Origin of the sequence: Brevibacterium epidermidis NBRC 14811, from assembly GCF_001570805.1 — a bacterium.
Lineage (GTDB): Bacteria > Actinomycetota > Actinomycetes > Actinomycetales > Brevibacteriaceae > Brevibacterium > Brevibacterium epidermidis.
This window is the reverse complement of record NZ_BCSJ01000008.1, coordinates 56,927-113,034: the sequence shown is the minus strand read 5'-3', so window position 1 is coordinate 113,034 and position 56,108 is coordinate 56,927. Positions and strand designations below refer to the sequence as shown.

The window sequence follows — 56,108 nt, the reverse complement described above, 5'->3', positions numbered from 1 at the left end:
AGTCGCCGGGCCGACCGGAGGCTCTCGACAAGGTCAGCGAAGTCGAATGCCGCTTCGTCGGCGAACCATCCCGAGCTATCGATCTCGACAACCTCGCGAAGGGGAATGCGTTGCTTGTTTGTCAGTTCGAACGGCTTCGTCCGCCGCGAGTCCAAGCGTTGGAAAGCACGCAGCATTCCCTCTTCAAGGCCGAGCTGGCGCGCACTCCTGGCATCCAACCCGACCAGAGCCAGCGCCTCCGCTTCGGTCGCGGATAGCCGGTTCACGTCGATCTGCGTTCCCACCTGCAGAGAGATCCCGCCGTAGCGGCCGGGCGCCGCAACGACCGGCACATCCGCCTCGACCAGCGCATCGATGTCACGCAGGATCGTTCGCACCGAAACACCGAACTGTTCGGACAGTCGAGCGGCCGTCGTCTGCCCAGCGGACTGGAGCGCCACGATGATCGACAGCAATCGCTGCGGACGTTTCACTGCGCCCCTCCCCTCTGCCGAAAAAACTTTCCAAGATCATTTCCAAACATGACATGGACTGTCATCTATTGCTGTCAGTGTAGAACCACGGCGCCCGAACTGAAGGGCACCGAACGTCGAAATCATCGAAATCCAGCAATGAGAAGGAGCCCATCATGGCCACACCAAACCTGTTCCTTATCTACGTCACCGACACCACCGCCTCGACGGCTTTCTACAGCGACCTCTTCGAGATGGAACCCGAAATGGTCACACCTCGCTACGTCTCATTCGAGGTCGCACCGGGAGTTCTGTTCTCCCTCTGGAGCGGCGCGAGCAAGTCGGTGACGGCAACACCAGTGCGCACGTCGGAAGTTGGGCTCATGGTGCCCGGATCCGCAGAAGCAGTTGACGCCATCTTCACCGATTGGACGGCCAAGGGTGTCGACGTGGTCTCCGAACCCCACGACGAAGTCTTCGGCCGCACTTTCGTTGTCGCCGACCCGGACGGGAATCTCATCCGCGTCTCACCCTTGGACTGAGTCCCGCCTCGGCGGTGGGGTTCCGCACTCCCCCGCCCGGGCATAGGCTGGCGTCATCGAGCGCAGACTCACCGAAGAGCGGGCGGATGAAACCAGCACAAGAACGAGCGCACCGATGAAGCTGCCTGTGCGGCGGATCATTGCGTGGTGCATCGATTGGGTGTGCATTCTCGGCTGGGTGGCGGTGACCGCTGCCGTCGGAATCCCGCTGTACGCAAATGGCCTCATCCACCTCAACGACACTGCCCAGGAAAACATCGTCGGGGCCGCCGTGATCGTCGTGCCCATCGTCGTCGCAGCGGCAGTCTGCGAGTCACGATCGAAGCCGTCAACACCGGGCAAACGAATGATGCACTTGCAGGTTCGGACCGGATCCGCGCGCCCGAACTTCCTCCGGGCCCTTGCTCGCAATAGTCTCAAGCTCGGGGTGCCCTGGCTGATCGGGCACACGGCCGTATATGCGATCTCCTCCGCCACAGCCGACGGCACGACCCCAGCAGCGGTCTGAATTCTCATCGCTGCGGCCTATGCGATCCCTTTGGTCTACGTTGTCGCTCTTTTCGTCGCCGACGGCCGCACACCGTATGACCGGATCTGCTCGACCGCGGTCACGGCGACTCCGCCAGCATCCGAGACCAGAGTCCTCTGAGGGCGTCCTGTCGGCCTCGGCACGGTTTGAGTCAGGAAGCACTGTTTTGAAACAGTGCTTCCTGACTCAAACCGTGCCGTGGCCAGACTCGCCCGCCGCTCGCGTCCGCCATACCCGCCAGACCCGCCTCGGCGGTGGGGTTCCACACTCCACCGCCCAGGCATAGGCTGAGGTCATGGAGCACAGATATCTGGGAAACAGCGGACTCAAGATCTCCGAGATCACCTACGGCAACTGGCTCACGCACGGTTCGCAGGTGGAGAATGACACCGCCACGAAGTGCGTGCACGCCGCCCTCGATGCGGGCATCTCCACCTTCGACACCGCCGACGTCTATGCGAACACCGTGGCCGAACAGGTCCTCGGCGACGCGCTCAAGGGCCAAAGGCGCGAATCGCTCGAAATCTTCACGAAGGTCTACTTCCCCACCGGGCCCAAGGGACACAACGACACCGGCCTGTCGCGCAAGCACATGATGGAGTCGATCGACGGCTCGCTGCGCCGACTCGGCACCGACTACGTCGACCTCTACCAAGCCCACCGCTACGACTACGAAACCCCGCTGGAAGAGACGATGCAGGCCTTCGCCGACATCGTCCGCTCCGGCAAAGCTCTTTACATCGGCGTGAGCGAATGGAACGCCGACCAGCTGCGCGCCGCCCACCACCTGGCCAAGGAACTCGGCATCCAGCTCGTGTCGAACCAACCGCAGTACAACATGCTCTGGCGCGTCATCGAGGAACGGGTCGTCCCGACGTCGAAGGAACTCGGCATCTCGCAGATCGTCTGGTCCCCGATCGCCCAGGGCGCGCTGACCGGCAAGTACAAACCCGGCCATCCGGTCCCCGCCGGATCCCGGGCAACCGACGAGGACGGCGGCGGTGCGGAGTCGATCAGGAGCCGCTATCTTCACGACGACAAACTGACAGCAGTGGCAAAGCTCGAACCGATCGCAGCCGAGCTCGGGATCACGATGGCACAGCTGGCGATCGCCTGGGTGCTGGCCAACGACAACGTCGCCACCGCCCTCGTCGGCGCCTCCCGCCCAGAGCAGATCGCCTCGAACGCCGAGGCCGCCGGGGTCGCCCTCGACGCGGACGTCCTCACTCGCATCGACGACATCCTCGGCGACCTGCCGGAGACCGACCCCAACAAGACCCAGTCGCCGGCCACACGGCTGACCTAATCCCCTCACCGAGGCGGCCGACCGTCTTGATTCCGACCGCGGTCCTCCGGTGGGGCCACGGTCGGAATCATCCGCGGCGGCGGGTGTCCGTCACCCAACCGGGAGATGAACTCGACGAATCTCACACCGCCCCGGAGCCGCCTCGGCGAGGGTGGTGGGTTAAACTGCATGAAGCGGTTATATAACCAAGGAATTTATTTCCGGGCGCGAAGAGGGGCCGAATCAGGACACCGCCTCGGGCGCGCTGACGCTGGTAGACGAGTAGAAACACAGACAACGAACAGGTGAGGGGATGCCATTGGCGAACGGAGACGACATTCAGAAGGACCCGTCAGAAGGCACTCCGGTCAACCGGAACCTGGTGCTTGCGGTTCTCGTCTCCGGCGCGTTCGTCATCATTCTCAATCAGACGCTGCTCAACACCGCCCTGCCGGCGTTCATGCACTACTTCGAAATCACCTCCGGTGCCGCACAGTGGGTGACGACGAGCTTCATGCTCGTCAACGGCATCATGATTCCGGTGACCGCATTCCTCATCGAGAAGTTCACGACGAGGGGCTTGTTCTTCACCGCGATGGGCCTATTCATCATCGGCACCCTCGTCTGCGCGATCGCCCCGGTCTATCCGGTGATGCTCATCGGACGCGTCATCCAAGCCTCGGCCGGCGGCATCATCATGCCGCTCATGCAGACGATTCTCTTCGCGATCTTCCCTGTCGAGAAACGCGGATCGGCCATGGGCACCTTCGGCCTCGTCATCGCCTTCGCCCCGGCCATCGGCCCCAGCCTCTCCGGCTGGATCGTCGACCACCTTCCGTGGCAGACGCTGTTCTACATGATGCTGCCGATCGCGATCATCGATCTCATCGTCGCCTATTTCCTGCTGAAGAACGTCACCGAACGCACCTTCCCCCGACTCGACGTCCTCTCGATCATCCTCTCCACCCTCGGCTTCGGCGGACTGCTGTTCGGCTTCGGCACCGCCGGTGACGCCGGCTGGCTCAGCGCCGAGGTGCTCATCCCGCTGGTCATCGGCGCGATCACGCTGACGTTCTTCATCACCCGTCAGTTCAAGCTCGAACAGCCGATCCTCGAGTTCCGCATCCTCCGCTACCGCATGTTCACGCTCAATACCCTGTTGGGCATGTGCGTGTTCATCGTCATGGTCGGCGGCATGATGGTCCTGCCGCTGTACATGCAGAACATGAATGACTTCTCGGCCATGGAGTCGGGTCTGGTCCTGCTTCCCGGTGCCGCGGTGATGGGACTGATGTCGCCGGTGACCGGTCGCGTGTTCGACGCCGTGGGCGCGAAATGGCTCGCCATCGCCGGCTTCGTCCTGCTCACCGGAACCACGTTCCTCTTCGCGCGGCTCGAACCGGACACCGGCTTCGTCTACCTCGCCGTGGTCAACACGATCCGCATGTTCGGTGTCGCCATGATCATGATGCCGGTGACCACGGCCGCGCTCAACCAGCTGCCCGCGCACCTCATTCCGCACGGCACCGCACTGAACAATACGATGCGTCAGATCGCCGCATCGGTCGGAACGGCAGCGCTCGTGACGATCATGGTCTCGGCCGCACGGAATCCGGAGACCTACGGCATGGCGGGCCTCGTCCACGGCGCGAACGTCGCCTTCTTCGTCGCCGCCTGCGTCGGCATCCTCGGCATCATCGGTGCGTTCTTCATCAAGAACTCCCACGGACTCGAACCAGGGCAGAAAAAGACCGCCGGAAAGTGATCCCGGGGTCGCCGGATCTGCCGGACTGACCTGTCAGCGGTTCGGGCCTGCCCCGTTGGCGAGGTGGCCCGCCACGATGCGTGCCTGCTTGAGTGCGTCTTCGGGCTCCACTGCTCCGCTGAGCACCAGAGTGGCGTATCCGTGGACGAGCGACCACGCTGCCACTCCGAAATCGGAGTCGGGTCCCTGCCGGGTCTTTGCCACTCCGACCGAGAGCGCGGCCCACGCTCGCTGCCTGGCTGCAGTCAGTTCGACGTCGTCATCGTGGAGCAGCCTGGGCTGGAACATCACCGTGAAGTGAGACGGGCAAGCGAGTGCGAATTCGACATAGGCGACCCCGCGAGCAGTGAGTCCGCCGCCGTCGTCGACTCCGGCCATCGCCCCGGCCAGACGGTCGTATCCTTCGGTCGCAAGGGCCGTGAGCAGACCGGACTTGTCACCGAAATGATAGGTCGGGGCGGCGTTCGAGACTCCGGCCCGTTTCGCCAGCGCGCGCATGCTCAGTTTGGCTACGCCGTCCTCAGCAATCGCCGAGGCAGTCTCCGCCAACAGGGTCCGACGCAGATCCCCATGATGATAAGTCACACTTCGATCGTACCGGAGCAAACTTTTCATCGACAAGATACTTATCGATTCATCTTTTCACTGTAGAGCTCGACCGCGTCCAACACGGTGAGACTTCGAGCCTACTTGTAGTAGCCCTCGCGGAGGTTGATTCCGTGCTCGATCCAGACCTTCAGCGCCGAGAGCATTCCGGTCCAGCCCATGCAGTTGCCGAAGGCGCCATGGGCTCCGCCCTCGGTAAGCTTCCAGGACTTCTCCGTGATCGTCACGAGAGTCCGCGCCCCGTCATCGACGGGAGTGAACTCGAAGGTCGTCGTCGTGTCCGTATCCACAGAGTCGTCGGACCCCTCCCAGCGGATGACGATCTTCTCATCCTGAATGTTCTCGACGACCTCGACGGGGAATCTGCCCGGGAAGTCGGCGAAATCCCACGTGACTTCGGCTCCGGCTTCCAGACGGCCGCGGGCGCCGCCGGTCGTGAAGTAGTGCGTGAGCTGTTCGGGATCGGCAACCGCCTCGTAGGTTTCGTGCGGAGTCTTCGAGATATACCCGGTGACGGTGAAGGACAGCTCCTCCAGCGGGCAGGACCGATCAGTCTGCTCGGCGGGTGTGTTCTGGGCGCTCTGCTCATCGGTCATGTGATATTTTTACCACATGTCGCAGTTGGAGGGAACAGGTTCGGACGAATCCGATGACGCAGTGTTCAAAGCACTGGCCAACTCCACCCGCCGACGTGTCCTCGATCTGCTGAAGGCTCGTCCGCGCACGACGGGCGAGGTCTGCGAAGCGTTTCCCGATCTCGATCGCACGACGGTGCTGCAGCATATTCGGGTGCTCGAAGGCGCCGATCTGGTCACGGGGCGCAAGGACGGACGCACACGCCTGCTTGCTCTGGCACCGCTGCCGATCAAACGGATCCATGACCGTTGGATCGGCGAGTACACACGCGCGGCCGTCGGACTGCTGGCGCAGCTCGATGACGATTCGCCGCGATGAGCGGCTCAGCTGTGTCTACTGCCCTGCATCTGCAGCGTCCGCGCGATCCATGACAGTGCGCCCGCGAACAGCAGGAGCAGGGCACACACCAGGAAGGTCGATTGGGCTCCGAGGTAGGTGAAGCCGAGTCCGCCGACCACGCCGGCGATGGCCAGCCCGATGTCGAAGTTCATATTCCAGGCGACGCTGGCCCGGCTCGGCGAGCTGACCGAGGCGAAGGCCATGACGAGGCTCGCCGACTGCATGGCACCCAGCCCGAGCCCGATGATGAGCATGGCGACGAACAGCGCCGCACCGTAGGAGACGACAGCACAGACCAGGCCGATCGCTGTGAGGACGAGGCCCAGGATGTTGAGTGCGAACGGCGGGAAATTGTCCGAAATGGCTCCGACGACGAAGCGGCCGATGACCGCCGATACCTGCATACCCGCGATGAACAGCGCCGCCACCGCGACGTCCTCGCCCGGCCCGAAGCCGACGATGATCCCGAAGACGATCATGCCGACGAGGAACGGAGAGAGCATGAGGACGAGTCCGAGGGCCTCCCCCGCCCGGCGTCCCACCTTCCGCAGGCGCCGCTTCTCGTTGCGACCGGACCGCACCCCGACGGCCTCGCTGCCGCGCGCCGCATCTCCCGCATCGCCCTCCCCTCGCCGAGGCGACCGACCAGGTACGTATTTGAGCACCGTGGGGATGGCCAACAGCAGACAGGCACAGACGATGATGCGGAAGATCCAGATCGGAATCGTCTCGACCAACCACAGTCCCAGCGGCGCCCCGACGGCTGCCGCCAGGGACGTGATCCCACCGAAGAAGCCCAGTGCCTTGCCGATCCGCCCGGGTGAGGTCGTTCCCGGGACCGCCGCATTGGCGAGGACGACGAAGAGTCCGAACCCGACGCCTCCGCAGAGTCCGGCGAGGACGAGCGCCAACAGCGGCGGGCCGACGAAGAGACCGAGGAGCTGCCCGAGGAACTGCAGCACGAGCGCCATCAGCAGCGAGGCCTTGAAACCGAAGACCCGACCGGCCCACGGGGCGAAGGGCTGGGCGACGATGACACCGATCATCATCGTCGTCAGCACGGACCCTCCGGTGACGGTCGACAACCCGTCCGCTGCCGCGATCGTCACCATCGTCGAATAGCTGAAGAAGAAGGCGGAGAACCCGAACATCGCCGTCCACACCAGGCCCAACAGGGCTGGGGTGTACGTCGCCTGAGACGGGTGTTCGGGGCTCATAGTCCGAGGTTACGACATCGGCACTGCATCTGCCGTGTCCGAACCGTTCGCCTTCCTTCCGAGCAATAACTGTTCACCTGCGCGTCAGAATGGTCGTCTACCATCGGCCCATGACCTCATCGGAACTGAACCGCGAAGCCCCCAGCGGCACCGTCGACACCGCATTCGTCCTCAAGTTCGAACCGCTCTATGTGCTCACGGACCTCGAATCGGAGATCTTCAGCGAAGTCGGTCCGAAGACGAAGGTCCGCGAATCGTTCAAACGCAAACACTTCCTCAAGGTCGCCGAGTGGAAGGCCATCGGAGTCCTGTCGGGTCTCGAGGAGCTCTCGTCCGATGACATCGACTTCGTCACCGGCGTCGCTCTCGACGAGGACACACCCAATCGCTTCCGTCTGCCACTGTTGCAGATGCTGCCCGGAGTGGGAATCCCGATGGCGAGCACTCTGCTCACCGTGGTGAATCCGAAGAAGTTCTCCATCATGGATTCCCGGGCGCTGACGGTGCTGCACGACTTCAATCTCGTGTCCACGGACAACCCGTCGCACATGGATTACCAGACCTACCGCAAACTCATGAAGTCCCTGGCCAAGGGCGCCAATTGTGCGCCGATCGATCTGTATCGGGCGCTCATCGCCTATTCGCGACAGGATCGCGACTGAGCCGTCGGCCCCTGGGCTCGGCTCGCTGCCGACGACCCGTGGCCGACATCCCTGGGCCGAACCCCGCTCAGGCGGCCAGCTCCTGAAGACGGTTCTGCCAGAAAATGATCTCCTCGGTCAGGCGGGCCGGGTCGAGACCGTCTGCGTACCGGATGAGCTCGTCCTCCTGCGTCGGTGACATGACGCCCGCTGCGCGCAGCCGTTCGAACGGTGTGCTCGGTTCGTCGTAGATGCGACGCTGCTCGCCATCCTCGCCTTCTGCCCAGCCGGCTGGTTTGCGCGTAGGGGTGAAGTAGTTGAGCCGGTCGTCGACGGCACGCCAGAGTCCGTTGAGTGCAGACCGAGCCTCGTCGGTGTCGTAGCGGCGGATATTGCCGTACTCGTGGACGAGATGCTGATGCCGCGATGCTTCCGGAAGCCGATCGCGGCGGAGGTCTTTGAGCACCGGACTGAAATGGATGTCCAGGCTGCGTGCCCACCGGTCGGTCGCCTCGTGGACGGTGTCATCGGCGTTGCTCAGCTCGATGGCGTTGACCCAGAAGGGAATCCCCTGCACCTCGTCGAGTGACCACTGCAGAACCTCCACCATGGTGCCCGGGGAGTTGTCGGCAAGGCTGCGTGTGAAGACCCAGCCGGTGTGCAGGCAGGAGGCGCTGATCGTGAACACGCAGTTCGAGGCGCGGGTCGGTCCCGCATGCGCGATGGTGTCGACGAGGAAGAATCCGGGCTCAAACTCGTTCGGTCCCGACGCGAAGTCGAGGAAGTCTTCGCTGGGACTGGTGAACCGTTTCGTCGACACTCGGCGGTCTCGGAAGTCCTCGGCTCGCGCCGAGCGCAGATACCGGTCGATCGATGCCGGACTGACGGCGAGCAGTTCGCTGCGAACCTCGAGACTGTACCCGTCCCGGTCGGGGACGAGGGCGCCGTGGCGTTCGGCGGCGTCGAGCAGCAGCGGCATCACTGCGGCCAGGTATTTGCCGCTCTGATACCCCGACCACTCCCAGATCTGAACGAGGAGTGCCCGTGATTCGGGCGAATATTTGCAGCACCTTGATCGTGCCTGTTCGGTGGCCTCATCATCGAAGTCGTCCTCTCCGTCGTGCAGGGCAGCCAATCGGCGCCGCGCATGGTCACGCGACCATCCGGTGAGGATCATGACCTCGTCGAGGATCCACCCTTTGTCCTTCTTCCGTGCCGAGGAATACAACTCGAGATAGTCGTCGACATCGAATTCAGTTTCTGTTGTCACTGGGGAAGGAATACTCTGAATATTCTGCTGGTCGTGCATCAATTTTGTCAGTTCCTCCGAATTCGGGGAAGCCACTTCATTGTTTTCGCTCTGCCCCGGAACGATTTGCATAATGCTATTCTGAGTTCAGGCAGGAGGTCTTCCTAAACGACAGAAGACGCAGAGATGTCACAGACTGCAGCACGGCTGCTCGGGTTATTGTCACTGCTGATGGTCCCCCGAACCTGGTCGGGAAACGAATTGGCAGATCGTCTGGAAGTGAGTCCGCGGACCGTCCGGAACGATATCGGCACGCTGCGCGATATCGGCTACTCGATCGACGGCACACGCGGAACCGAGGGCGGCTACCGCCTCTCCTCCAATGGTGTGGGCATCCCGCCGCTCATCTTCGACGCCGATGAAGCGGTGGCGGTCGCCGTCGGCCTCCATTCTGGGCTGAGCTGCATCATCGGCGGAATGGAAGAGACTTCGGCCCTGGCGCTGGCGAAGCTCGAGACCATTCTGCCCGCCGCAGTCCGGGCCAGGGTGCAGAGCCTCGCACACTTCACCGTTCCGGTCGTCGGCAATCAGCCGATGCCGATCATCGACCCGAACCTCATCGTCACCCTCATCGACCACTGCCGCCGACACGAACTCCTGCGCTTCACCTACCTCGGCGAGCCGTCCGTCCACCCACCCGGCGACGCTGCCGGCGACGCAGCCAGCTCAGGCGCCACCAACACAGAAACCAACGATGCCGGGGCCACTGACTCCACCGCCGGAGATTCACCACCACCGGCAGCCGCGCACAGTCCCCCGACTCACGAGGCCCATCTGGAAGTCGAGGCCTATCGGCTCGTCAACCGTCAGCACCGCTGGCACCTGCTGGCCTTCGATCCCAAATCCGAGGCTTGGCAGGTCTTCAGCGCCGAACGCATCGTGCCGAAGATCCCGAGCGGCCGCAGCTTCACTCCGCGCCCGCTGCCGGCCGACGATATCGGAGACTTCGTCGAACGACATGCGACGGAACCCAGGTGGCGGCATTCGGCCCAGGTCGTCGTCGACGCCCCTGCACCCACGGTGATGAAGAGGCTCGCATCCGCCGAAGGCACGGTCGAAGCGCTCGAGGACGATCGCTGCCTCGTCACTGTCGGCGGGCAGAGCCTGGCCACCATGGCCCTGACACTGGCACGGCTGGACACCGACTTCACCGTCGTCGACAGCCCCGAACTCCGCGACACCCTCGATCGAATCTCGCGCCTGCTCGGTCGCGCGGCAGAGGATCATGCCGTACCTGACCTCGCGACTGCCCGATCGAAGAATGCGCCTCGGCGAGCAGCCAAATAGGGATAAAGTCACAACCCGGCATAAAAGCCTTTGTGCGAATATGTGAAATTTCGCGGGCATGACACCTGAGTCATGACCATTCCTTGTCTCGTGAGAACACCGAGCGGTAACTTTCCTGAATACGTTTCAGGTTTCGACCCGCCTTGATGACGCCTAATCCATTCGCGCCATTGTCGACCACAATCCCCTAACTCCCTGATTGGAGAAATGCGATGCTTCTGCCGTGCTTCGGCACAGCAACGAGTCCTCGTGCCACCCGCCTCGACACCAAGGGCGGGCCACGGTGACGGCGACAGACGACGACCGGTCGATGACGACCGGGCAGCTCCGCCGCGCCGACGACCTCGCCCGGCGCATCCGACGCACGAACATCGTCTATGCCCGCCTCTATGGACCGTTGGTGGTGATGGTCATCGCCGCTTCGTTCTTCCCCTACTACTCCCCCGAACCGGACAGTTCGGTCACGTACGGGAACCTGTGGCAGGAAGTCCTCATCATCGGACGGGGAGTCGATGTCTTCGCGCTCTTCGCTCTGCTGTTCACCACCGGTCTGCTGTGCCTGGCTGCGGTGGGACGAACGACGATCGCCGTCCTGATTGCGATCCTCACCGGCGCAATCGTCATCGGCTGCACCCTCCTGCAGGCACCCGGCTATGTCAGCCCACCGGCACTGACGGTCTTCGGCATCATCGACATCTCACTGAGCTTCCTCATCGCAGCGATCACCCTGGTGCACTCCCTGCAGCTGTTCACCCTCGACCTCGCGTTCCAACGCCGCGCCGTGTGAGAACAGCCGCCGCGCCGTGTGAATCGAATGCCGCACCACGTGAACCCAGTGCCACACCGTGTGCGCGGCGCCGCCGGTCAGCCTGACGATCTCCCAGCTGCTTGCAACGCCGGGATCACCTCATTGCGGGTCAGCGGTGCGAACTGGCGGGTCTCGGTGTCCGCGGGCAGAGGATCGATGGGAAACCACCCGGCTTCGGCGATCTCGGCCAGATGCGCGATGTTCTCCACATCGAGCCCCTCCGGCTGGCCGTCGTAGCAGAACACGTCGCCGATGACTCGGTGATCGGCCTCGTTCGCCGCCGCCGCGGCGAACGTACCCAGGGCGTGCAGCCGGTGTCGGTCCAGATCGAGTCCGAGTTCCTCGGCGATCTCGCGCACGATGGTGTCCTCAGCGGTCTCCCCCTCTTCGGGTTTGCCGCCGGGCAACATGAATGACGTCGTCCCGGCCTTGCGCACCATGAGCAGCCCCGGACGCTGCGGGTGGAGGAGGACGAGCGCGGAGACTCGGATGTCGTTCATTTCGACCACACTCCGGAGGCACCTCGCCGGTGGGAGTCGAGCAGGTGCGTATCGACCATGCCGATGGCCTCCATCAGGGCATACATCGTGGTCGGTCCGACGAAGCGGAATCCCTTCTTCTTCAGAGCCTTCGACAGGGCCACGGACTCCGGTCCGGTCGTCGGGATCTCGGCGACGGTGCGCGGCCGCGGCGTCTGCGCAGGCTGGAACGACCACAGAAACGCATCGAGCCCGCCATCTTCACGCAGCTCGATCACGCGAGCAGCGTTGTTGATGCAAGCTTCGATCTTGCCCCGATGGCGAATGATCCCGGGGTCGGTCAGCAGCTGCTCGATCTCGACGTCGCCGAAGCGGGCAACGGCCTCGGGATCGAATCCGGCGAAGACCTCACGGAATCGCTCCCGCTTCTTCAGAATCGTCAGCCAGGAGAGTCCGGCCTGGAATCCTTCGAGGCTCATCCGCTCGAACAGCCCCGCCTCGTCATGGATGGGCAGGCCCCATTCGCTGTCGTAGTAGTCCAGCAGCATCGGGTCGCCGTACGCCCAAGGAGTGCGGGCCAGTCCGTCGTCGCCGATGACGGCTCCGCCGGAATGGTTTGGCTGTGTTTCGTCGTCCATTCTGCAACCGTATCGCGTCGCACTGACATTGCCCGCACGCCCCATACTCCGGTCCCCCAGGTCATGGTCACGCCGGTCTGAGCCCCATGTCAGTGATCTCCGATAAGGTGCGGCCATGACCTCAGTGCTCCTCCTCGGATTCGGTGCCATCGGCCGTCACGTCGCCCAGCTGCTCTCTCCCGAGCTCGCCGCCGGGACGCTCAGCCTGACCGCTCTGGTCTCTGATCGAGCCAAGCATGACGGCCGCCCGAATCACGGCGCCGAGGTGGTCGACCTCCCTGGTCTTGCCCGGCTCGCCGGTCGTGCCGACATCGACACTTCACCCTCACCGAGGATGTTCGACGGCTTCGACGTCATCGTCGAATGCGCCGGTGTCCCTGCCGCCGCCCAGCTCGGTCCGTCGGCTATTGCGTCCGGTCGCCCTCTCGTCCTCACCAGTGTCGGTGCCCTGGCAGCGCCCGAGGCCCGTGCGGGTCTGCTCGCTGGCCCCGGCCGGTTGCATGTGACCAACGGGGCGATCGGTGGACTCGATGTGCTCGAGGCGGCGGCGCAGGCCGATGGCCTCGACACCGTCGAAATCACCACTTCGAAGGAGGCGAGCGGACTCATCCGACCGTGGATGTCCGAGACCGAGGCCGCACGTCTGCGTGACCTCCGCCCCGAGGACGGACCCTTGACGGTGTTCACGGGCAACCCCGCCGAGGCGATCGAGAAGTTCCCGGCCAACGTCAATATCGCCGTCGCTCTCGCTTGGGCCACCCGCGGACTGTCCGCCGGCACGTCCGATGCCGACATGCTCGGCGCATCGTTGGAGCGGGTGCAGGTCGTAATCCAAGCGGTGGCCGGTCAGAACCAGTCCGCCCATCGGATCCGAGCAGCCGGATCGGCAGGAGGGTTCACCTTCGACATCCGCTCGACCCCGAGCCCGGAGAACCCCGCCACCAGCGGACTCACGGCCCTGTCCGTCACCCGCACCCTGCGCAGCGTGATTGCGGGGTGATCGCCTGACCTTTCCCGGGCTCGCCACGCACCGTCCGGCCGCCTCGATGCGGGAGAAACGTGCCGCCTCGGTGCGAGAAACGACAACGCCCGGGACCGCCGACCATCAGGCCAGGATCCCGGGCGTCGCTCTCACCCAGCGGATTCAGTCATCGCCGTGGATGACGTTCTCCTGCAGCTGGAGGAATTCGACGTGGCGTTCGTACTGGTCGAGCACGTCATCGATGATCTGCTCCTTCGAGAACCCCATGATGTCGTAGCCCTGACCGGTGCCGCCGTCGAGGTATACCTCCATCCGGTAGTAGTCCTCGCCGGTTCCGCGCGGGACCATTCCGCCGAACGACGGCACGCTGACCTTGTGCGGCCACACCTGATAGCGGAACGGGTACTGCCCGCCTCCGTCGACTTCGAACTGGAAGAGTTCACCGTCGTCGACGAATACGCCTTCGGAATCGACGCGACCGCAACGCGATGAGATTCCGCGGCCTTCCATCTCTTCGGCCACCTCGTTGAGGGTGGGGATGAGCACCTTCTGCTCGAACTCCTGGGCACGCGCCTGATTCGGGAAGGACAGCACCCGGCCGAGCTGACGCTGCCAGGTCTCGTGACCGGGGCCGCGGGAACGACGCGCCAACGAGCCGGGCAGGGTCGTGTCGACGCTGTCGACGCGGTTCGCCTCGACCCGCAGTGCCTTGTACAGACCGATCATCACGAGGATGACGACGAAGGCGAAGGGCAGGCCCATGATCACCGTCGCGCTCTGCAAGGCGCCGATGCCCCCGACGAGCAGCATCGCCACCGTCAGGGCACCGGTCGACAGCGCCCAGAAGATGCGCAGTCCAGCGCGTCCATCCTCGGCGGGGTTCCGCAGATTCGACGACAGGTTCGCCATCACCAAGGCCGCGGAGTCCGCGGTGGTGACGTAGAACAGCAGAGCCGTGATCGTGGCCAAAGCGGCGATGACGGCGAACGCCGGATAGCGGGAGAGCAGGTCGTAGAAGCCGCCTTCGGGACTGAGCATGACGGCTTCGCCGAACTTCTTGTCACCGCTGCGGATGATGTCCAGCGCCGAGTTTCCGTAGATCGAAATCCACATGAAGATGTAGATGAACGGAATCGTCAGGGTGCCCAGCACGAACTGGCGGATGGTGCGTCCGCGGGAGATGCGGGCGAGGAAGAGTCCGACGAACGAAGCGAAGGCGATCCACCAGGCCCAGAAGAACAGGGTCCAGTCGGTCATCCACGTTCCGGTGTCTTCGAAGGCGAAGGTCTGGCCGACCATGTTCGGGAACAGACGGACGAAATCGGTGATATTGAGGACGAAGGCGTTGAGCAGGAACTTCGTATTTCCCGCCACGAGCACCCAGAGGCTCAGCGCGATGGCGAGGACGACGTTGAGGATGGACAGGAACTTGATTCCCTTGTCCACACCCGAGATCGCCGAGAGCGTGGCGACACCGACTCCGACGACGACGATGCCGACCTGGGTGGCGGTGCCGATCGGGATGCCGAAGACGGTGTTGAGACCGACGTTGACCATGACGACACCGATGCCCAACGAGGTGGCCACGCCGAAGATCGTGCCCAGCAGGGCGGCGAAGTCGACCGTCTCGCCCAGAGCACCGTGGACGCGTTTGCCGAAGATCGGGGCCAGCGCCGAACGGATCGCCAGCGGCATGTTCATCCGGTAGGCGAAGTAGGCCAGAGCCATACCCATGAGGGCGTAGAGTCCCCAACCGCTCAGGCCGTAGTGGAAGAGCGCCCAGACCGTCGATTCGCGGGCGGCATCGACCGTTTCGGGTTCGGTGCTCGGTGGGGTGAGGTACATCGTGACCGGTTCGGCCACGGCGAAGAACATGAGGTCGGTGCTGATGCCGGCGGCGAAGAGCATCGACGCCCAGGCGACGAGGCCGAATTCGGGCTTCGAGTGTTCGGGGCCGAGCTTCGTGTTTCCGTAGCGGGAGGCCGCCAGGTAGATGACGAAGACGAGGACGGCGAGGACGAGGAGGACGTAGAACCAGCCGAACCAATCGGAGGTCCAGCCGACGACGGCACCGAGGACCGTCTCGGCATTGGTCGGTGAAATGAGAGCCCACACGGTGATGGCGAGCGCCACCAGGGCCGCCGCCAGGAACACCTTCTTATTCACGGGAGGAAGCGAGGGCTTCACCTTGGCCTTCGCCTCTCCCTTCGGGTCACCCGGCGGGGTGTCAACTGATGCTGACATGGTTGTACTCCTTATCCGGACGCGTTGGCGTCGTGGCATCGGACTCGGTCGAGCAGAGTGCTCAACCGAGCATAATCAACGGCTGTTGCTTCAAGATCTTCCGTCATCGTCGCATCCCCGGTTCCACGGGGACGGCCAACAACGGAGGTTACCACATAGACACTTAAGGTCACTTATCCTGTTATGCCAAGCGAATCTGCAGATCAGCGACTCACCCTCGCCGAGGTGGGGCTTCACCGACCATGGCAGCGTCGGTTCCGCTCCGCCCACCTCGGCGGGACATTCATCGAGGCTCGGAGTAAATCGAGCTTCAGAGTGAATCGAGTCTCAAAGTGAGACGAAGAGCAGCGCGGCAGCCATCACCACCCCGGAGCCGAGGAACGTGATGACGGTGTAGCCGAGGATGTCGCGCATCTTCAGCCCGGCGATCGCCAGCACCGGCAGCGCCCAGAAGGGCTGGAGCATGTTCGTCCACTGGTCGCCGTAAGACACGGCCATGATCGCAATCGACGGGTCGACGCCGAGCTGGTTGGCAGCATCGAGCATAATCGGGCCCTGCACGGCGAACTGTCCGCCGCCGGAGGGGACGAAGAAGTTGACGAGTCCTGCCGAGATGAGCGCGAGAACCCCGAACGAGGCCGGGTTCGCGATCGAGACGATGGCGTCGGAGAACACTGCGATGAGTCCGGTCGAGGACATGATGCCCAGGATTCCGGCGTAGAGCGGGAACTGCAGAAGGATCTCGCCGACGTTCGAGGCCGCCTCCTTCGTCAGGTGGATGAGCTCGAAGGGGTTGCGCACGAGCAGCAGGATGAGCGCGAGGAACGACCAGTTGACGATGTCGAGGGTCAGTCCCCCGCCCTGGGCGAAGTGGATGATGAGGTAGGCGACGAGAGCGAGGCCGACGATGAGAGTGAGAATGCGCGAGGCGTCGATGCGGTCGGCCGGGGTGACGACCTCTTCGTCGACCTGCGACTGTTTCTCCGAGCTCACCGAGGCGGGGAGTTCGTAGACGGGGGCGCCGGCCTTCGGAGCGACGAGGAAGAAGAGGAGCCCACAGACGATGATGACGCCGGCGATGGCCAGCAGGTTCCAACCGGCGAAGATCGTCTCCGACACCGGCACCGTCTGTCCGCCGAGGGATTCGGAGAGGAAGGAGTCCGGAGTGGCCGCGGTCAGCGGGCCCGATCCCGAATAGCCCATATGCCAGACGACGAACCCGGAGTAGCCGGCGGCGACGAGCAGCGGGAAGTGGACCTTGATTCCGCGGTCACGTGACTGGACGGCGACCTCACGGGCGAGCAGCGCACCGACGACGAGGCCGAGCCCCCACGTGATGAGGCTGGCGAGGGCGGCGACGAGGAAGACGAAGACGTAGGCGAAGGTGGCGTTGCCAGGAACGCGGGCGAGCCAGGCGAGCAGCTTCCGCACGGGTCCGGTGTTGGCGAGGATGTGTCCGAGCAGGAGGATCAGACACATCTGCGTCATGAACTCGAGCAGACCGGCCAGTCCCTCACCCCAGCCGGTGACGACGTCAGTCGGGCCGGCATCGGTGAAGATGAATGCGAGGACCGCGACGATGAGGGTGAGGACGATGGCGAAGGTCAGGGCCGAGGGGATCCACTGTTCGAGGAATCGGTTGACCGGCCGCATGATCCCTTTTGAGGCTGCGGCGTTGACCTGGGTTGACGGCTTCGGTGCCGACATGGGAAGACCTCCCGCTGAGAAGTATGAGAACTAGCTGTGTGTGGTCTCAGCATACAATCAGGGCGCTGCCCCCTGGTAGGAAACAGCGCCCTGACGGCGATCACAACCCGGTCACGATCGGAACCCGCGCTCTCGGGTCCCGAGCGCACCGATCAGTTCTGACCGATCAGCTCTGTTTGTACACGAGCTGCTTGTTGACGAATTCGTCCATCGCCAGCGGCCCGAGTTCCCGGCCGACGCCGGAGCGCTTGACTCCGCCGAAGGGCAGGTATTCGCGGCTTCCTTCGGGAGCGTTGAGGAAGACCATTCCGGAATCGATCTGGTCTCCGACGCGTTCGGCCCGGGCGATATCGGTGGAGAACACGGCGGCGCCCAGACCGAAGGGGGTGTCGTTGGCGAGCTCAACGGCTTCTTCTTCGCTGCTGACTTTGTAGACGATGACGGCGGGCCCGAAGAGCTCTTCGTAGTATCCGCGCATGCCCTTCTGCACATCGGTGAGGACGACGGGTTCGACGTAGGCTCCGCCGCCGTCGTACTTCTTACCCCCGGCCAGCAGGGTCGCGCCCTCGCTGACGGTGTCCTGGACCTGTTCGACGAAGCGATCGGCGGCGGCCACCGACGACAGCGGGGACAGGCGGGAGCCTTCCTCGCCGGGCACGGCGGGGGTGTTCTTCTTGGCCGCCTCGGTGATGGAGGAGACGAAGTCGTCGTAGATGTCGTCCATGACGATCATCCGCTTGGGCGAGTTGCAGGCCTGGCCGGTGTTGCCCATGCGGGTGTTGAAGAAGGTCTTCGCGGACTTCTGGACATCGTCGGTGTCGAGGAGGATATAGGGGTCGGATCCGCCGAGCTCGAGCACGACCTTCTTGAGGTTCTTTCCGGCCTCGGCTGCGACGGCGGCACCGGCGCGCTCGGATCCGGTCAGGGACACACCGTGGTTGCGCGGGTCGGGCAGGATGATGTCGGCGACCTGCTCGTTGCTGGCGTAGATGTTGATGTAGGCGCCCGCGGGCAAGCCTGCCTCGATGAAGATCTCTTCCATGATCTGCGCCGAGCGGGGGCACTGCGGAGCGTGCTTGAGCAGGATCGTGTTGCCCAGGGCCAGGTTCGGGGCGGCGAAACGGGCGACCTGGTAGTAGGGGAAGTTCCAGGGCATGATGCCCAGCAGCGAGCCGACGGGCTTGCGGCGGATCATGGCGGTCGCGTCCTTGGGTCCGCGCAGGGGTTCGTCGGCCATGAAGGCCTCGGCGTTGTCGGCGAAGTACTTGTAGATCATCGAGCTCAGCTGGACTTCGCCCTTGCCTTCGGGCACGGACTTGCCCATTTCGAGCCGGATGACCTCGGCGAGCTCTTCGGCGCGTTCGGCGTAGATCTCGGACACGCGGGTCAGCAGTGCAGCGCGCTCAGCTACCGGGGTCTTGCTCCACTCGTCGAAGGTCGTCGCCGAACGATCGAGGGCCGCGAGGATCTCGGCATCGGTGGCGGTGGGGAATTCTTCGGCAACCTGGCCGGTCGCCGGGTCGGTCACGCGATACATGGTGGTCATGTCAGTCCTCTTTCACTTCGACGGGGTGTTGCGATCATCTGCGATCGCATGTCCATCCCCACGCTATGGCCGAAACCCGGCGGCGGCAACGACGGTCTCACCTCCTGGGCGGATTCACAGCCATCACCGAGGCGGCCGACCCGACCGGCGGTGCGCTGACGGGCACCGCCGGTCGGGTCGGTTTCGCGTCGCTGTCAGCGTCTGCCGAGGGTCCTCAGCCGGTGACGCCGGTGAGTTCGTTCGGTGCGTGCGGCAGCGTTTCCTCGGCCATCACCTCACCGGATTCGAGGTCGAGGATGTGGATCTTCTTCTCTCCCGGATCGCTGACATAGGCGACTTCGTCCTGGACGAAGAGCGTCGGGCGGGCCTTCTGCCATTCGACGGGTTCTTCCCATTCGTCGATGACCGGGTATTCCTCCGTCACCGAGGCGGTGGCGGGGTCGATGATTTTGAGGTTCCCGTCCGTGGTCAGGACGACGCCCTCCCCGTCGGGTCCGCGGCCCAGGGATCGGAAGCTGTAGGAGGCGTCGAGGTCGACGAGCGAGAGCTTGCCCGACTTCGTGTCGGTGACGCTCACCCGTTCGGGGCGTTCGAGTTCGGCGTCTTCGTCGACCTTGTAGTCGCCGAGGATGTACTGCGATTCGTCGCTGCCGGACTGGTTGCCGATGCGACCGAAGGAGTCGGGAGCGTCGATCTTCTCGAACTTCCCGTCCTTGTACAGAAGGATTCCGTTCTCGCAGCCGAGCGCGATGACCTCGTCCTTCGCAGCGACTTCGCCGTGGACTCCGGGGCACTCGTCGCTGCTTGCGATCTCTTTGCCGGAGCTGTCGACGACCTTCGCACCCGAGCGTTCGTCCTCGGTTCCGACGGTGTGCAGCATCGAACCATCGGCGAGTTTCACGGCGACACCGTGGTGGGGTTCGTCGACCTCGGTTACCTGGGGCTTCGGGGCGCCGTCGGAGAAGTCCTCGGTGTCGAAGGTCTGGATCTTGCCGTCGCCGTCGCCGAAGAGCACGGTGGCCTCGCCGTGGTTGACGACGTGTCCGGGCAGTTCGGTGTCGAAGACGGTGTCGGTGAGCTGCGGGTCGGCGGCGTAGCTGTGGGTGTGGTCGCCGTGCGGCTGGGTCCAGACTCCGGCGTCGAAGAGGCGGAAGCCTTCGGCGACGGAGACCATGAGGTGGCGGCCGTCGCCGACGGGGTTGAGGCGGTTGAAGCCCTCAATCTTCGTGTCGTCGATGACCTCGAGCGTCGTCGCGTCGAGGGTGAGGATCCCTCCGTCGTAGGTAGTCACGATCCGCGGCTGGGCACCGGCGAGCTCCTGGGCGTGCCCTTTGTCGTCCTTGCTGTCTGCGGCGCCCGCGGTCTTCTCGTCCTTGCCGACCGCGTCGTAGTCGGTGGCGTCGTCGCCTGCCTGGCATCCGGTGAGCAGCAGCGCCGAGGCGACCACCGCCGATCCGAGCATCGTGTGGTGTCGTTTCATCATTCGCACTCTCTAGTTAGTGAGACTCGTTATCATTAGTAGGTCGATACTAACCCGATGCAGGATGGATATGCGAAATCAGATGACGATCGAGGTCGACGAGAAGCTCGGTGGCCCGAGGGGCCCGGATCGATCCGCCGAGGGCCGGGCCGGACTATGTCATGGGTCACTGTTACGGTAGTGCCATGCCCAGTGTGACTGAACTCGTGAAGCGCTACTACTCCACCGTCGATGCCGGAGATGCGGGCGCCACCTCGGCGCTGTTCGCCGCCGACGCCAGCTATGATCGGCCCGGCTATCCGACGATGGTCGGCCAGCAGATCACCGACTTCTACCACGGCGAACGCGTCATCGATTCCGGTGCGCATTCGCTGCAGGAGATCATCGTCGACGGCGACCGCGCATCCAGTCGCGGAGTCTTCAGCGGCCGCCTCAAGGACGGCTCGGAGACCTCGGTGGGATTCGCGGATTTCTTCCTCTTCGACACCGAGGGTCTCATCGCCGAACGCACCACGTACTTCTACCAAGCAGCGGTCTGAGCCTCAGTCGTTGAGCCCGAGCAGTTGAGCCTCAGCGACTGAGGCTCAGCGACCCTGGCCGCGGGCGTCGAGCACCGCCTTCTGGATCCGATCGCGGACGGCGGCGGCCTGCGGAGTCGGCGTCGGGCCATAGGCTTCTTCGACCTGCTCGAAGACGTCTTCCATGCCTGCGGGGTCGACGTCGACGGGCAGATCCTCGATGGCGGCGAAGGCCGGGCCGATATGGTCCATGAACCCGCGGATCCCGGCCTCTCCCCCGCCGAAGTGCATGCCTTCGAACTGACCGACGGCCGACCATCGCAGACCCAGCGAATTCTTCATCACGGTGTCGAGGTCTGCGGCGGTGACGACTCCGTTCTGCACGAGCGAGATCGCTTCTTTCATCAGCGCATTCTGCAGCCGATTTCCGACGAACCCGCGGATCTCACGTCCCAGCACCACCGGTTCGCGGCCGCAGCTGCGGTAGAACTCGACCGTGGCGTCCACGGTCTCGGTAGAGGTCTGCGGTGATGGCACGACTTCGACGAGCGGCATGAGATGCGGTGGATTGAATGGATGGCCGACGATGACGCGGGAGGCCTCGGACTCCGGCAGCGCGGCCGCGATCGATGAGGCCGGGATCGTCGACGATGAGGTTGCGAACACGGCCTCGGTTGGAGCCGCCTCGGCGATCTGGGAGAACAGCACCGGCTTCGATTCGGGATCCTCGGGACCGGATTCCTGGACGAAGACGACACCGGCGACGGCGGCCTCGACGGTCTCGGCGATTTCGACGGTGCCGACCTGCGAGGCCAGCTCATTCCGGGCGGAAGCGTCGGCGGTGACGTCGGCCTGGAGCTCGGCGACCACCTCGGCGAGGTCGGAACGCGGGTCGAAGACCCGCACCGTGTACCCGCTGCGGGCGAAGAGATAGGCGAACGACCGGCCGATGGTTCCGGCGCCGATGACGGCGACTGTTGAGCTCATGCGTCCAGGCTATACCCGGCCCATCCCGGCGGGCGGCGGAGTTCACTCAAGCGTGCGGGGACGTTCACTCACGCGCGTGTCGGCCGCGTCTCAGCATGCACTGGCCCGTTCGCCGTAGTCGAATCGTTGCCCTGGACCTCCCGCCGTGGCCGGGATCGGGTGGCACAATGTCACCATGAGCGCGAACCCAGAACTGAGAACAGTGGACTCGGAGATCCTCGCCCTGGCGGAGGACGAATACGCCGCCGCTGCGGAGACCGCGCGCATCGACGTGCGCGAGATCCACACCGCCGACGAGGCGGCCAGGGCCTCGATGCTGCTCGACGAAGTCTGGAACGTCGACGAGACCGGCACGAACGTGTTCGAACCCAGCCTCATCATCGCCTTCGCCCACGCCGGCAACTATGTCTCAGCTGCCTACAGCGTCGACGAACCCGACGAGATGATCGGTGTGACCATCGGCTTCTTCGGCCAGCCTCTGGGCACGGTCATGCACTCGCATATCGCCGGCGTCCGCCACCAGATCATCGGCCGCGGCGCCGGATCCGCGATGAAGCTGCACCAGCGCCTGTGGTGCCTCAACCTCGGCATCACCGAGATGACCTGGACCTTCGACCCCCTCATCGCACGCAACGCGTACTTCAACTTCCAACGCCTGGGCGTCGGCATGGTCGAATACCTCGAGGACTTCTACGGTCAGATGCGCGACGGAGTGAACTCCGGCCAGGCCAGCGACCGGATGATGGTGTCCTGGCCGCTCGACCGTCCGGCACGGGCCTCGGTCGTCGATCCCGGATCGGCCTTCCCCTGCCTGCGCGCCGATGATGACGGCGAGCCGCTGCTGAGCGAAGTGCCGAAGGAGACCGAATTCGTCTCACTCGACTTCCCCTCCGACATCGAGGACCTGCGCGGCCAGGATGCCGACCTCGCCAGCCGCTGGCGACTGGCGCTGCGCACCGCGCTGACCGGCCTCGTCGGCGACGGTTGGGTCGTCGACACCTGCCTCAAGGGCGGCACCTATCTCCTCCACCACCCCTGAGGCCCGTTCACCTCTGCGTCACCTGATTCGTGTTCACTGATCCGATGACCACTGCACCTGCCCGCACCGCCGAGGTGGCCGGATCGTTCCTTCGCCTGGGCCTGACGTCGTTCGGCGGCCCCGTCGCCCACCTCGGGTACTTCCGCGAGACCTTCGTCGGCCGCCGCTCCTGGCTGGACGACCGCGAATACGCCGACCTCGTGGCCCTGTGCCAGATGCTGCCCGGCCCCGCGTCGAGTCAGGTCGGCATGGGACTCGGGCTGCGCCGAGCAGGTCTGCCTGGGCTCGCCGCCGCGTGGGTGACCTTCACTCTGCCGTCGGCGATTCTGCTCACCCTCTTCGCGCTCGGGCTCTCGGCCTTCGGCGAGCTCGGCGATGCCGGATGGCTGCTCGGACTCAAGGCCGCCGCGGTGGCCGTCGTCGCCGGTGCCGTGCAGTCGATGGCGAAATCGCTGACCCCGGATGCCCGGCGCGCGAGCATCGCCGGTCTCGCCATCGTCCTCATGCTCGTCATCCCGAACTCGTTCGTGCCGACGGCTCTCGTCCAGGTCGCCGCGATCGTCCTCGGCGGAGTGCTCGGTCTGGTCTGGCTGAAACGGCCCCACAGAGGGGCGAAGAATCGGGAAACCCCCGCCGAGACCCGCGTTGCCTCGCGTGGCGCCAGGCGACTTGGCATCTCCGCCCTCATCGCCTTCGTCGCGCTGCTCGTCGGACTGCCCGCGCTCACCGCAGTGACCGGGGACGCGACGATTCGTCTCATCGACATCTTCTATCGGGCCGGGGCGCTGGTCTTCGGCGGCGGTCATGTCGTCCTGCCGCTGCTCGATGCCGAGCTCGTGCCCACAGGGCTCGTCGACCACGACACGTTCCTCGCCGGCTACGGCGCCGCTCAGGCCGTGCCCGGTCCGCTCTTCACCTTCGCGGCGTTCCTCGGAGCGTCGATGACGACGGGGCCCAGCGGCATCCTCGGCGCCGGCATCGCACTGCTCGCGATCTTCCTTCCCGCCGGTCTGCTGGTGATCGGGATCCTGCCGTTCTGGGAACGGCTGCGCTCCTGGGAACCGGCGACGGCGGCACTGACCGGAGTCAATGCCGCCGTCGTAGGACTGTTGGGGGCCGCGCTCTACGACCCCGTCTTCGTCGAGGGGATCACGTCGCCTGCGACCCTGGCGCTGGCCGTCGCCGCCTTCGTCGCCGGGACCATGTGGAAGATCCCGGCATGGGCGACGGTGATCAGCGCCGGGCTGCTCGGCTGGCTGCTGCTGTGATCAGTCTGCTGTGATCAGGACTCTTCCCAGTTCTTGCGCAGCAGCTTCTTGTCGAGCTTGCCCACCGAGGTGCGCGGCATCTCGTCGACGACCTTGACCTCATCGGGCATCTGCCACTTTGCGAAACGAGAACTCAGCGTTTCGACGATCGACTCACGGGTCACCTCGGCGCCGGGGTTGGCGACGACGTAGGCGATCGGACGCTCATCCCATTTCTCGTCGGGGACACCGATGACAGCGGCCTCGCTGACGTCGGGGTTGTCGAGGATCGCGTTCTCCATGTCGATCGACGAGATCCACTCGCCTCCGGACTTGATGACGTCCTTGAGCCGGTCGGTGATCTTGAGGTAGCCGTGTTCGTCGATGGTGCCGACGTCACCCGACCGCCACCAGCCGTCGAGGAACCGGTCGGCGTTGTCGGGCAGCTGGAAGTAGGATTCGGTGATCCACGGGCCACGCATGACCAGCTCGCCCATGGACTTTCCGTCGCGCGGAAGCTCATTGCCCTCCGGATCGACGGTCTTCAGTTCGACACCGATGATGGGCAGACCCTGTGAGCGCTTGAGATCCCACTTCTCTTCCGCGTCGAGGTCGAGACCGGGTCGGATCTTCCAGTTCGTCGTCGCCAGCGGGGTGGTTTCGGTGGCCCCGTAGCCGTGGATGACGTCGGCCCCGGTGAGCTCCTTGAACCCGCGCATCATCGACAGCGGCGGCTCCGAGGATCCGGAGACCAACCGGACGCCGGAGAGATCCGGAGCCTGCGGCATCTTCTTCATCATCTGCAGCATCGGCCCGAAGATGGCAGGGGCGCCGTTGGCCAATGTGACCTTCTCCTCGACGAAGGCCTGGGCGATGGCGCCGAACTCCTCGGCGGCGAACTTGCCCGGCAGGACGAGTTTGGAACCGGCGGCCACAGCGTTCTGCGGGAAGCCCCACGACAGCACATGGAACATCGGGGTGATGGGCATGACGCAGTCGTCGAAGTTCCCGTGCAGTGCGGCAAGACCGCCCATGGTGTGCAGGTAGATCGAGCGGTGCGAGTAGTACACGCCCTTGGGTCGGCCGGTGGTGCCGGTGGTGTATCCGGCGTAGGCGGCGGTCTTCTCGTCGACGACGGGCCAGTCGAAGGTCTCGGATTTGTCGGCGATGAGGTCTTCGTAGGACACGACGTTGGTCAGGCTCGTCTCGATCTCCGCGATCGGCTTGTCGGTCATGACGACCCAGCCCTTGACGTCGAGCTTCGGCGCCAGCGATTCGGCGACCTGCAGCAGGGATTCGTCGACGAAGATCCAGTCCGACTTCGAGTGGCTGACGACATAGGCGAGGTCTTCGGAAGCCAGGCGCAGGTTGAGCTGGAGCATGGTCGCGGCCACACCGGGGACAGCGAAGTAGAGCTCGAGGTGGCGGCGGGAGTTCCAGTCGAGGACTCCGACCATGGAGCCGGCGCCGACGCCGAGGTCGGCGAGACCCTGCGCGAGCTGAGCCATCCGCTTGAACTCGTCGGCGTAGTTCGACCGACCCCAGGAACCGTCCGAACGGCGGTAGACGACTTCGACATCGCCGAAGACGGTGGCAGCGTGCCGGATGAGGGTGGTGGTGTTGAGCTGGTAGCTGTCGCCCAGGGTGGACGGAATTCCTGTCAGCATGAGACTCCTTCGTTCGTACTACGGCCCCTCCTCGCCGCTGTGGCCGCGGCGGGAGAAGTATCGTGATCGCCGGTTTCGTGGTGGGCGATCGTCACCATCACATCAGCTCCGCAGGTGGCGCGGATGCGGTCGCATCGATTCGTGGTCAAACAGTTATGAACCAGTCCGCGGTCGGGCGGTGGTGGACCTGCCCGTGGCCTGGCGGTCATGGGCCGGTCCGTCCGCGCCATCCCGCGATCATTCCCCGGTGAAGCCGGGTGCCCTCTTCTCGAGGAAGGCCGCGACTCCCTCGGCGAAGTCCTTGCTCGCGCGCAGCGCATCCTGGCCTTCGACCTCGCGGCCGAAGGACGAGTCGATTTCAGCCAGGCTGGCCCGATTGATCGCTCGCTTCGAGGCGGTCAGGGCTCGAGTCGGACCCTGCGCGAAGACCGCGGCGACTTCCTCGGCCCGTGCCAGGTGGCTTCCGGCCGGTACGACTTCGCTGGCCAGCCCCCAGTCGAGAGCATCGGCGGCCTGCAGCTTCTCTCCCGTCAGCGCCATGCGCAGGGCCCGGTGACGCCCCGCCGAGGCTGCGACCAGCGCAGTCGAGCCTCCGTCGGGCATGAGACCGATCTTCGTGAAGGGAAGCATGAGATAGGACTTCTCGCTCATCACCAGATAGTCGCAGGCCAACGCGAGCGAACAGCCGATGCCGGCGGCCGGTCCGGACACTGCCGCGATCGTGGGGATAGGCAGGTCGAGGATCGAGGCGATGATCCTATTCGCACCGTCGAGGTCGATGCCGTCTTGTCGTTCCAGCCCTCCCTGCAGATCCGCCCCGGAGCTGAAGGACCGCTCATTGCCGGTGAGGATGAAGGCTCGGGAGTTCGCTGCCGCCTCGGTGACGGCCGTGCCGATGGCCTCAAACGTCGACTCGTTGAGCGCGTTGAGGCTCTCCGGACGATTGATGGTCACGGTCGTGACATCGCCGCTGACTTCGGTGAGAACACTGGTGGACAATGCGACTCCTTCGTACGAATCCGATGATCCGAGTAGCTTTCGGGGCGACTGCTTCCGTCCGTCGGGGAGGAGCGCGGAAGCATCTACCGCCACTTTAACGTACGTTAAGTTGATCTGCGTCACATAAGCGAGGCGGATTGCTCGCTGCCGAGAAACGTGCTCAGCGTCGAGAAACGGGTTCCGGCACGGGTGTTTCACCGAGAAACGGGTGGAGTGTCGAGAAACGTGGGTGCACCCGCGTGTCTCGACGTTTGACCCGTTTCTCGGCAGAATGCTTCGCGCTCTCAGGCCAAAGTGGCGTCGAGCTGGGCAGCGGTGAGGTCCCGATCGGCGAAGACCAGCCTCATGGCAGTCGGGTCGGGATTGCCGGCGTCAGGCGCCCGATGGACGAGCTCGAACCCGAGCTTGCGGGCGACCACGGCTGAAGCAGTATTGGCCTCGAGCAGATACGCCACGACCGGCAGATCAGGGTCGACGGCCGCAGCGGCCTCGATCGCATCCCGCGAGACCGCGGTCGCCAGCCCCTGTCCTTGTGTTTCGGGCCGGAACCGGTACCCGAGGTTCCAGAACGCTCCGGGTGTACTACGGGAGGCACCGGGGCCGGTGACTCCGCGCAGCGAGCAGCCGCAATAGCCGAGAATCTCCCCGCCCGGAACTCGTCTGACCATCCACGGCCCGATTCCGTCGAGCTCCCACTGCGAGGCCAAGCGGACGAGGATCGCTACGGCGTCTTCCCCATCGGTCAGGCGCCCGCTGGGCAAGTGCGTCCAGACCCGCGGGTCGGAGTCGATGGTGAAGAACTGATCACGGTCGTCCGTGCTGGGCCGGTCGAGCACGTAATCGGGCGCCTGCCCCATCAGGCCAGGGCCGCCTCGAGGTCGGCCCACAGGTCCTCGAGGTTCTCGATGCCCACGCTCAGACGGATGAGCCCCTCGGGCACGGTCGCCGGTTCCGCGGGGTGCCGGCGGCGACGTTCGATGAGGGATTCCACCCCGCCCAGGGACGTCGCCGGCGTCCACAGTCGGACCGCCTCGGCGATGGCGGTGGCCTTCTCCGCGGAGTCGACGGTGAAGGAGATGATCGCTCCGAACCCGTTCATCTGCGCGGCTGCACGAGCATGGCCGGGATCACCTGGCAGACCCGGGTAGCGGGTTTCGACGACGGTGGGGTGGGCGGCCAGGCGTTCGGCGATGGCGTGTGCGTTGGCCTGCGCGCGGTCGAGGCGCACGGCCAGGGTGCGCAGTCCACGCAGGGCCAGCCAGACCTCGAAGGGTCCGGCGATGCCACCGCGCATGGATCGTTCCGTATGCAGGTCCTCGCGCAGTGCGGTGCTGCCGGTGACGACCGCGCCGAGGACGACGTCGGAGTGCCCGGCCAGGTATTTCGTCACCGAGTGCACGACGATATCGGCGCCCAGATCGAGCGGCGTCTGCAGCAGCGGGGTGGCGAAGGTGTTGTCGACGGAGACGAGGAACCCGCGGTCCTTGGCGGCGGTGGTCAGCGCGGGAACGTCGGCGACCTCGAGCATAGGGTTCGTCGGCGATTCGATCCACAGCATTCCCGGGGATCCGGCTTCGCCGGCACTCGCCGAGGCGGCCGCCCCGTCCGCTGCCACCTGACCCGGCCTCGCGTGCCCCGCTTCGTCGAGGGCGGCGATGACCGCCTCGGTGTCGGAGATGTCGACGGTGACGATGTCGAAGTTCTGACGCCCAGCGATCTGCTCCGCGGAGGAAAGCGCACCTTGGTAGCTGTGGGTCGGGATGATCAGCGTGCCGCCGGCGGGCACGAGGCTGATCACGGCCGAAATCGCCGCCAGACCGGAGCCGAAGACCAAACCAGGCAGTGCTGAGTGCTCGAGCTGACCGAGCGCCTCTTCGAACGGTGTCCATGCGGGGGTGTCGAAGCGAGCGTAGGCATAGGGCGAGGCGGTGATGTCGCCGGCGCTGACGAAGGTCGAGGACAGATCGATCGGCGGGTTCACCGCGGCACCGTAGGCGCGCTGCGGGCGTCCGGTTTCGACGATGAGAGTGTCCGGGGCGAAATCCGACGAAGCGGCGGGCTCGGACGAAGCGGCGGATGAGGTGGAGAGCTCAGGCTGTGTCATGTCCCCAATATATGCCCCACTCCATCACACGAATTCGGCAGTCGCATGACGAGAATGTTTCGGGAGTCCGCAGAGGTGCGTGCCGATTCCTCCGCTTCTCGCTGTTCCGAATTCTCTGGTCGTCCGAATTCTCTGGTCGTCCGAACCTTCTACTCGACGCTGTCGACCATGTGCTCGAGCAGCAGTCGCGCTCCGGGTGACGGCCGTCTGCTGCCCGACCACACTGCATTGAGTTCGCGGGTGAGATCGACGTCGTCGGCCACCGGCAGCGGCACCAGACGTCCGGCCCGGAAGTCATCGCGCAGAGCGAGTTCCGACAAGACCGCCGGGGCCACAGAGGTGGCTGCGGCGATGCGCAGGGCAGAGTTCGATCCGTACTCCCCCGCCACGCGGACTCCTCCCACACCGAGCAGTGCCGCGTCGATGGCCTCCCTGGTGCCCGAGCCGATCTCACGCACGAGCAGCGGCACCTGCGCCAGATCCTCGGCGGTGATCGGCTTCGTCCAGGCGTGGGCGAAGTCCGGGCCGCAGGCGATCATGAGTCGGTCACGGCCGACCACCTCGGCGTTGAGGTCCTTCGGAAGGGACACGGATTCGATGAGCCCGAGGTCGCAGGTCTGCCGGCGCACCCGGTCGATGACGGTCGCGGAGTTCTCCACCGACAGTCCGATGTCGATTGTCGGGTGTGCGGCGCGGAATGTCGTGAGGTGGTGGGGCATGAGGTATTCGGCGACCGTCAGCGAGGCGCTGACCTTGACGGTTCCGGCACGGGCGTCCTGGATCGCGCGGGCCCCGGCGTAGAGCGTGTCGTAGGCTTCGATGACCTTCGACGCCCATTCGGCGACGGCGCGGCCCTCGACGGTGAGTTCGGTGCCCCGCGGAGAGCGCCGCAGCAGCGGCACCTTGAGATCGCGTTCGAGGTTGCGCAGGCTGCGGGAGGCATTCGGCTGGGCGAGATCGAGTTTCGCTGCGGCCTGGCCGATCGACCTGGCGTTGCCACTGAGGGCCACCAGCAGCCCCAGAGCCTGGAGCTCGGGCCAGTTCTTCATACTCCCGAGATCGTGCATATGCTCATCATGACATATCAGGTCCATATGGGTTGCGAAGAAATCACCGTCTACTGCGACCGTGCAGGCGTTGACAGACTGAAGTCATGAACCGCTTCGTCTCCCTTTTACCCGGACTCGCCGTCGCCGCTGTGGCCACGGCCGTCGCGTGGCCGATCTCCATGCTCGCCCCCGTGCTCTCACCGCTGCTCGTGGCGATCGTGCTCGGCATCCTCCTGGGCAACCTCGTGCCCAACCTGTCCGAGGCGTTCATGCCCGGACTCAACTTCGCCGCGAAGCCGCTGCTGCGCCTGGGCATCGTCGCCCTCGGCGCGCAGGTGGTGCTCGGTGACATCCTCGAACTCGGCTGGCTCGTCCTCGTCCTCGCCTCCGTCATCGTCGCCGCCGGCATCCTCTCCGCCCTGGCACTGGCCAAGCCGCTCAAGGTCGACCGCCCGCTGGCAGTGCTCATCGGCAGCGGCTTCGGCATCTGCGGTGCCGCCGCCGTCGCCGGAGTCGAGTCGACGCTGAAGTCGAAGAAGGAGGATGTGGCCGCCGCGATCGGCCTCGTCGTCCTCTTCGGCACCCTGATGATCGCGATCGTCCCCGGGCTCTCGACTGCTCTGGGCCTGTCCCCGGAGACCGCGGGAATGTGGGGCGGAGCCGCCACGCACGAGGTCGCGCAGGTCGTGGCGATCGGCGGGATCATCGGACCCGCGGCCCTCGAGGTCGCCGTGCTCGTCAAGCTCGCCCGCGTCATCATGCTCGCGCCCACCGTCGCCGTGTTCAGCTATGCCGTGCGCCGCAGTGAGGACACGGCGATGGCGAACTCCACCGTCACCGAGGCGGCCGCCGGTTCCGCCGAGACCTCCGCAGGTGCGGGCTCGGGTGCAGAGAATGCCGACCGGGATACCCAGACCCCGGGGTCGGTGTCGACCGCGACGAAGAAGGCTCCGGCCCAGGGCAAGCGCCCGCCGATCGTGCCGCTCTTCGTCGTCGGCTTCCTCGTCATGGCGGCGCTGCGCACCTTCGGTCTGCTGCCGGAGTTCGCGGTCACCGGACTCAGCTGGGTCCAGACCGTGTGCCTGGCGATGGCGATGTTCGCCCTCGGTCGTGGAGTGCAGTGGCGATCGCTGAAGAACCTCGGCGCCCGGCCGATCGCGCTGGCCACACTGGTCACGATCATCGTCGCCCTCATCGCTCTCGGCGGAGCAATCCTCCTCACCTGACCCCGCCCAATTGCTACCTGGCGGCGGCCCAGATACCTCGCGCGAGGTTGCTGGGCCGCCGTCAGGTAGTAATTGGAGGCGCCTCGGCGAGGTTTTTCCATCTATCGGGATTTTCCGACCGATCGGACACGCCTGCCGCATACCGGCAAGTAACGCTGGTAGTGTCACTCAGCGAATCAGCCAGCGATGCACAGTGTCGCTTCAGCCTTCGCAAGGACATCATGCTCACTCAGATCATTGCTCTGCTCATATTCATCGCTCTCTTCGCCATCGGCGCGGTCCGCGGCGTGCAGATCGGCGTGCTCATGCTCGTCGGCGCGGCCGGAACCGGACTCCTGTTCACCGATATGGCGGTCGAGGACATCATCGCCGAATTCCCGCTGAGCATCATGATCCTGCTGGCGGGCGTGACCTACTTCTTCGCGATCGCGCAGGAGAACGGGACGGTCGACAAGATCATCGACTGGGCCTTGGATCGCGTCGGATCCTCGGCAGTGCTGCTGCCGGTCGTGTTCTTCCTCATCACCGGCGGAATCGCGGCCATGGGCGCCCCGCTGGCCGGACTGGTGATGATGCCGGTGGGCATGCAGGTCGCCCGCAAGTACGGGGTCGACTACGCACTCATGGGCCTGGCGATCTGCTTCGCCATCGGCGCCGGCGGCTTCGCCCCGACCAGCCTCTACGGAATCGTCACGTACTCGACGGCCCATGACGCCGGAATCGACCTCTCCCCGTTCCTGCTCTTCGGCATCGCTGTGGTCGTCTACCTCGTCATGCTCGTCGTCGCGTACTTCATGTACGGGCGGTCGCTGTTCTCGAAGACGACAGTGTCGGCCGCCGAGCATGCTTCGGTCGGGAGTGCCCAGTCGAAGATCTCCCGCGGTTCCGCCTCGGCGTCGAGTGTCGCTTTCGGTGAGGACGACGAGGACGAAGCACTCTTCGACTCCTCCACCACCGACGCGGCGGGCGAATCCTCGCCGTTCACCTTCGTGCAGATCCTCACCGTGATCTTCATGGTCGGGCTCATCGGCACCGTGGTCGTGCTCGCGGCCCTCGGTCAGGAACCCGACATCGGTCTGCTGTGCTTCATGTTCGGAGCGGTCCTCTCGCTCGTCGACCCGAAGACGGGCAAGGCCGCGATCCCGAAGATCGACTGGCCGACCGTGCTGCTCGTCGGCGGCATCATCACCTTCGTCGGTGTGCTGCAGAACATGGGCGCCGTCGACCTCCTCGGTGAAGGCGCCGAAGCGATCGGTTCGCCGCTCATCGCCGCCTTCGTCCTCTGCATCGTCGGCGGTCTGGTCTCGGCGTTCGCCTCGACTACGGGCATCCTCGCCGCTCTCGTGCCGCTGGCGCTGCCGCTCATCGCCGCGGGCGGGGTGCCCGGTTGGGCTCTCATCGCGGCACTGGGCGTGTGCTCGGCCGTCGTCGACGTCTCACCGTTCTCGACACTGGGTGCCACGGTCGTGGCGACCGCACCTGTCGAGGATAAGCTGCGATTGACCCGCATCCTCGTGAAGTTCGGTATGTCGATGGTCATCATCGGCCCGGTCGTTCTGGTCGGCGGTCTCGTCGTTCCCGCCATGATGTTCTGACTCGAATTCATCGATAAACGGGCTGAGCGTCGAAGAACGCATGCGCACATGCGTGCCTCGACGCTCAGCCCGTTTTTCGGTGAAGCCGCCCTCTCAGCCTTACTGCGAGACAGCCCTTTCATCCCAAGGGCCAGTCCGCCCCTTTAACTCAAGGGCTTGGACAGCAGCACGAACTCGAGGTCATCGACCTTCGGCTGCCCGAAGCGCTCGTCACCATAGGGGAAGGGCTCGACTTCGCCGGTGCGCACATAGCCGCGGCGCTCGTAGTACGCGATGAGTTCGTCACGCTTGTTGATCACGCTCATCCGCATCGCCGTCGCGCCCCAGTGTTCGGTCACCCACGCCTCGGCGAGGCCAATGAGCGCGGAACCCACTCCTTTGCCCTGTCCCAGCGGAGAGACTGCGAGCACTCCGAGGTAGGCGGCTCCGTCGTCGGGTTCGCGCACGTAGACGCTGGCCACGGCGCGGCCCTGCTCATCGCGGGCGAGCAGGATCTGAGAATCCGCCTCGGCGAGCATCTCTTCAGCCATCGGGCCGTCGAGTCGCTGTCCGCCCAGCAGATCCGCCTCGGTGGTCCACCCTTGTTTCGAACCCTCGCCGCGGTAGGCCGAGGACACGAGCTCGACGTAGTCGGGGATGTCGGCGGGCGAGAGTTCGGCGACCTCGAATCCGGCTTCGCGCAGCTTCTGGCGGTGTGCGTCGACCATGGTCGCCGAGGGGTGTGCGGTCATAGGTGGGACTCCTTCATGACTTTCGGTGGGGCTATTGCACCAGGCTAGTCGCATCGCTCGTGGCAGAACTATAGTGTCAACTGTCAGGACAGTGGCGAACGATAATCGCTCGCCGACGACTATCGCGCAGTGCCGCCGGCACGGACATTCGGGAGGAATGACCATGGACATCGACATCTCGGGAGAGACCTTCACCATCGCCGAGGATGCCGCCGCCAAACGCTTCACCGTCTCCCACGACGGCAAGGTCATCGGCCTCGCCGATTACATCGACCGCGAAGCCGGAGCCGATGACACCACCGACGGTACGGTGCGCACCTTCACCCACACCGAGGTGTCCCCCGAGTGGGGTGGCCGCGGTCTGGCCGCCAAGCTGGTGCGCTATGCACTGGAGACCAGCGCCGAGGAGGGGCTGAAGTTCCGCACCACGTGCTCTTATGTGCAGAATTTCCTGGCCAAGAACGACGAATTCGAGAAGTTCGTCGCCTGAGCAAACTGGCCCGGTCTCGGTCGACGGGGCCTTCCCGTCACTTCGCGGTGACCGGGGCAGCGTTGCTCAGCTTCGAGGGCGTCAGCGGTTCGCCGCTGACGCCCCTTTCTGCTGTCTCACCGGTGTTCAGCTGGCGGTCGTGTCCGGAGACGAAGCGCAGGACGAAGATCGCCCAGGTGGTGACAGCCACGATGATCACGGCGATGAGCGACCACAGCAGCCCGGGGTCGCTGACGGCCAGCTGCGGGATCTCCCGCCCGGGTACAGCCGCGGCGAAGATGCCGGCGGTCAGTGCGCCCAGGTAGGAGCCGACCATCATTCCGATGTGGCGGCGGACATTGCCGCGGCGGATGGCGATGACGCCGAGCGTCGTGGAGACGAAGGTCCAGATCGCCAAGGCGTGGAAGATCGTGAAGGATCCGGTGAGTGAGTAGATGAACATTCCGCTGGTGCACACGAAGTACATGAGGATGACCCAGGACCGTCCGATGAAGCGATGTTTGCGGTCCTTGGTGCGGCGGATGATCTGGATGGGTCCCAGCAGGACGACACCCGTGGCGGCAATGGCATGGATGGCGATGAAGAGTGAGAACATGTCATTAAGATAGTGTCACTAACCAAGCTCGGCAACGTAGATAGTGAACGCCGTTTCCACTATCCATTCGACGTCGCCGATCACGACTAGTGGGACTTGCCGCGAACGGCAGTCGCGGAAGACAGTCGCTGCGGGCCGTCGGGGTGGACAAGCACAGAAGGAGGACCGCTGTGAAGCTCAGTACTTTGGCCGCTGCCGCCGACGTGTCGGCGGCGAGCATCAAGTACTACATCCACGAGGGACTTCTGCCTCCGGGACAGAAGAAGAACGCGACCACGGCCGTCTATGACGAGACGCATCTGCACCGGTTGGCGCTCATCCGCTGGCTGCGCGAGGAGCTGGCCACCCCCATCGCCGATATCGCGGAACTCACCCGCGCCATCGATGACGATTCGCTGCCGACGATCGAGCTGATGGGCGTCTGTCAGGAGCTCGCCTTGCGCGGGAACTCCGGACTGCCCGCCTCGGCGCAGCGTCCTCCGGGCTCCCCGCCATTCGCGCTGCGGGCCTCTGGAACACAACCAGACGAGGCCTCCTCCGCCTCTGACCGCTACGACAATCTCGTCACCGAGGTGATCGACCGCCTCGGCTGGCCCGATGAGGAGTCAGCGGCGAGGAATGCCCTGGCACGTGTTGTGGCGCTGGCGGACGAAGGAGGCTACCCGGTCACCGTCGAATCGGTCGTCGCCCAGTGCCGAGCCATTGCTCCTCTCGCTCAGACTCATGTCCGCCCGATCAGCGTCGAGCACAGTCGCGACAAGGTCTGCCTGAGCGTGATCCGCGGCATCACGGTATCCAATCGTCAGCTCATCGCCGCGAGCGCGCTGGCTCATGCGTCACTGTCGATGATGTCGCGCAGCTCCGACGACTGACCGCCTGTAGCAGGCCCACCTGCCGCACCCGAGCCGGCATCCCGCATCGCTCTTCACACAACCACCACGAAGCAGCATTTCACCCAGATCCACCGGCGTGATCAGGCACCGACGGTGCGTCGTGCTTTCGACGCGAGGTAGGCGGCGACCGAGATCGAGACCAGGCAGCCCGCCGCGAGGTAGGCCCCGACGAGGTGCCAGCTGCCGTCACCGACTCCGACGAGGTAGGTGGCGATGAACGGCGTGAAGCCGCCGGCCAGTGCGCTGGCCAGCTGGTAACCGACACCTGCGCCGCTGTAGCGGAACTCGGGGCTGAACATTTCGGCGAACAGGGGCTGTTGGACGCTGACGACCGCGTCGTGGGCGATGTTGACCAGCAGCACTGCGAAGATCACGATGGTGACTGTGCTTCCCGATTCGAGGGCGAGAAAGAACGGGATCGCACTGAGCAGGCCGACGATTCCGCCGGTGAGGTAGACGCGCAGGCGCCCGTACCGGTCGGAGAGATAGGCGAAGGCGGGAATCGTGATGATTCCCAGTCCGCCGACGAGCAGCGTGATGTTGAGCATGAACTGCCGGTCGATACCGAGTTCGTCCGTCGCGTACGACAGCGCAAAGGTCGTGACGATGTACATGGTCAGCAGCTCGATGAAACGCAGTCCGACGATCTGGGCGATCTGTGCGGGGAAGCGTCTGAAGGCTTCGAGGATTGGCAGCTTCGGGACTTTGTCCTCGTCTGCGTTCTTCACTCGTTCCACATATTCTTCGGATTCGGCCACTCCGGAACGGATCCACAGTCCGATGAGCACGAGTCCGGCGCTGGCGAGGAACGGGATCCGCCATCCCCAGGCCAGGAAGCTTTCGGAGGTCAGCCCGCCGCTGAGGATGGCGACGAGACCGGTCGCCAGCAGCAGTCCGACCGAGTAACCGACCTGAACCCCGCTGGAGTAGAAGGCGCGCAGCTTCGGCGGTGCGCTTTCGACTGCCATAAGCGCGGCACCGCCCCATTCGCCGCCGACGGCCACACCTTGGATGCAGCGCAGCAGGACGAGCAGCGCCGGCGCCACCCAGCCGACCGTCTGATAGGTCGGCAGGCACCCGATGAGTGCGGTGGCCACGCCCATGATCGTCATCGTCCAGATGAGCATGGATTTGCGGCCGAGGCGGTCGCCGAAATGGCCGAAGATGATTCCGCCGAGCGGGCGGAAGATGAATCCGACACCGAAGGTCGCGAACGCCGCGAGCGTGCCCGCCCGGTCGCTGTAACCGGGGAAGAAGATCTCACCGAAGACCAGTGCTGCGACGATTCCGTAGAGAAGGAAGTCGTACCATTCGACGACGGCACCGATGAACGATCCGGCTGCCGCGCGGCGGGCGCGCCGTCCCCCGTCCGGATCGGCTCTCACCTGGTCTTCGATGTCGTCCATCGGTTCTCCCCTGAACTCGTCTTCGGCCTTCTGCCGGCCGTCCTCGCATGGTCGGCGCTGAGAATCTAGCATGGTCCAGGACGGCCGCGGCGGCCATGTCCACCAGGGAAAACGCAAGCCCCCTTTCGTGGCCCACCCGTGGACGCCAGCAAGCTCAGGAAAGGCAGCTCGAGACAGTCATAGTCCCAGCCAGGACACTAGAATCGACAACTGTGAACGTCCGCTCGCATCAAAACGTGCACCTGCGGTCCACACCAGAGAGGCTCCGATGATCCTGCCGGAGGTCCGTGATCCACGCCTGATCACGATTCGCCGAGGCGGCTCCCTCACTGATGCCGACCATCACCTTCTCGCGTTGTGGGCCGCCGACTGCGCGGAACATGTCCTGCCATTCTTCGAACCGGTCTGCCCCGAGGATGAGCGCCCTCGCGTTGCCATTGCCGCCGCCCGGGCGTGGGCAGCCGGTGAGATGCCGATGATGGAGGCTCGCGCCCTCGGCGGTCACGCCATGGGTGCTGCACGGACCCTGCGTGGTCCTGCCCGGTTCGCAGCCTATGCGGCGGGCCAGGCAGCCTGCGTCGGGCACGTCGCCGAGCACGACCTCGGTGCGGCGGCCTATGCGATCAAAGCAGCCCGTGGAGCATCGGGTAAGGATCTCGCGGTCGGTCGTGCCGAACGCGATTGGCAGCGCGACCGTCTGCCGTCCGAAGTTCGCGACCTCGTGTTGGAGGATCAGGCACGGCGCGATTCGATCTGCTGGTCGGTCTTCAGCACCTGATCGCTGGCGGCCCAAACGCGAAGAAGCCCCACACGGTTTGTGCGGGGCTTCTTAGTCGGCATCGAGACGTCCTCGTGGACTTCGAGTCAGCTGCTTCAGTGCATCAGGCGCGTCGGCGAGCGAGGACGTCGTTGACGGCGCCGAGGTCGGCGGCCTTCGTCGTCCGGGTCGCCTTGCGTCCGTGGCTGAGCGGACCTTCTTCGCGGGCAGAATCGCTGAGTTCCGGACGGTAACCGAGCTCTTCGGCGAACTGAGCCGCGATGTCCTCACGACTGCGGGCCTCGGTCTCGTACGAGCTGGCATCGGCCGCCGCTGCCGAGGGCACCGGGTGCTCGGCTTCGGGTGCGTCGACGTAGCTGGGCACCGGCAGCGGAGTCGGCGACCAGCCGTCGCGCGACTTCAAACGCTGCATGAACGGGTCATCGACTTTGGGCGCCGCTGCGTTGAGCGCAGCGTGCACATCCGCATCGGTGTCCTCCGTCTCGGCTGCATCCGTATCGGTGTCAGCAACGAGGTCGGCTCCGAGCGAGACCGGGGCCTTGGTCGATTCGGTCCGAGTCTGTTCTGCGGACTTCGCCGAAGCGGCCGAAGCGTCGTTCTCACGTTCCGCCGTGGCGTCCTTCGACTCGACCTTCGCCTCAGCCGTCGAGGCCGCCGTGTCAGCGGTGGCCGGAGTCGACGTGCCCTCGGAGTCGGCGGTCGCCTCGGCGGAGGCGGCGTCACCGTCTGCGGAGGCGTTCTCCTTCACGACCGGGATCGGTCCGGTGAGGAGGACCTGGCGCGTAGTGTGGCCTTCGGCGGCTTCCTTGCGGATGCGCACGAGTGGGATCTCTCCGGTATCGGCCTCTTCGCGGGACTTCTTCGCCTCGACGGAGCGGTTCATCGCGGCGCGAGCCTGCGCGGCCTTCGCCGCTGCACTCGTGCCCTGTGCCGCTGCCGCGATCCGTGCAGCGGTTCCGCTCGAGGTCGGTGCAGGTGCCGTGCGAGGCTGCTGCTTGACCGGAACGGTCTGCGACTTCGCACCCGTTCGAGCCGTCTTCTGCGCTTCGGCCGCGGGCTGAGCGCTCGTCTTCGGACGAGCCGTCGTAGTCGATGGCGCCTTGGCAGCCGACCGTTCGGACGACGCAGGCTTGGCACCACGCTCAGGCTTAGCGGCGCGTTCGGGCTTGGCAGCCGACCGTGACCGTGTGGTCTCCTGCAGTCGTCGCAGCTTCTTCTTCATGTCTCGCTTGCGCAGGTTGAGCGTGCGCACGAGGAACAGAGAGACGACCGCGAGTCCGAGGAAGACACCGGCCAGGGCGATGTGCACGACAGAGAAGGCCGCGAGCACACTCGACACAAGAATGCCGAGGACCGAGGCGAGGAAGACCAGGGAGAAGCCCCTGACCATAGTGTTCAGCGACTTCAGTGACTCCCGCAGAGTCGTGGCTTGCTCAGTCATCGCATGTTCCTCATCGGTTCCGATGGTCGGATTGGAAATCTGTCGGTTGTGTCCGTCTGTGCCGGGCTTCCCCTCGCCGAGGTGGCCGCCGCGTCCCGTCCGGGACTGGCCCTCGCGTGGTCCGCCGCCCTGGGAGACCGGACCCGCGCTGCTCGAAGCCGTCCGGCTCGTCGACGCGCTGCGGCCGGCGTCGGTCGCGTGCGGTGGAAGTGGCTGGGGCATTCGACCCTGTCGGTCCGACTGCCCGGCAGAGCGGCTGCTGTCGTTGAAGACGGCGTGGACCGCGGGGTGGAGCATCCGCACATTGTCGGCGGCAGCGCCCGCACTCACTCCCGTGTCAGTGCCGACGCCTACCCTGGATCCAACGACGCTGCGACCTGCAGCCGCATGGTCGCTGGACAGAGAGGAGTGAGTTTCACCGACCGCAATGGGAAGAACGTTGAGCTGCGCGTGGTCGGCAGCCTCTGTAATGGTGTGCGATTCGGCGTGACCGTCGATGACGGCGAACTCGGGAGTGGAGGCCGAGAGACTCAGCTTCGGGGCCTCGACTTCCTCAGAGATGTTCGAGGTCGGCACCGACGGCACCTTCCGAGGTTTGTCGTGGAAGACCTGGATGCGCTCCGAATGGTCGTGTCCGGGGATGGCGGTCTCGGCGGGGACGACGGCGGCGTTGTCCGGAACCGTGTCGATTTCGACGCGCGAGAGGTCCGTCGCGGACTTCCGAATCATTGCGGGCACAGCAACGGCGAAGACCACGACGATGGCGATAACGACGATGATGCTGGTGTCCACAATGCCACCCTAAGTTGCAGGCATCAGGGAAGTCGTGAAGGCGCGAGGTGTGTCGGTCAAACAGCGGCGAAGTTCACTGAATTCCCAGGTGGTAGCTGGCCCTCCCCGCGTGGCGCTGCTTCACGCCTTTACGCCGCCGAGGCCGCGCCGATTCGTTCCCAAGTCGTGCTGAGACAACGCAGACTCGCCCGGCTACGCGCTGGTCCCGTGTCGGTACGCGGCGAGCAGACCTTGCGGGACCTCTTCGGCGAGCAGGGCGAACGTGCGATGGTCGCACCACTGTCCGTCGATGTGCATGTACTTCTCGCGCAGTCCTTCGTCGCGCAGGCCCAGCTTCTGGACAACGCGCAGGCTCGCTGTGTTCTCGGGGCGGATGTTGATCTCGACTCGGTGCAGGCCGAGGGCGAAGAAGCAATGGTCGGCGGCCATGGCCACGGCGATCGGGGTGATTCCGCGTCCGGCCACTCGCGAGTCGACCCAGTACCCGATCTGCCCGGACAGGATCGAACCCCAGCTCAGTCCCGACACGGTGATCTGACCGCGGAAGTTCCCGTCGACCTCGATGGCGAACGGCACGGTCTGTCCGCGCTTGGCCTGTTTGTCCTGCATCCGCACCATCGTGCGGAACCCCGGCAGCTCCTGGCCGGGCGCGGGCAGAGTCGCGTCCCACGGTCGTAGCCAGTCGCGGTTGAATCGACGGACTTCTCGCCAGGCTTCTTCGTCGCGACGGCGCAACGGTCGCAGCACGATATCGGACTGTCGATCAGTCAGGATGACAGGCCACACGCGGCTGCCCTCGCTCTCGGGTTCCGGGTCGGTCCGCCCTAACGGGGTGGACCTAGACAGTCAGCTCAGTCCAGTGTCGGCACGAAGTCGCGCAGCCACGACTTGAGGTCGTCGCCGAGGTCCTCACGGTCGCACGCGATCTGCACGACGGCCTTGAGGTAGTCGAGCTTGTCACCCGTGTCATAGCGGGCGCCCTTGAACACGACTCCGTAGACACCGTGGCCTTCATTGTCTCCGGCGAGTTCCTGCAGGGCGTCGGTGAGCTGGATTTCGTTTCCGCGTCCCGGCTTCGTGGTCTCGAGGACGTCGAAGATCTCCGGAGCCAGCACGTAGCGGCCGATGATGGCCAGGTTCGAGGGAGCATCCTCGGTGGCGGGCTTCTCTACGAGGTCGGTGATCTTCACGACCTCGTCATCGGAGGTGGTCTCAACTGCTGCGCAGCCGTAGAGGTGGATTGCCTCGGGCGGAACTTCCATTAGCGCGACGACGCTGCCGCCGGTCTTCTCCGCGACCTCGATCATCTTCGGCAGGATCGGGCTGCGCTCATCGATGAGGTCGTCACCGAGCAGAACTGCGAACGGTTCGTTGCCCACGTGCTGGCGTCCCTTGAGAACGGCATGCCCGAGGCCTTTGGGATCGCCCTGGCGCACATAGTGGATATCGGCGAGTTCGGAGGGATGGCGTACGGCGGCGAGTTTCTTGTCGTCGCCCTTCTGCGCGAGCGCTGCTTCGAGCCCGTCGACCCGGTCGAAATGGTCTTCCAGCGGCCGCTTGTTCCGGCCGGTGATCATGAGAACGTCCTGCAGGCCGGCATCGACTGCTTCCTCGATGACGTATTGGATCGCCGGTTTGTCGACGACGGGGAGCATCTCTTTGGGGGTGGCTTTCGTGGCGGGGAGGAACCGAGTTCCGAGACCGGCGACGGGGATCACGGCCTTGCGAACAGTGCGCTGCGCTTCATCACTCATGAAGTCATCTTAACGAATCCGCCGACCCCGGATAGTCTGAAATGCGTGGACACACAAACTTCGAAGGCGCAGCTGCGGTCCCGCATCCGCGCCGCTCGCGCAGACCGCTCCCTCGCCGAGGCGACTCCCACCTCATCGTCGCCCGTGACGACTGCAGGTTCTGTAGCAACAGCTGCGTTGAACGTCATCCGGGAAGCACCGGTACGCTCTCTCCTCGCTTATGCGGCGCTGCCCGGGGAGCCGGATCTCGATCCGGCTCTCGACGAGTTCCTCTCAGCCGGCGGCACCGTCTACCTGCCCGTCGTCACGACGGTGGGCCAGCCCCTCATGTTCGGACAGGTCACTGGTTCGATGGCGAGCCTGAAGCCTCAGGGCAGATGGGGCATTCGCGAACCGGCCCACGATAGTGAGCTGCTCACCGCTGCTCAACTGCTCTCCCCCGCAGTCGGCCTGGACCTCATCTTCGTCCCTGCCCTGGGCTTCGGCGCCGATGGTGCCCGCCTGGGCAATGGCGGCGGCTTCTATGACAGGACCTTCGGCCCGCACGGGGCAGTGCCCCTAGGGTCGGAGCCTCGCGTCATCGGGGTCTGCTTCTCCGAAGAGCTCGATCTGCAGGGCCTCGTCGCCGAGGATTGGGATCTGCGCATTCCTGCCGCCATCGCTGAGGACGGAACTCACTTCTTCACTGAGTGATCGTCTTCATTGAGTATTCATCGGGAATCAGCGCCCACTCGCGCGTGTTGATGTGTGGATAACCTTGTGCATATCGCGGACCGGTGCTCCGGGGTGGTTCCGGCGTGCACTATAATCTTGTCGTCGAAGAAAGGTCTCGAATGCCCGTCTACTCCTACGCCTGCAAGAGCTGTGGTCACGCCTTTGATATTCATCAGGACTTCAGCGAAGACTCACTCACCGTCTGCCCGGAATGCCAGGGCCGCCTGAAGAAGGTCTTCGGCGCAGTGGGCATCAGCTTCAAGGGATCCGGCTTCTACGCCACAGACTCCCGCTCGAGCAATTCGAGCACCGTCAGCTCATCGAGCTCTGACTCCTCGAAGGAGTCCTCGAGCTCCTCGACGAAGGAATCCTCGAGCACCTCGTCGTCGAGTTCATCATCGAGCAACTCTTCAGCAGCGACTACCCCAGCCGCCAGCTGACCGTCACCGGTCGGGCTCGCTCTCTTCACTCAGACACTGATCACCTGTGGACAGCACAAACTGTCCACAGGTGATTTACGCGCCCTTGCCGCCTGCCACGCAGCACCGCAGGCTCGGCGCATGGGCTTCTTCCACCGCATTCGAAATTCGTCTCCCGGCTGGGCACGGCCAACTCGCATTCGGCCACAGCGCATTCTCGCTGCCGTCTGTCTCGCTTGTGCCTGTGCTCTCGCCGTGTGGATGCTCACTCCCGCCAGTTCAGGAACGGCGATCGTCGTGGCGAAGTCGGACCTGGCTCCCGGAACAGAGCTCAAGGCTCAGGATCTCACCCTCGCTCAGTTCCCGTCCGACCTGGTACCTGACAAGGCATTCCGCTCAGCTGATGAGGTGAAGGGCAGGGCCACCTCGGCGGGATTATCGAAGGGGTCACCGCTGACCTCGTCGATCGTCCTTGATCAGCAGGCACTGCCGAAGGGCAGCCGTGATCTGCTCATGCCGATCCGTTTGGCCGATGATGCCTCGGCGGCTCTCCTCCAACCGGGTCAGAAGATCCGTCTCTTCTCGTCCCTACCCGATGGTGGCTCTGAAGTCGTCGTCGAAAAGGTGACGATCGCCCGCCTTGTCGACAAACCCGAAGGAATAGCCGCGGAGTCAGGACAACTTGTATCTGTGATCCTCTCTGCCGAGGATGCCGGGCGTGTCGCCGAGTTCGCCGGACTGCCGATCAGCTTTGCGATCCTCCCCCGCTGAACCCTATCTTCTGCCAGCGATCAGCCCAGCTGAGTGACCGTTTTGGAAGGCCCTGCGTTTGCCGAACCTGTATTCGCCATTGTTTTCCGATTCTCCGGAGCATCAATACGGTGATCAGACTCGCACAACATTTCTGCTGACAATGTGTTACTGATGTGTACTATTGAAACGTAATTGAGCTATTCAATAACAGCATTTCAGTGAACACATACCGAAAGGGTCTCTCTAATGCTTAAGGGATTCAGAGACTTCATTCTCCAGGGGAATGTCGTCGAACTCGCAACAGCGGTCATCATCGGCGGCGCATTCACCGCCATCGTCACCGCTTTCTCTGACAAGATCATCAACCCGCTCATCGCCGCTGTCGGTGGAGCTGAGGGCCCGGCACTGCAGATCCCGCTGAAGGAAGGCGTGCCTGAGGCTACCCTTGATATCGGTGCGGTCATCACTGCGGCCATCAACTTCCTCATCGTTGCCGCCATCGTCTACTTCATCATCATCGTGCCGATGAACAAGCTCAACGATCTGCGCAAGCGCGGAGCTCCCGAGGAAGAAGTTCCTCCGACCACCGAGGATCTGCTCGGCGACATCCGCGAGATCCTGCGCAACCAGACCGCTTCGGCTGCTGGTCCTGCACAGGGCCCTGCTACCGACGGACCGATCGATCCGAACCAGCCTCCGCGGCACTGATCGACTGTCTGACAGAGAAGGCCCGCTCTCATTTGAGAGCGGGCCTTCTTCATGCCTGAAACCTATCCGGCGCTATGACCAGTGCGGAGGCTTCTGCGAGCGGTAGAAGTCTTCGCTGAAACCTCCACCACCGGTATCGGCCTCATTGCGCAGAGTGGCGCGGTAGCGGCGCTTCGCCGCTTCGATCCGGGCCTTCCAAGCTGCGTCGGACTCGGAATCGTCGTCACCGTGCGGTGTACCTTCAGGAGGTGCACCTTCAGAATCAGTACTGGGGACACCGACGCTGAGATCGGACGATTCCCGATCCGGCTCAACGTCCTCGGTGTCGGAGGGACGCTCAGGCATCGTCGTTCTTCGACCCCGACTTCGCCGAGGTGGTCCCACCCGACTCGGTCTCGGCCGAGTCCGTGCCGGCTTTGGAATCTGTCTCGGCCGACTCGATGCCAATCGAACCATTGTCTGCCGAGTCGGCGTCGGCCGCGTCTTCGCTGGAAACTCCGGCGTCGTCCGTTCCACCAGCGGCAGCCGTATCAGCACCACTGCCATCGGTACCTTCGGACCCCGCACCCACCGAATCGGTGCCGGCGGAGTCGTCGGCCGCCTCGGGGACCTGATCGTTGCTTGCGGTCTGGACAAGGCCTGCGGACCGGAGCTCATCGGCGCGGATCTTGCCGGTGTCGAAAGTCGGCAGGATTTCGTCCTCGACCGGGCCAGCGGAGTTCGAACGCGGGATGAACACCTCGGCGCCCGTGACCTTCTTCGCCTGCGCATGGCGTTCGCGGTAACGATCCACGGCGGCCTGCAGCTGGGAATCGCCCCGGCTCGTATTGCCCTTCTGCGCCAGAGCCGTGCGCAGCAGATCCTTGATCTCACCGTCGCCGCGCACGACTGCATCCGACTGGATCCAGTCGATCATCTGGTCGAGGCCTTCGGCGGAGTACTTGTGCATCGGCAGACCGGGTACAAGCTTCGGGCGGCTGCCAGTGCGTCCGACGACCACCGAGGCGGCACGCGCCGCATTGAGCACGGCCTGCGGGCTCATCGTCTCCACGGTGGCTCGCCAGGCTTCGAAGATCTTCTCGGTCTCGGTCTGCGGGTCGACGAAGGCGTCGGTCGACCATACGCGCATGAACTTCCAGCCGCGGCGGCTCAACTGTTCGGGCAGCACCCGGTCGCGCTGGCGCAGGCTGCGCATCGAGGCGTATTCGGGTCCGTCACCGGCAACAGCGATGATCATGCCGTGCTCGTCCTCAGTCGAGTTCGCCACGGCCAGATCGATGCCGTTGTAATGCTCGTGGGCGACGACGCCAAGCTGCAGCAGCCGGTCGGCGATGTCGTTGAACAGCGGATCGTAGATCTCGCCGTGCGGTCCGGGCTGGTGGACTCCGCCGGTCGCGACTTCTTCGAGCAGGCGCGGCAGCATGACCGCTCCCCCGTTGAGTTTGCTGCGGTCAAAGTCCTCGGCCTCGATGCTCGAGACCAGGGTCAGCCGTTTCCGGGCCCGCGTCATCGTGGCCGCGAGGATGCGTCGGCCGTCCGGTCCGGAGAGCGGACCGAAGTCGTGGATAACGCGACCGTGGACGGTGCGGCCGTAGCCGAGGGTGAAGATCACGGCGTCGCGCGACATACCCTGAACGCGTTCGGCATCGGTGACGACGAACGGTTCCTTCGACGAATCGTTGAAGAACGCCGCCACATACGGCAGATCCTTCATCGCCCGCGAGATCGCAGTGGCCACGCGCTGAGCGTGATGCGGGGTGAGCGCGATGACGGCCAGCGACTCTCGCGACCGGTTCCGCGCGTGCTTGAGCACCAAGTCGACTACCCGTTTGACCTCGGCGTCGGGGCTTTCGACCCGACCGGTGCCGATGTCCGTGGGGCCTCTGCCGTCGGCGACATAGGAGAATTCGAGCCCGCTGCCCTCACCGGTGTGCGCGGTCGGCAGCGTCGAAATCGTCGAATCGTAGAAGTGCCGGTTCGCCAGGTCGATGAGCCCGACCGGGGACAGTCGGTAGGAGTTCGACAGCCGCATCCGCGGCAGGAACTCGCCGAGGCGGTCCTGCACCGATCGTGGATGTTTCCCGTCGTCCATGCCGAAGCGATCGACCGCGATCGAGAACGGGCGTGGTCCGAGCAGTCGCGAGTCACCGAGCGAGATGACCTGTCGGGCGCGGGTGATTCCGGGAACGACATCGGCGACCGAGAGTCGTCCGGCATCGGCGATGACGACCGCGTCGAAGAGCGGCAGTGCGGAGAAGAGTTCGGGCACCGTGTACGGGCTGCCCATCCAGACCGGGGCCAGAGTCGTCAACAGCTCGGGTGCCTGAGTCGAGATCCGCTTCGTCGAGGTGTGCTTCGACAGAAGCTCCTGTTTGATGACTCCGGCGGCGATGGGGTCGGAGTCGATTCCACGCTTCCATGCCTGCGCATGGTTGAAGCGCAGTCGGGAGGCACCGGCGGCGACGAAGGCGCGGTCGTTCTCGCGGAAGCTTTCGGCGACCTGGTGGAGAGCAGCACCGTCGTGGCGGCCGATGGCGGGATCTTCGCCGGCCATGGTCTGCAGGACGGAGGCCCAGTAGGCGAGGTCGAATTCGGGGCCGACGAGTGATTCGTCGACCTTGCGGCGGCGCAGGTCAGCCATGAGGTCGCCGAGGCCTTCACCATCGAGTTCACGTTGCAGGCGGGAGCGTTCGGGCAGCTCGGCGAGGTGCTCCGAATCGCTGCCCATTGCTTCAGCACGCGCCTGGAGTTCCTCGATGAGCATCGATCCGAGGTCTCCGCCGTCCGGGGTGGTCTCGAGGATCGGAGCGAGCTTGGCCATATCGGCTTCGACGCTCTGGAGGATCTCGTCGGCTTCGAGGACGCCGCGCGGAATCTGCGGGCGGCCGTCGTGTCCGGCGAGGTCTGCGAGGATGACTCGCTGCGCACGGACGTCGATGAGGGCCTCATGGAGGTCGGCCACCTCGGCGCCAGGGCGCAGGAATTCAGCGGCCGACTTCTTCAGTCGGCGGCGCTGCAGCATTCCCATCTCGACTCCGACATCCGCCCGGTATTCGGGGGTGCCGGTAGCAGCGATGAGGTCATCGAGGCGATGGTCGTAGATGTCGGGGGCGAAGTTGTCGAGCGTCTTGCGCACCCGCAGGAGCACGCGGATTGCGCGGGACCAGTCGTCGACATTGCGGCGCGGGTTGAGTTTCGCCTTCTGCAGCACGGGTTCGGTCGCAGAGACGAGGTCGGGGATCATTCGACCGATGCGTTCGGCCACCGTGCGTGCGGCTTCGGCTTCCTCGACGGATTTGAGGTCGGCACCGAACCAGACGGTGTCTTCGACATCGAGGGTGAATGCGCCGAGTCCTGCGAGTTCGCCGAGCTTTCCGCGCAGGATGTTCCGGCGGTCCTCGCTGGCGCCGAGGATGTCGTCATCGAAGCGCACCGGGGTCTGCGGGGAGTTGTCGCCGGAGGTCAGTTCGGCGAGGTGCTGCATGGTCTCGTAGACGGAGACGTCCCACGGCTTGCGCCTGCGGTGCAGGGAAGAGACATGGTCGGACAGGGTCGCGCGCTGTTCGTTGAGTTCGGTCAGCAGGCGGGAGAGGTCCGGGCGCTCGGCCTTCTCTGCCGAGGCGATGAGACCGATTAGCTGCTTGCGGATGTCTTCCGAGCCGGCGCGAGTATCGACGGCGAAGTCGGAGAGTCCGACCTCGCCGAGGCGGGCGGAGAAATCGTCGAGTGCGTCAGAGGTCTGCGCGAGGAAGAGCACGCTCTTGCCGGTGTGCGCCAGGGTGGTGGCCACGGCGACGGCGACCTGGGTGGCGCCGGTTCCGGGCGGGGTGTCGACGACGACGGAGTGACCGGACACTGCGGCGTCGACGACGGCCTGCTGGTCACCGTCGACGTCGATGACGAGGAATTCTTCCTGCGGCTTCCGGTCAGGCAGCGGGGTGATCGGTTCCTGCAGCGCAGCGGGAACGACGTCTTCACCGTCGGCCGGAGCCGCGGGAGAGACATCGGTCTCTTGGTCTGCATCTGTGTCTGAACCGGCCTTGACCGTGGCGTCGGGCCTTGTCGCAACATCGGGTGCAGCTGCTGCGTCCGCGTCCGTCGAAGTCGATGACTTCTCAGCGTCGGCCGGCTTGTCGACGACCTTCTTGCCACCGGTCGTTTTGGCGTCGGCCGGCTTTACATCGGCCTTCTTGCCACCCGCCGAATCGGTGCCGGTACTCGGCTTCGCCGCGTCGAGGGGTTCGTCGGTGATGGGCACGGTCGGCTGACCGAATTCCTCTTCATCATCGACTTCTGTGACGTCGTCGGCATCTGCTGCGGAATCGGCGCCCCGGGCTTCATCGTCCGAAGCCTTATCGTCCGTCTTCTCGTCTCCGACGGTGGCGGACTTGTCTGCGGACTTGGAAGTCGCCTCGGCGAGGTCATCTTCTGTCGCGGTCTTGGACTTCGTATCGTCTACGGCTGCGGCGTCGTCAGACTTGGCTACAGAGTCAGCCCCGGCTTCAGCCGCATCGGCGTCAGTCTCAGCCGACTTCGACGCATTGTCAGCCTCACCCGACTCACCATCGGCTTCCGCCTCGGCGACGGCACCGGCGACTCGCTTCGCTTCGGCTCGTTTCTGCTCGGCTTCGGCTTCCTCTGCCGCGGCGATCTTCTCGTCGGGGAGGACTCCCGGCTGCGGCACATAGGAAGGTCCACCGAGCGAAGCACGCACGTCCTCGTCGCCGGCCAATGCCCGCAGCACGGGGTGCTGGGTAGGCAGGTAATCGGTCGAGAACGGGCTCGCGATATTCGCGAACGTCGAGATGATCAGGCGATGGTTGATCCGCAGGCCGGGCACGCTCTGACCCAGATCGCGCAGACGGTCGAGGGCCGGGCCCGGGTCGAAGCCGTGCGGTCCGCCGGTCGCGTCGACCCATTCGTCGACGGGCACTTCGAGGTCGTATTCCTCGCCGAGGTGCTGGACGAGTGCCGGGTTGATCGTGATCTCATTGTCGAGCACGATCTCGTAGTCTTCGACGCGGGACCCGCGAGGCACCAGCGTGATGTGGCGCATGACGACGGGGGCGTTGAACTTGAACTTCGCGTCCTTCTCCGTCCACGAGGCGAACCCGATCGCAAGGTGTGCGGTGCGGATGCCGCGTTCGTTGTCGAGCTGTTCTGCCTTCGACCGGATGGATTTCGCACGACGGCGCGCATCGGCGAGGATGTCGTGATCGCGGATGAGACTGGAGAGGCGGGTGGCGCGACCGGCCAGCAGCTGTGCGAGGCCGGATGGGTGGGCGCCGGAAAGATCGATGCTGCCGTCACGGGAGTCCCGGAAATGAAGCATGGTGTCGCGACCGCCCAGATGGGCAGCCTGCTTCTTCCACTCGGCGAAGACATCTCCGAGTTCTGGGAACTGTTCGTCTTTAACGGAATCCGACACAATTCGACCCTAACGAGAAACTGTCCATAATAGGTGCTGGCACACCGTGGAACAGTGAGGTTTCTTCTACGCTACACTGGGTGATCGTGGTTGAGGACGACCACCTGGCCCCCGTAGCTCAGGGGATAGAGCACCGCTCTCCTAAAGCGGGTGTCGGCAGTTCGAATCTGCCCGGGGGCGCCAGAATCATTTCACCCGGTCAGATCCATATGCTGACATCTTCAAAGTCCACCATCACCGAGGCGGCCGATCGATTCGATCGGCCGCCTCGGTGATTTTCCTCCCGCACTGAGGACAGATCCGAGTTGCGGACTCGGGACTCCCCGGCTCAGTCGGGATCTAGAGCCCTGGCTCCGCCGGGGTCTCGTGCTGTTTGCGGCGACCGTGATCGCGGGCGACTCGGACGACCATCGTCGGGCACTGCGAGTACGGCAGCACCGACTGGGAGGTCGAACCGAGCAAGAGGCCGGCGAATCCGCCGCGTCCGCGCGATCCGATGACGAGCACTTCGGCCGTGTCAGAGGCTCGGACGAGCACCTCGGCGGGCTGGCCGTCGAAGAGCGTCCACGTGACGTCGAGGTCCGGGTATTCCTCGGCCAGACGCTGCTTGGCGACGACGAGTTTGTCCGCACCTTCGTTGACGAGTCGCTCGAGATCGGCGGTGCTCGGCAGCCATTCGGGTCCGATGACCGTCGTGGTGATCACGGCGACGATGTGCAGCGGTGAGCCGCGGCGTACGGCCAGTCGGGCTGCCTTCCACAGGGCCGGGGATTCGGCTCCGAGCGAGTCGACGCCGACGACGACCTTGCCGTCGAAGCGCAGGCCTTCGATCGATTCGGCATTGGGGTCATGGGTCTCGACTTCGACGCCGTCCTGCCGGATCGGCCGCGAAGAGGTCGGATGCGCGGGACGCTCGCCCTGGTTGTCCCAGCACGCAGGGACGACGACGGTCGGACATGCGGAGTGCGCCGGCAGAGCACTCGACACCGTTCCGAGGAGACGACCGGCGAATCCGCCGCGACCGCGGGAGCCGACGACGGTGAGGCAGCCGGTCTTCGATTCGTCGATGAGCACTCCTGCGGCGTCACCGATTTCGATGACTGCTTCGACGGGAACGCCGGCGGCTTTGACCTCGGCGGCTGCTTCCTTGAGCGTGTTCGTCACGGCCGCACGGATCGAGCTGTCATCGATGGGCACATAGGACACGTCGATGGCAGCGGCAGCCACGCTCGGAATCGTGTAGGCGCCGACGAGGCGGATCGGACGGTTCAGGGAGCGTGCTTCTTGAATCGCCCAGGCCAGGGCGTTGCGGCTCGGCGGCGAACCGTCGATTCCGACGATGACGGCCTCGGTCTCACCGGCCGGTGCCGGGTCGGGGTTCTGGGGGCGATCCTGCTCACTCATGGCAAGCTCCTTGGTTCGAAGCGAACTTCTGTTTCGTCCACCCTAGAACACATTGACTGTGAGAACTTCACCTATGTCACATCGTTATCCGAAATCCGCCATCATTCGGACAGCACCGTCCCCTATCTGGGACGATGCCGCTTTATCAGGCGGCGCTGGAGTACTCGAGGAACGGGCGCCACTTCTCGACGGGCTTGTCGATCCCGCGCATCCACAGCTGCCCCAAACGGGGTTCCTGCGGGAGGAAGCTGAGCTTCCATCCGATCTCACTGAGGGTGCGATTGCCTTTGCGGTTGTTGCATTCGCGGCAGCAGGCGACGAGGTTCTCCCACGTGTTCGCTCCCCCACGTGAGCGTGGGATGACATGGTCGACGGTGTACGCCGGTTTGGAGCAGTACGCGCAGCGGTAGCTGTCCCGGCGCAGGACTCCGCGGCGGGAGAGCGAGACGCGGCGGTTGCTCGGCGGGCGCACATAGCGGGTGAGCAGGATGACGGAGGGCTGATCGAGACTCATGTGCTCGGATCTCACCGGAATGTCCTCTGCGGCCAAGACTGTCGCCTTTCCGGTCAGCACGAGCACCACGGCCCGTGTGAACGGAACGATTGACAGCGGTTCGTAACCGGCGTTCAGCACGAGAGTCTTCATATCTCGCCCCTCATCTTCTTCTCTTCTGGGCCGAAACCGGCTGCCCCGGCCCCAGGGAACACAAAAGGCGCCGTGCTCATGGGCACGACGCCTGGGAAAGAGGGCACGGAGACAGATATGTACTCCGCACCAGAGACTGGAGCGGCTATTCGAATTATTCGACTATGCCCCATCTGCTTTCCTTCGAATCAGTGGTCGACACCAACTGGTGCCTGCCGTTCATGGAACTCAATCTTCTCCAGAGTAACGCCGCGCGCGCCCGTGACCCAATTCATACGGCTCGCGTCACGGAAACTTCGGCTTTCGTTCACCAAATCGGGTATAAGCGCCCGGGCACAGGGCGTCGCGGTGAGACTATGCGACCGACAGGGACTCATCGGGGCCGTCACGAAGTTTTCGGGCATACGAAAAGCTCCCCGCCCAACTCGAGGACCGTCGAGTCGTGCGGGGAGCTTTTCGGTGAAGAAGATCAGAGAACGCGGATGAAGGTGACGTTGCCCATCCAGCTGTAGCTGCGCTTCGAGGTTCCCGAGCTCGGCGAACCGGCATCGTACATCTGTCCGCCACCGGCGTAGATGCCGACGTGGCCGGGGTGCCAGATGAGGTCACCGGGCTTGGCTTCGGACTGCGAGACGATCTGGCCTGCACCCTTCTGGGCACCGGAGGTGCGGGGCAGGTTCACGCCGACGTGGCTGTAGACCCACGAGGTGTAACCGGAGCAGTCCCAGCCGCTCTGGCTGGTTCCGCCCATGACGTAGGGGGTTCCGACGCCCTTGGCTGCCCAGGCGAGGACCTGCTCGGCCTTGGATCCGTCGATGGATCCCGAGTCCTTGGAGTCGGACTCGCCCGAGTCGGACGATCCGCTGTTGGCGGTGTCGTCGGAGGTGCCTGCCGACTCATCGGAGTCGGAGGAGGAGGCGGTGGAGGTCTCAACGGGCTTCGGCTTCGGCTTGGGCTTCGGAGCAGCCTCAGCGGTGATGGCCTCGCTCTCGACGCCGAAGGAGTCGGACTTCTTCTCGTCCTTCTTGTTGTTCGAGTCGTCGCCGATGGTGACGGTCTGGTTCTCGAAGTCGACCTGCTGGGTGGCCTCGGCTTCTGCGGAGACCTTGTTCTGGTCGTCGGCTCCCTGGCCGGCGGCCGGCATCACTGCGGCGGTCAGCAGACCACCGCTGGCAGCGACAACTGCTGCACGACGGCCGAAGACGCCCGAGTTGGCGTTCAGAAGTTCAGTGAGTTCGGTCAGTGGAGTCTTGACCTTGGCATCGGCGGCGCGGCGGCCATGCTGCTTAGTTGCCACGTTTTCCCTCTCGTCCCTATTGGCTTCTCTCAGCCAACCGCCACTATCGGTCCTTGGTATCTCACAGCGAGCGCGGCGTTCGGATCCCGCTGTGAAGTCGTCATTGCGTGAACGACCTCAATAACTGTAACCAATCGGTGACTGATTGTCACGTTTCTGTCACAACCACCGGAGGGAAACCGTGATGTTTTCCATAAAATCCCAGGTCAGAGGCTCAAAATGACTCGAAATATTCGTAACATTTTCTCGTTATACGACGAGACCCAGGGGGTGGAAAGCCACTCCCTGGGTCATGGATCACAGCATTTGTAACGAATCGGGGCTCGGACCTGGGCACTTCCGTTACCGTTGCTCGGCCTCGTTGTTACGGAGCCACGGCCCCGTCGTTACCGAGCGGAGACTTCTGAGAGTCTCAGCCTTGGTAGGCGAAGACGTGCGAGGCGGTCTCGATCGGAAGGTCGAGTACGTCCTGCGCACCGGGCACCTGCACGGTGATGTATTCGCCGTTGCGAGAGATCTCGACATCGCTGCCCGGCAGGACGCCAGCGACCTGGAACTGCTGAAGCAGGTGGATATCGACCTGCAGCGGTTCTGCCAGCCAGGCGATCTTCAGCTTCTTCGCACCGTCCCGACCGACTGCGGTGGCGAGGTCGATGACGTCGGTGGTCTTCGAGGCTTCGCCGCCGATGACGTCGAGGCCGGGGATCGGGTTGCCGTAGGGCCCGGTGGAGGTCTCGGACAGCAGGTTCACGAGCTTGCGCTCGACCTGCTCGCTCATCACGTGCTCCCAGCGGCATGCCTCGTCGTGAACGAGTTCCCACTCGAGTCCGACGACGTCGGAGAGCAGGCGCTCTGCCAGACGGTGCTTGCGCATGACGTCGGTGGCGATCCGACGGCCTTCGGGAGTGAGCTCGAGATGGCGGTCGTTGCCGACGTGGAGCAGTCCGTCACGCTCCATCCGCGCCACGGTCTGCGACACGGTGGGACCGGAATGATCCAGACGCTCGGCAATGCGGGCACGCAATGGCACGATCGACTGTTCCTCGAGCTCGATGATCGATTTGAGGTACATCTCAGTTGTATCAATGAGGTCGTTCACTTCTGACCAGCCACTCCACTCTTCGTCTTCAGGTCGTTTCGACCGTTTCAGGCGTTGTCACCATTTCGGGTCGTTACGACCCAGCCCCGCCCCGCACAGGCGAACCCGTTCGCGGCCGTGGCGATCAGCACCAATCCTATCGTGCGTTCAGCGATTCCTGTGAGTCGAGGAATCGTCTGGGCTCAAGTGCGGCTTCAACCGCAGTCTGACAACTCAGTTGCCATGCACCTCGTACCGCTCGATCGGTGACCCACGCCTGCCGCCGAGACGTTGACCATGACCGTCCCGGCCTCGGCGTAACACTTGCAGCGCGTCGAATATTTCTGGCTTGCGCTGTGGCACAGAGCGGTGCCGTGACGCAGGTCGACGCTCGTCTGGGGCAATCGACGCTCGTCTGGGGCAATCGACGCGCCTCAGGGGTAGAGGCGCACGACTTCCCACGCCGAGGCATCGTCGAGGTCGGCGACATCGTGGCCGCCATCGGCTCGGCGGAAGACCCACCGGTCGTGAAACCGGTTCTGCTGACCCTGCCAGAATTCGATCTCGAAGACACGTACGCGGAACCCGCCCCAATGGTCGGGCCGCGGCACGTCCCTGCCCTCGAGCTCAGCTGCCGCGGCATCGTATTCGGTCTGCATCTGCTCGCGGCTGGTCACCGGTTGGGACTGCTTGGACACGGTCGCCCCGATCTGCGATCCACGGGGGCGCACAGCGAAGTACGCGTCCGAGTCCTCGGGGGCGGCCACCTCGGCGAGGCCGCGGATGCGGACCTGTCTCTCCATGTCCTGCCAGGGGAAGTTCACGGCGATGCGGGGGTCAGCCTGTAGTTGCCGGCCCTTCGCTGAGTCGTAGTCGGTGAAGAACAGGAGTCCGCGCTCGTCGAGGCCTTTGAGTAGGACGATCCGCGAGCTCGGGCCCCACTCGTCCAGGGTCGAGACGGTCATCGCATTCGGTTCGCGGACATGGTCGGCCGCTTCGTCGTACCACTGGCGCAGCAGGTCCAGGGGTGCGGCGTCGGGGTGTTCGAAGACGGCAGAATCATAGGTCTTCCGGGTCTGCGGAAGGCGATCGACGGGCTCAGTCATGACTTCACTCTACGACGCAGCACGGACACGAGTCAGCTGCGCGTCGCCGTCACATGACGGACCGGTCCCGGACGCCGAGGGGGCCCGCCGTAGAATATCGAGCGTGACTGCGACGAATATTGAGATCCCGAACGACCTTCTGCCCGCCGACGGACGCTTCGGGTCCGGCCCGGCCCGCATCCGTCCTGCCCAGATCGAGGCGCTGACCTCGGCCGCGACCGAGGTGCTCGGCACCAGCCACCGCCAGGCGCCGGTGAAGAACCTCGTCGGCCGCATCCGCTCCGGACTGGCCGATCTGTTCAGCCTGCCCGAGGGCTATGAAGTGGTGCTCGGCAACGGCGGGTCCACCGTGTTCTGGGACGTCGCGGCCTTCGGCCTCGTCCGTGAGCGGGCCGCGCATGCGACCTTCGGCGAGTTCGGTCAGAAGTTCGCGAAGGCCACCGACACCGCCCCGCACCTGAAGTCTTCCCTTATCCTCAACGCCGAACCCGGCACGGCTGCGATCCCCACGCCCGAGGCCCTGGCTGAGGCCGGTCTCGTCTCCTCCCCCGCCGAGGCGGCCACCGGAGAATCCGCCGCCGACGTCTTCGCATGGCCCCACAATGAGACCTCGACCGGTGTGGCCACCCAGATCAAGCGTCCGGCCGGAATCGCCGAGGATGCCCTCGTCGTCATCGATGCCACCTCCGGCGCCGGCGGGCTGGCCGTCGACATCGCCGAGACCGACGTCTACTACTTCGCTCCGCAGAAGA

Annotated in this window: 52 protein-coding genes, 1 tRNA gene and 1 pseudogene (2 of these 54 running past the window's edge); 23 read left to right on the top strand and 31 right to left on the bottom strand. The window is 64.7% G+C overall.

Features of this window, described 5'->3' with window-relative positions; translation table 11 throughout:
- Positions 1 to 473, bottom strand: partial view of a helix-turn-helix transcriptional regulator gene (locus BEP01S_RS06045; RefSeq protein WP_062241441.1) — the 5' portion only. 490 nt of this gene lie to the left of the window's left edge; the window shows 473 of its 963 coding nt (coding positions 1–473); its start codon is at positions 471 to 473; its stop codon lies beyond the left edge, outside the window.
- A 155-nt stretch (positions 474 to 628) separates the two neighbouring features.
- On the opposite strand from BEP01S_RS06045, the gene BEP01S_RS06040 reads away from it, so the two are divergent.
- The 4 genes from BEP01S_RS06040 to BEP01S_RS06025 all read left to right on the top strand — a co-directional run bounded on the left by BEP01S_RS06040 (position 629) and on the right by BEP01S_RS06025 (position 4,573).
- Entirely contained in the window at positions 629 to 994 is a 366-nt protein-coding gene (locus BEP01S_RS06040; protein ID WP_039208621.1) for a VOC family protein, read from the top strand.
- A 115-nt stretch (positions 995 to 1,109) separates the two neighbouring features.
- Positions 1,110 to 1,502, top strand: coding sequence for an RDD family protein (locus tag BEP01S_RS06035; protein WP_062241439.1), 393 nt, complete (start codon positions 1,110 to 1,112; stop codon positions 1,500 to 1,502).
- Positions 1,503 to 1,818: 316 nt separating this feature from the next.
- Positions 1,819 to 2,829: an aldo/keto reductase family protein gene (locus tag BEP01S_RS06030; RefSeq protein WP_062241436.1), complete on the top strand. Its 1,011-nt coding sequence runs from the start codon at positions 1,819 to 1,821 to the stop codon at positions 2,827 to 2,829.
- Positions 2,830 to 3,121: 292 nt separating this feature from the next.
- A complete protein-coding gene (locus BEP01S_RS06025) occupies positions 3,122 to 4,573 on the top strand; it encodes an MDR family MFS transporter (protein ID WP_062241434.1) in 1,452 nt (483 codons plus the stop codon).
- A 33-nt stretch (positions 4,574 to 4,606) separates the two neighbouring features.
- On the opposite strand, the gene BEP01S_RS06020 is transcribed toward BEP01S_RS06025, so the two are convergent.
- Both BEP01S_RS06020 and BEP01S_RS06015 read right to left on the bottom strand, forming a co-directional pair.
- Complete coding sequence (locus BEP01S_RS06020) at positions 4,607 to 5,158, bottom strand: TetR/AcrR family transcriptional regulator (protein ID WP_062241432.1); 552 nt, start codon at positions 5,156 to 5,158, stop codon at positions 4,607 to 4,609.
- Between the two features lie 101 nt (positions 5,159 to 5,259).
- Entirely contained in the window at positions 5,260 to 5,775 is a 516-nt protein-coding gene (locus BEP01S_RS06015) for an SRPBCC domain-containing protein (RefSeq protein ID WP_062241429.1), read from the bottom strand.
- Between the two features lie 16 nt (positions 5,776 to 5,791).
- On the opposite strand from BEP01S_RS06015, the gene BEP01S_RS06010 reads away from it, so the two are divergent.
- Entirely contained in the window at positions 5,792 to 6,133 is a 342-nt protein-coding gene (locus BEP01S_RS06010) for an ArsR/SmtB family transcription factor (RefSeq protein WP_062241428.1), read from the top strand.
- A gap of 5 nt (positions 6,134 to 6,138) precedes the next feature.
- Here BEP01S_RS06010 and BEP01S_RS06005 read toward each other — a convergent pair whose 3' ends face one another.
- Positions 6,139 to 7,371 carry an MFS transporter gene (locus BEP01S_RS06005; protein ID WP_083532583.1) on the bottom strand — a complete coding sequence of 411 codons (1,233 nt, stop codon included), beginning with the start codon at positions 7,369 to 7,371 and terminating at the stop codon, positions 6,139 to 6,141.
- Between the two features lie 110 nt (positions 7,372 to 7,481).
- Between BEP01S_RS06005 and BEP01S_RS06000 the strand changes: the two genes are divergently transcribed.
- The gene (locus BEP01S_RS06000; protein ID WP_062241487.1) at positions 7,482 to 8,033 is read left to right on the top strand and encodes a hypothetical protein; all 552 of its coding nucleotides are present in this window, start codon (positions 7,482 to 7,484) and stop codon (positions 8,031 to 8,033) included.
- A 67-nt stretch (positions 8,034 to 8,100) separates the two neighbouring features.
- Here BEP01S_RS06000 and BEP01S_RS05995 read toward each other — a convergent pair whose 3' ends face one another.
- Positions 8,101 to 9,282 (bottom strand): hypothetical protein, encoded by a 1,182-nt coding sequence (locus BEP01S_RS05995; RefSeq protein WP_062241424.1) that lies wholly within the window; start codon positions 9,280 to 9,282, stop codon positions 8,101 to 8,103.
- 165 nt (positions 9,283 to 9,447) lie between these two features.
- Between BEP01S_RS05995 and BEP01S_RS05990 the strand changes: the two genes are divergently transcribed.
- Both BEP01S_RS05990 and BEP01S_RS05985 read left to right on the top strand, forming a co-directional pair.
- On the top strand, positions 9,448 to 10,608 hold the full coding sequence (locus BEP01S_RS05990) for a helix-turn-helix transcriptional regulator (protein WP_062241423.1): 1,161 nt from the start codon (positions 9,448 to 9,450) through the stop codon (positions 10,606 to 10,608).
- A gap of 283 nt (positions 10,609 to 10,891) precedes the next feature.
- Positions 10,892 to 11,395, top strand: coding sequence for a hypothetical protein (locus BEP01S_RS05985; RefSeq protein WP_157070528.1), 504 nt, complete (start codon positions 10,892 to 10,894; stop codon positions 11,393 to 11,395).
- Between the two features lie 77 nt (positions 11,396 to 11,472).
- Here BEP01S_RS05985 and BEP01S_RS05980 read toward each other — a convergent pair whose 3' ends face one another.
- Positions 11,473 to 11,916, bottom strand: coding sequence for an NUDIX hydrolase (locus BEP01S_RS05980; RefSeq protein WP_039208603.1), 444 nt, complete (start codon positions 11,914 to 11,916; stop codon positions 11,473 to 11,475).
- Positions 11,913 to 12,533, bottom strand: coding sequence for a DNA-3-methyladenine glycosylase I (locus tag BEP01S_RS05975; protein WP_039208601.1), 621 nt, complete (start codon positions 12,531 to 12,533; stop codon positions 11,913 to 11,915). The genes BEP01S_RS05980 and BEP01S_RS05975 overlap by 4 nt, the downstream gene beginning before the upstream one ends.
- A 115-nt stretch (positions 12,534 to 12,648) precedes the next feature.
- On the opposite strand from BEP01S_RS05975, the gene BEP01S_RS05970 reads away from it, so the two are divergent.
- Positions 12,649 to 13,533: an aspartate dehydrogenase domain-containing protein gene (locus tag BEP01S_RS05970; RefSeq protein WP_082819441.1), complete on the top strand. Its 885-nt coding sequence runs from the start codon at positions 12,649 to 12,651 to the stop codon at positions 13,531 to 13,533.
- Positions 13,534 to 13,677: 144 nt separating this feature from the next.
- Here the strand turns inward: BEP01S_RS05970 and betT are convergent, their stop codons facing one another.
- From betT to aztD, 4 genes are all read right to left on the bottom strand, one after another.
- Positions 13,678 to 15,759: a choline BCCT transporter BetT gene (gene betT / locus BEP01S_RS05965; RefSeq protein ID WP_062241419.1), complete on the bottom strand. Its 2,082-nt coding sequence runs from the start codon at positions 15,757 to 15,759 to the stop codon at positions 13,678 to 13,680.
- Between the two features lie 327 nt (positions 15,760 to 16,086).
- Positions 16,087 to 17,466: a short-chain fatty acid transporter gene (locus tag BEP01S_RS05960; protein WP_062241416.1), complete on the bottom strand. Its 1,380-nt coding sequence runs from the start codon at positions 17,464 to 17,466 to the stop codon at positions 16,087 to 16,089.
- A gap of 166 nt (positions 17,467 to 17,632) precedes the next feature.
- Positions 17,633 to 19,012: an NAD-dependent succinate-semialdehyde dehydrogenase gene (locus tag BEP01S_RS05955; RefSeq protein WP_062241415.1), complete on the bottom strand. Its 1,380-nt coding sequence runs from the start codon at positions 19,010 to 19,012 to the stop codon at positions 17,633 to 17,635.
- Positions 19,013 to 19,226: 214 nt separating this feature from the next.
- Positions 19,227 to 20,495, bottom strand: coding sequence for a zinc metallochaperone AztD (gene aztD, locus BEP01S_RS05950; RefSeq protein WP_244882112.1), 1,269 nt, complete (start codon positions 20,493 to 20,495; stop codon positions 19,227 to 19,229).
- A gap of 182 nt (positions 20,496 to 20,677) precedes the next feature.
- Here aztD and BEP01S_RS05945 point away from each other — a divergent pair, with 182 nt between their 5' ends.
- On the top strand, positions 20,678 to 21,031 hold the full coding sequence (locus tag BEP01S_RS05945) for a nuclear transport factor 2 family protein (RefSeq protein WP_062241413.1): 354 nt from the start codon (positions 20,678 to 20,680) through the stop codon (positions 21,029 to 21,031).
- 45 nt (positions 21,032 to 21,076) lie between these two features.
- Here the strand turns inward: BEP01S_RS05945 and BEP01S_RS05940 are convergent, their stop codons facing one another.
- Positions 21,077 to 21,997: a 3-hydroxyacyl-CoA dehydrogenase NAD-binding domain-containing protein gene (locus BEP01S_RS05940; protein WP_062241410.1), complete on the bottom strand. Its 921-nt coding sequence runs from the start codon at positions 21,995 to 21,997 to the stop codon at positions 21,077 to 21,079.
- A 175-nt stretch (positions 21,998 to 22,172) separates the two neighbouring features.
- On the opposite strand from BEP01S_RS05940, the gene BEP01S_RS05935 reads away from it, so the two are divergent.
- Together BEP01S_RS05935 and chrA are read left to right on the top strand one after the other, a co-directional pair.
- Positions 22,173 to 23,036: a hypothetical protein gene (locus tag BEP01S_RS05935; RefSeq protein ID WP_052239896.1), complete on the top strand. Its 864-nt coding sequence runs from the start codon at positions 22,173 to 22,175 to the stop codon at positions 23,034 to 23,036.
- A 44-nt stretch (positions 23,037 to 23,080) separates the two neighbouring features.
- Positions 23,081 to 24,304: a chromate efflux transporter gene (chrA, locus tag BEP01S_RS05930; RefSeq protein WP_062241408.1), complete on the top strand. Its 1,224-nt coding sequence runs from the start codon at positions 23,081 to 23,083 to the stop codon at positions 24,302 to 24,304.
- 14 nt (positions 24,305 to 24,318) lie between these two features.
- Here chrA and BEP01S_RS05925 read toward each other — a convergent pair whose 3' ends face one another.
- The 5 genes from BEP01S_RS05925 to BEP01S_RS05905 all read right to left on the bottom strand — a co-directional run bounded on the left by BEP01S_RS05925 (position 24,319) and on the right by BEP01S_RS05905 (position 30,102).
- Positions 24,319 to 25,950 carry a long-chain-fatty-acid--CoA ligase gene (locus BEP01S_RS05925; protein ID WP_062241406.1) on the bottom strand — a complete coding sequence of 544 codons (1,632 nt, stop codon included), beginning with the start codon at positions 25,948 to 25,950 and terminating at the stop codon, positions 24,319 to 24,321.
- A 237-nt stretch (positions 25,951 to 26,187) separates the two neighbouring features.
- On the bottom strand, positions 26,188 to 26,949 hold the full coding sequence (locus tag BEP01S_RS05920) for an enoyl-CoA hydratase (RefSeq protein WP_062241404.1): 762 nt from the start codon (positions 26,947 to 26,949) through the stop codon (positions 26,188 to 26,190).
- 284 nt (positions 26,950 to 27,233) lie between these two features.
- Positions 27,234 to 27,806, bottom strand: a complete 573-nt coding sequence (locus tag BEP01S_RS05915; RefSeq protein WP_062241402.1) for a GNAT family N-acetyltransferase — start codon at positions 27,804 to 27,806, stop codon at positions 27,234 to 27,236.
- Positions 27,806 to 29,053, bottom strand: a complete 1,248-nt coding sequence (locus BEP01S_RS05910; RefSeq protein ID WP_062241395.1) for a trans-sulfuration enzyme family protein — start codon at positions 29,051 to 29,053, stop codon at positions 27,806 to 27,808. The genes BEP01S_RS05915 and BEP01S_RS05910 overlap by 1 nt, the downstream gene beginning before the upstream one ends.
- Positions 29,054 to 29,202: 149 nt before the next feature.
- A complete protein-coding gene (locus tag BEP01S_RS05905; protein WP_244882110.1) occupies positions 29,203 to 30,102 on the bottom strand; it encodes a LysR family transcriptional regulator in 900 nt (299 codons plus the stop codon).
- Between the two features lie 104 nt (positions 30,103 to 30,206).
- Between BEP01S_RS05905 and BEP01S_RS05900 the strand changes: the two genes are divergently transcribed.
- Together BEP01S_RS05900 and BEP01S_RS05895 are read left to right on the top strand one after the other, a co-directional pair.
- Entirely contained in the window at positions 30,207 to 31,328 is a 1,122-nt protein-coding gene (locus tag BEP01S_RS05900) for a YeiH family protein (protein WP_062241390.1), read from the top strand.
- A 221-nt stretch (positions 31,329 to 31,549) separates the two neighbouring features.
- The gene (locus BEP01S_RS05895; RefSeq protein ID WP_062241388.1) at positions 31,550 to 32,923 is read left to right on the top strand and encodes an SLC13 family permease; all 1,374 of its coding nucleotides are present in this window, start codon (positions 31,550 to 31,552) and stop codon (positions 32,921 to 32,923) included.
- Between the two features lie 143 nt (positions 32,924 to 33,066).
- Here BEP01S_RS05895 and BEP01S_RS05890 read toward each other — a convergent pair whose 3' ends face one another.
- On the bottom strand, positions 33,067 to 33,654 hold the full coding sequence (locus tag BEP01S_RS05890; RefSeq protein ID WP_083532582.1) for a GNAT family N-acetyltransferase: 588 nt from the start codon (positions 33,652 to 33,654) through the stop codon (positions 33,067 to 33,069).
- 163 nt (positions 33,655 to 33,817) lie between these two features.
- Between BEP01S_RS05890 and BEP01S_RS05885 the strand changes: the two genes are divergently transcribed.
- Complete coding sequence (locus tag BEP01S_RS05885; RefSeq protein WP_062241384.1) at positions 33,818 to 34,144, top strand: GNAT family N-acetyltransferase; 327 nt, start codon at positions 33,818 to 33,820, stop codon at positions 34,142 to 34,144.
- Between the two features lie 37 nt (positions 34,145 to 34,181).
- Here the strand turns inward: BEP01S_RS05885 and BEP01S_RS05880 are convergent, their stop codons facing one another.
- On the bottom strand, positions 34,182 to 34,739 hold the full coding sequence (locus BEP01S_RS05880; protein WP_062241382.1) for a DUF2306 domain-containing protein: 558 nt from the start codon (positions 34,737 to 34,739) through the stop codon (positions 34,182 to 34,184).
- Between the two features lie 170 nt (positions 34,740 to 34,909).
- Here BEP01S_RS05880 and BEP01S_RS05875 point away from each other — a divergent pair, with 170 nt between their 5' ends.
- Positions 34,910 to 35,611, top strand: coding sequence for a MerR family transcriptional regulator (locus BEP01S_RS05875; protein ID WP_167348260.1), 702 nt, complete (start codon positions 34,910 to 34,912; stop codon positions 35,609 to 35,611).
- Between the two features lie 101 nt (positions 35,612 to 35,712).
- Here BEP01S_RS05875 and shiA read toward each other — a convergent pair whose 3' ends face one another.
- A complete protein-coding gene (shiA, locus tag BEP01S_RS05870) occupies positions 35,713 to 37,038 on the bottom strand; it encodes a shikimate transporter (RefSeq protein WP_062241378.1) in 1,326 nt (441 codons plus the stop codon).
- A gap of 268 nt (positions 37,039 to 37,306) precedes the next feature.
- Here shiA and BEP01S_RS05865 point away from each other — a divergent pair, with 268 nt between their 5' ends.
- Positions 37,307 to 37,816, top strand: coding sequence for a putative immunity protein (locus tag BEP01S_RS05865; RefSeq protein ID WP_062241376.1), 510 nt, complete (start codon positions 37,307 to 37,309; stop codon positions 37,814 to 37,816).
- Positions 37,817 to 37,919: 103 nt separating this feature from the next.
- On the opposite strand, the gene BEP01S_RS05860 is transcribed toward BEP01S_RS05865, so the two are convergent.
- The 3 genes from BEP01S_RS05860 to galU all read right to left on the bottom strand — a co-directional run bounded on the left by BEP01S_RS05860 (position 37,920) and on the right by galU (position 41,803).
- On the bottom strand, positions 37,920 to 40,049 hold the full coding sequence (locus BEP01S_RS05860; RefSeq protein WP_062241374.1) for a hypothetical protein: 2,130 nt from the start codon (positions 40,047 to 40,049) through the stop codon (positions 37,920 to 37,922).
- A gap of 192 nt (positions 40,050 to 40,241) precedes the next feature.
- A complete protein-coding gene (locus tag BEP01S_RS05855) occupies positions 40,242 to 40,796 on the bottom strand; it encodes a GNAT family N-acetyltransferase (RefSeq protein ID WP_244882108.1) in 555 nt (184 codons plus the stop codon).
- A 104-nt stretch (positions 40,797 to 40,900) separates the two neighbouring features.
- The gene (gene galU, locus BEP01S_RS05850; RefSeq protein WP_039208554.1) at positions 40,901 to 41,803 is read right to left on the bottom strand and encodes a UTP--glucose-1-phosphate uridylyltransferase GalU; all 903 of its coding nucleotides are present in this window, start codon (positions 41,801 to 41,803) and stop codon (positions 40,901 to 40,903) included.
- A 45-nt stretch (positions 41,804 to 41,848) separates the two neighbouring features.
- Here galU and BEP01S_RS05845 point away from each other — a divergent pair, with 45 nt between their 5' ends.
- Together BEP01S_RS05845 and BEP01S_RS17275 are read left to right on the top strand one after the other, a co-directional pair.
- Positions 41,849 to 42,496 carry a 5-formyltetrahydrofolate cyclo-ligase gene (locus BEP01S_RS05845; protein WP_062241370.1) on the top strand — a complete coding sequence of 216 codons (648 nt, stop codon included), beginning with the start codon at positions 41,849 to 41,851 and terminating at the stop codon, positions 42,494 to 42,496.
- 140 nt (positions 42,497 to 42,636) lie between these two features.
- Positions 42,637 to 42,777: pseudogene (locus BEP01S_RS17275) on the top strand (FmdB family zinc ribbon protein); the annotation flags it as partial.
- A gap of 14 nt (positions 42,778 to 42,791) precedes the next feature.
- Here the strand turns inward: BEP01S_RS17275 and BEP01S_RS17270 are convergent.
- Positions 42,792 to 42,986, bottom strand: coding sequence for a hypothetical protein (locus tag BEP01S_RS17270; RefSeq protein WP_306306254.1), 195 nt, complete (start codon positions 42,984 to 42,986; stop codon positions 42,792 to 42,794).
- Between the two features lie 211 nt (positions 42,987 to 43,197).
- On the opposite strand from BEP01S_RS17270, the gene BEP01S_RS05840 reads away from it, so the two are divergent.
- Entirely contained in the window at positions 43,198 to 43,707 is a 510-nt protein-coding gene (locus BEP01S_RS05840; protein ID WP_244882106.1) for an SAF domain-containing protein, read from the top strand.
- Between the two features lie 228 nt (positions 43,708 to 43,935).
- Positions 43,936 to 44,397, top strand: a complete 462-nt coding sequence (mscL, locus tag BEP01S_RS05835; RefSeq protein WP_062241367.1) for a large conductance mechanosensitive channel protein MscL — start codon at positions 43,936 to 43,938, stop codon at positions 44,395 to 44,397.
- Between the two features lie 72 nt (positions 44,398 to 44,469).
- On the opposite strand, the gene BEP01S_RS05830 is transcribed toward mscL, so the two are convergent.
- Positions 44,470 to 44,742 (bottom strand): hypothetical protein, encoded by a 273-nt coding sequence (locus tag BEP01S_RS05830; protein WP_062241365.1) that lies wholly within the window; start codon positions 44,740 to 44,742, stop codon positions 44,470 to 44,472.
- Positions 44,735 to 49,825, bottom strand: coding sequence for a PDDEXK-like endonuclease domain-containing protein (locus BEP01S_RS05825; RefSeq protein WP_083532579.1), 5,091 nt, complete (start codon positions 49,823 to 49,825; stop codon positions 44,735 to 44,737). Before BEP01S_RS05825 ends, BEP01S_RS05830 begins: the two co-directional genes overlap by 8 nt.
- 107 nt (positions 49,826 to 49,932) lie before the next feature.
- Here BEP01S_RS05825 and BEP01S_RS05820 point away from each other — a divergent pair.
- Positions 49,933 to 50,008, top strand: a tRNA-Arg gene (locus BEP01S_RS05820).
- 156 nt (positions 50,009 to 50,164) lie between these two features.
- Here BEP01S_RS05820 and BEP01S_RS05815 read toward each other — a convergent pair.
- The 5 genes from BEP01S_RS05815 to pdxH all read right to left on the bottom strand — a co-directional run bounded on the left by BEP01S_RS05815 (position 50,165) and on the right by pdxH (position 55,356).
- A complete protein-coding gene (locus BEP01S_RS05815; protein WP_062241363.1) occupies positions 50,165 to 51,229 on the bottom strand; it encodes a universal stress protein in 1,065 nt (354 codons plus the stop codon).
- Positions 51,230 to 51,374: 145 nt separating this feature from the next.
- Entirely contained in the window at positions 51,375 to 51,875 is a 501-nt protein-coding gene (locus BEP01S_RS05810) for an HNH endonuclease (protein ID WP_039208542.1), read from the bottom strand.
- A gap of 469 nt (positions 51,876 to 52,344) precedes the next feature.
- Positions 52,345 to 53,172: a C40 family peptidase gene (locus BEP01S_RS05805; RefSeq protein ID WP_039208540.1), complete on the bottom strand. Its 828-nt coding sequence runs from the start codon at positions 53,170 to 53,172 to the stop codon at positions 52,345 to 52,347.
- Between the two features lie 412 nt (positions 53,173 to 53,584).
- Positions 53,585 to 54,271, bottom strand: coding sequence for an iron-dependent transcriptional repressor DtxR (locus tag BEP01S_RS05800; protein WP_039208538.1), 687 nt, complete (start codon positions 54,269 to 54,271; stop codon positions 53,585 to 53,587).
- Positions 54,272 to 54,684: 413 nt separating this feature from the next.
- Positions 54,685 to 55,356: a pyridoxamine 5'-phosphate oxidase gene (gene pdxH, locus BEP01S_RS05795; protein WP_039208536.1), complete on the bottom strand. Its 672-nt coding sequence runs from the start codon at positions 55,354 to 55,356 to the stop codon at positions 54,685 to 54,687.
- 103 nt (positions 55,357 to 55,459) lie between these two features.
- Here pdxH and serC point away from each other — a divergent pair, with 103 nt between their 5' ends.
- Positions 55,460 to 56,108, top strand: the 5' portion of a protein-coding gene (gene serC / locus BEP01S_RS05790; protein ID WP_062241361.1) for a phosphoserine transaminase. Its footprint extends 533 nt past the window's final position; 649 of the gene's 1,182 nt are visible here — the first part of the coding sequence; its start codon is at positions 55,460 to 55,462; its stop codon lies off the right edge, out of view.

What these genes read in the sequence shown, in the direction of transcription:
- BEP01S_RS06040 (WP_039208621.1), top strand. Translation starts at nt 629, where the DNA reads ATGGCCACACCAAACCTGTTCCTTATCTACGTCACCGACACCACCGCC.
- BEP01S_RS06035 (WP_062241439.1), top strand. Translation starts at nt 1,110, where the DNA reads ATGAAGCTGCCTGTGCGGCGGATCATTGCGTGGTGCATCGATTGGGTG.
- BEP01S_RS06030 (WP_062241436.1), top strand. Translation starts at nt 1,819, where the DNA reads ATGGAGCACAGATATCTGGGAAACAGCGGACTCAAGATCTCCGAGATC.
- BEP01S_RS06025 (WP_062241434.1), top strand. Translation starts at nt 3,122, where the DNA reads ATGCCATTGGCGAACGGAGACGACATTCAGAAGGACCCGTCAGAAGGC.
- BEP01S_RS06015 (WP_062241429.1), bottom strand. Translation starts at nt 5,775, where the DNA reads ATGACCGATGAGCAGAGCGCCCAGAACACACCCGCCGAGCAGACTGAT.
- BEP01S_RS06010 (WP_062241428.1), top strand. Translation starts at nt 5,792, where the DNA reads ATGTCGCAGTTGGAGGGAACAGGTTCGGACGAATCCGATGACGCAGTG.
- BEP01S_RS06005 (WP_083532583.1), bottom strand. Translation starts at nt 7,371, where the DNA reads ATGAGCCCCGAACACCCGTCTCAGGCGACGTACACCCCAGCCCTGTTG.
- BEP01S_RS06000 (WP_062241487.1), top strand. Translation starts at nt 7,482, where the DNA reads ATGACCTCATCGGAACTGAACCGCGAAGCCCCCAGCGGCACCGTCGAC.
- BEP01S_RS05990 (WP_062241423.1), top strand. Translation starts at nt 9,448, where the DNA reads ATGTCACAGACTGCAGCACGGCTGCTCGGGTTATTGTCACTGCTGATG.
- BEP01S_RS05980 (WP_039208603.1), bottom strand. Translation starts at nt 11,916, where the DNA reads ATGAACGACATCCGAGTCTCCGCGCTCGTCCTCCTCCACCCGCAGCGT.
- BEP01S_RS05975 (WP_039208601.1), bottom strand. Translation starts at nt 12,533, where the DNA reads ATGGACGACGAAACACAGCCAAACCATTCCGGCGGAGCCGTCATCGGC.
- BEP01S_RS05970 (WP_082819441.1), top strand. Translation starts at nt 12,649, where the DNA reads ATGACCTCAGTGCTCCTCCTCGGATTCGGTGCCATCGGCCGTCACGTC.
- betT (WP_062241419.1), bottom strand. Translation starts at nt 15,759, where the DNA reads ATGTCAGCATCAGTTGACACCCCGCCGGGTGACCCGAAGGGAGAGGCG.
- BEP01S_RS05960 (WP_062241416.1), bottom strand. Translation starts at nt 17,466, where the DNA reads ATGTCGGCACCGAAGCCGTCAACCCAGGTCAACGCCGCAGCCTCAAAA.
- BEP01S_RS05955 (WP_062241415.1), bottom strand. Translation starts at nt 19,012, where the DNA reads ATGACCACCATGTATCGCGTGACCGACCCGGCGACCGGCCAGGTTGCC.
- aztD (WP_244882112.1), bottom strand. Translation starts at nt 20,495, where the DNA reads ATGATGAAACGACACCACACGATGCTCGGATCGGCGGTGGTCGCCTCG.
- BEP01S_RS05945 (WP_062241413.1), top strand. Translation starts at nt 20,678, where the DNA reads ATGCCCAGTGTGACTGAACTCGTGAAGCGCTACTACTCCACCGTCGAT.
- BEP01S_RS05940 (WP_062241410.1), bottom strand. Translation starts at nt 21,997, where the DNA reads ATGAGCTCAACAGTCGCCGTCATCGGCGCCGGAACCATCGGCCGGTCG.
- BEP01S_RS05935 (WP_052239896.1), top strand. Translation starts at nt 22,173, where the DNA reads ATGAGCGCGAACCCAGAACTGAGAACAGTGGACTCGGAGATCCTCGCC.
- chrA (WP_062241408.1), top strand. Translation starts at nt 23,081, where the DNA reads ATGACCACTGCACCTGCCCGCACCGCCGAGGTGGCCGGATCGTTCCTT.
- BEP01S_RS05925 (WP_062241406.1), bottom strand. Translation starts at nt 25,950, where the DNA reads ATGCTGACAGGAATTCCGTCCACCCTGGGCGACAGCTACCAGCTCAAC.
- BEP01S_RS05915 (WP_062241402.1), bottom strand. Translation starts at nt 27,806, where the DNA reads ATGGGGCAGGCGCCCGATTACGTGCTCGACCGGCCCAGCACGGACGAC.
- BEP01S_RS05910 (WP_062241395.1), bottom strand. Translation starts at nt 29,053, where the DNA reads ATGACACAGCCTGAGCTCTCCACCTCATCCGCCGCTTCGTCCGAGCCC.
- BEP01S_RS05905 (WP_244882110.1), bottom strand. Translation starts at nt 30,102, where the DNA reads ATGAAGAACTGGCCCGAGCTCCAGGCTCTGGGGCTGCTGGTGGCCCTC.
- BEP01S_RS05900 (WP_062241390.1), top strand. Translation starts at nt 30,207, where the DNA reads ATGAACCGCTTCGTCTCCCTTTTACCCGGACTCGCCGTCGCCGCTGTG.
- BEP01S_RS05895 (WP_062241388.1), top strand. Translation starts at nt 31,550, where the DNA reads ATGCTCACTCAGATCATTGCTCTGCTCATATTCATCGCTCTCTTCGCC.
- BEP01S_RS05890 (WP_083532582.1), bottom strand. Translation starts at nt 33,654, where the DNA reads ATGACCGCACACCCCTCGGCGACCATGGTCGACGCACACCGCCAGAAG.
- BEP01S_RS05885 (WP_062241384.1), top strand. Translation starts at nt 33,818, where the DNA reads ATGGACATCGACATCTCGGGAGAGACCTTCACCATCGCCGAGGATGCC.
- BEP01S_RS05880 (WP_062241382.1), bottom strand. Translation starts at nt 34,739, where the DNA reads ATGTTCTCACTCTTCATCGCCATCCATGCCATTGCCGCCACGGGTGTC.
- shiA (WP_062241378.1), bottom strand. Translation starts at nt 37,038, where the DNA reads ATGGACGACATCGAAGACCAGGTGAGAGCCGATCCGGACGGGGGACGG.
- BEP01S_RS05865 (WP_062241376.1), top strand. Translation starts at nt 37,307, where the DNA reads ATGATCCTGCCGGAGGTCCGTGATCCACGCCTGATCACGATTCGCCGA.
- galU (WP_039208554.1), bottom strand. Translation starts at nt 41,803, where the DNA reads ATGAGTGATGAAGCGCAGCGCACTGTTCGCAAGGCCGTGATCCCCGTC.
- BEP01S_RS05840 (WP_244882106.1), top strand. Translation starts at nt 43,198, where the DNA reads ATGCTCACTCCCGCCAGTTCAGGAACGGCGATCGTCGTGGCGAAGTCG.
- mscL (WP_062241367.1), top strand. Translation starts at nt 43,936, where the DNA reads ATGCTTAAGGGATTCAGAGACTTCATTCTCCAGGGGAATGTCGTCGAA.
- BEP01S_RS05830 (WP_062241365.1), bottom strand. Translation starts at nt 44,742, where the DNA reads ATGCCTGAGCGTCCCTCCGACACCGAGGACGTTGAGCCGGATCGGGAA.
- BEP01S_RS05815 (WP_062241363.1), bottom strand. Translation starts at nt 51,229, where the DNA reads ATGAGTGAGCAGGATCGCCCCCAGAACCCCGACCCGGCACCGGCCGGT.
- BEP01S_RS05810 (WP_039208542.1), bottom strand. Translation starts at nt 51,875, where the DNA reads ATGAAGACTCTCGTGCTGAACGCCGGTTACGAACCGCTGTCAATCGTT.
- pdxH (WP_039208536.1), bottom strand. Translation starts at nt 55,356, where the DNA reads ATGACTGAGCCCGTCGATCGCCTTCCGCAGACCCGGAAGACCTATGAT.